At 39.3% G+C, this 57,671-nt stretch carries 54 protein-coding genes and 1 CRISPR repeat array (1 of these 55 running past the window's edge); of the genes, 22 read left to right on the forward strand and 32 right to left on the reverse strand.

Annotated elements, in window-relative coordinates:
- A partial coding sequence (locus QZ289_RS04195) for a methyl-accepting chemotaxis protein (protein WP_295699867.1) occupies positions 1 to 163 on the forward strand: 163 nt, incomplete at its 5' end.
- A gap of 785 nt (positions 164 to 948) precedes the next feature.
- Here QZ289_RS04195 and QZ289_RS04200 read toward each other — a convergent pair.
- Positions 949 to 1,263: a multidrug efflux SMR transporter gene (locus tag QZ289_RS04200; protein ID WP_295699550.1), complete on the reverse strand. Its 315-nt coding sequence runs from the start codon at positions 1,261 to 1,263 to the stop codon at positions 949 to 951.
- Entirely contained in the window at positions 1,260 to 1,664 is a 405-nt protein-coding gene (locus QZ289_RS04205; protein WP_295699553.1) for a multidrug efflux SMR transporter, read from the reverse strand. The genes QZ289_RS04200 and QZ289_RS04205 overlap by 4 nt, the downstream gene beginning before the upstream one ends.
- A 602-nt stretch (positions 1,665 to 2,266) precedes the next feature.
- Here QZ289_RS04205 and pseH point away from each other — a divergent pair.
- From pseH to miaA, 4 genes are read left to right on the forward strand one after another with little or no spacing between them, the layout of a single operon-like run.
- Positions 2,267 to 3,871 (forward strand): UDP-4-amino-4,6-dideoxy-N-acetyl-beta-L-altrosamine N-acetyltransferase, encoded by a 1,605-nt coding sequence (gene pseH / locus QZ289_RS04210; RefSeq protein ID WP_295699555.1) that lies wholly within the window; start codon positions 2,267 to 2,269, stop codon positions 3,869 to 3,871.
- Positions 3,868 to 4,896, forward strand: a complete 1,029-nt coding sequence (gene pseI / locus QZ289_RS04215) for a pseudaminic acid synthase (protein WP_295699556.1) — start codon at positions 3,868 to 3,870, stop codon at positions 4,894 to 4,896. The genes pseH and pseI overlap by 4 nt, the downstream gene beginning before the upstream one ends.
- Positions 4,897 to 4,955: 59 nt before the next feature.
- Positions 4,956 to 6,068: an alanine--glyoxylate aminotransferase family protein gene (locus QZ289_RS04220; RefSeq protein ID WP_295699558.1), complete on the forward strand. Its 1,113-nt coding sequence runs from the start codon at positions 4,956 to 4,958 to the stop codon at positions 6,066 to 6,068.
- A complete protein-coding gene (gene miaA, locus QZ289_RS04225) occupies positions 6,065 to 6,964 on the forward strand; it encodes a tRNA (adenosine(37)-N6)-dimethylallyltransferase MiaA (RefSeq protein WP_295699560.1) in 900 nt (299 codons plus the stop codon). Before QZ289_RS04220 ends, miaA begins: the two co-directional genes overlap by 4 nt.
- A 164-nt stretch (positions 6,965 to 7,128) precedes the next feature.
- On the opposite strand, the gene QZ289_RS04230 is transcribed toward miaA, so the two are convergent.
- The 14 genes from QZ289_RS04230 to QZ289_RS04295 form a co-directional block, all read right to left on the reverse strand.
- Positions 7,129 to 7,500, reverse strand: a complete 372-nt coding sequence (locus QZ289_RS04230) for a YopX family protein (protein ID WP_295699561.1) — start codon at positions 7,498 to 7,500, stop codon at positions 7,129 to 7,131.
- A 343-nt stretch (positions 7,501 to 7,843) separates the two neighbouring features.
- Positions 7,844 to 8,408: direct repeats of the CRISPR family, unit length 36 nt; unit sequence GTTTTAGCCGCTTCTTAAATTCTTTTATGCTAAAAT.
- 336 nt (positions 8,409 to 8,744) lie between these two features.
- Positions 8,745 to 9,068: a CRISPR-associated endonuclease Cas2 gene (cas2, locus tag QZ289_RS04235; RefSeq protein ID WP_295699563.1), complete on the reverse strand. Its 324-nt coding sequence runs from the start codon at positions 9,066 to 9,068 to the stop codon at positions 8,745 to 8,747.
- The gene (cas1, locus tag QZ289_RS04240) at positions 9,031 to 9,996 is read right to left on the reverse strand and encodes a type II CRISPR-associated endonuclease Cas1 (protein WP_295699565.1); all 966 of its coding nucleotides are present in this window, start codon (positions 9,994 to 9,996) and stop codon (positions 9,031 to 9,033) included. The genes cas2 and cas1 overlap by 38 nt, the downstream gene beginning before the upstream one ends.
- Position 9,997: 1 nt before the next feature.
- A complete protein-coding gene (gene cas9 / locus QZ289_RS04245; RefSeq protein ID WP_295699566.1) occupies positions 9,998 to 13,075 on the reverse strand; it encodes a type II CRISPR RNA-guided endonuclease Cas9 in 3,078 nt (1,025 codons plus the stop codon).
- 82 nt (positions 13,076 to 13,157) lie between these two features.
- The gene (locus tag QZ289_RS04250) at positions 13,158 to 13,619 is read right to left on the reverse strand and encodes a DMT family transporter (RefSeq protein ID WP_295699568.1); all 462 of its coding nucleotides are present in this window, start codon (positions 13,617 to 13,619) and stop codon (positions 13,158 to 13,160) included.
- 506 nt (positions 13,620 to 14,125) lie between these two features.
- A complete protein-coding gene (gene hisA, locus QZ289_RS04255) occupies positions 14,126 to 14,842 on the reverse strand; it encodes a 1-(5-phosphoribosyl)-5-[(5-phosphoribosylamino)methylideneamino]imidazole-4-carboxamide isomerase (RefSeq protein WP_295699570.1) in 717 nt (238 codons plus the stop codon).
- Positions 14,843 to 14,845: 3 nt separating this feature from the next.
- The gene (locus QZ289_RS04260) at positions 14,846 to 15,703 is read right to left on the reverse strand and encodes a hypothetical protein (protein WP_295699572.1); all 858 of its coding nucleotides are present in this window, start codon (positions 15,701 to 15,703) and stop codon (positions 14,846 to 14,848) included.
- A 17-nt stretch (positions 15,704 to 15,720) separates the two neighbouring features.
- Entirely contained in the window at positions 15,721 to 16,935 is a 1,215-nt protein-coding gene (locus tag QZ289_RS04265) for an N-acetylmuramoyl-L-alanine amidase (protein WP_295699573.1), read from the reverse strand.
- Positions 16,936 to 16,943: 8 nt separating this feature from the next.
- On the reverse strand, positions 16,944 to 18,029 hold the full coding sequence (locus QZ289_RS04270; protein ID WP_295699575.1) for a nitronate monooxygenase: 1,086 nt from the start codon (positions 18,027 to 18,029) through the stop codon (positions 16,944 to 16,946).
- Positions 17,989 to 19,245 (reverse strand): tyrosine--tRNA ligase, encoded by a 1,257-nt coding sequence (tyrS, locus tag QZ289_RS04275; RefSeq protein ID WP_295699577.1) that lies wholly within the window; start codon positions 19,243 to 19,245, stop codon positions 17,989 to 17,991. The genes QZ289_RS04270 and tyrS overlap by 41 nt, the downstream gene beginning before the upstream one ends.
- An 11-nt stretch (positions 19,246 to 19,256) precedes the next feature.
- Positions 19,257 to 21,407, reverse strand: a complete 2,151-nt coding sequence (locus QZ289_RS04280; protein WP_295699579.1) for a RelA/SpoT family protein — start codon at positions 21,405 to 21,407, stop codon at positions 19,257 to 19,259.
- A gap of 9 nt (positions 21,408 to 21,416) precedes the next feature.
- On the reverse strand, positions 21,417 to 21,641 hold the full coding sequence (locus QZ289_RS04285) for a DNA-directed RNA polymerase subunit omega (protein ID WP_295699581.1): 225 nt from the start codon (positions 21,639 to 21,641) through the stop codon (positions 21,417 to 21,419).
- A 77-nt stretch (positions 21,642 to 21,718) separates the two neighbouring features.
- Positions 21,719 to 22,429 carry a UMP kinase gene (gene pyrH / locus QZ289_RS04290; protein WP_295699583.1) on the reverse strand — a complete coding sequence of 237 codons (711 nt, stop codon included), beginning with the start codon at positions 22,427 to 22,429 and terminating at the stop codon, positions 21,719 to 21,721.
- A 255-nt stretch (positions 22,430 to 22,684) separates the two neighbouring features.
- Positions 22,685 to 23,209: a LysE family translocator gene (locus QZ289_RS04295; RefSeq protein WP_295699585.1), complete on the reverse strand. Its 525-nt coding sequence runs from the start codon at positions 23,207 to 23,209 to the stop codon at positions 22,685 to 22,687.
- 112 nt (positions 23,210 to 23,321) lie between these two features.
- On the opposite strand from QZ289_RS04295, the gene gyrA reads away from it, so the two are divergent.
- The 5 genes from gyrA to QZ289_RS04320 all read left to right on the forward strand — a co-directional run bounded on the left by gyrA (position 23,322) and on the right by QZ289_RS04320 (position 29,795).
- Positions 23,322 to 25,799, forward strand: coding sequence for a DNA topoisomerase (ATP-hydrolyzing) subunit A (gene gyrA / locus QZ289_RS04300; protein WP_295699586.1), 2,478 nt, complete (start codon positions 23,322 to 23,324; stop codon positions 25,797 to 25,799).
- Complete coding sequence (locus tag QZ289_RS04305) at positions 25,762 to 26,277, forward strand: hypothetical protein (protein ID WP_295699588.1); 516 nt, start codon at positions 25,762 to 25,764, stop codon at positions 26,275 to 26,277. The genes gyrA and QZ289_RS04305 overlap by 38 nt, the downstream gene beginning before the upstream one ends.
- On the forward strand, positions 26,274 to 27,596 hold the full coding sequence (locus tag QZ289_RS04310) for a sigma-54 dependent transcriptional regulator (RefSeq protein ID WP_295699589.1): 1,323 nt from the start codon (positions 26,274 to 26,276) through the stop codon (positions 27,594 to 27,596). The genes QZ289_RS04305 and QZ289_RS04310 overlap by 4 nt, the downstream gene beginning before the upstream one ends.
- Positions 27,597 to 27,860: 264 nt before the next feature.
- Positions 27,861 to 28,412 (forward strand): hypothetical protein, encoded by a 552-nt coding sequence (locus QZ289_RS04315; RefSeq protein WP_295699591.1) that lies wholly within the window; start codon positions 27,861 to 27,863, stop codon positions 28,410 to 28,412.
- Positions 28,413 to 28,421: 9 nt separating this feature from the next.
- The gene (locus QZ289_RS04320) at positions 28,422 to 29,795 is read left to right on the forward strand and encodes a UDP-glucose/GDP-mannose dehydrogenase family protein (protein WP_295699594.1); all 1,374 of its coding nucleotides are present in this window, start codon (positions 28,422 to 28,424) and stop codon (positions 29,793 to 29,795) included.
- Positions 29,796 to 29,808: 13 nt separating this feature from the next.
- On the opposite strand, the gene QZ289_RS04325 is transcribed toward QZ289_RS04320, so the two are convergent.
- The 3 genes from QZ289_RS04325 to QZ289_RS04335 form a co-directional block, all read right to left on the reverse strand.
- Complete coding sequence (locus QZ289_RS04325) at positions 29,809 to 30,444, reverse strand: HAD family hydrolase (protein WP_295699598.1); 636 nt, start codon at positions 30,442 to 30,444, stop codon at positions 29,809 to 29,811.
- A gap of 68 nt (positions 30,445 to 30,512) precedes the next feature.
- Positions 30,513 to 31,574, reverse strand: coding sequence for an AI-2E family transporter (locus QZ289_RS04330; RefSeq protein WP_295699600.1), 1,062 nt, complete (start codon positions 31,572 to 31,574; stop codon positions 30,513 to 30,515).
- 283 nt (positions 31,575 to 31,857) lie between these two features.
- A complete protein-coding gene (locus tag QZ289_RS04335) occupies positions 31,858 to 32,136 on the reverse strand; it encodes a DUF362 domain-containing protein (protein WP_295699603.1) in 279 nt (92 codons plus the stop codon).
- 322 nt (positions 32,137 to 32,458) lie between these two features.
- On the opposite strand from QZ289_RS04335, the gene QZ289_RS04340 reads away from it, so the two are divergent.
- The 5 genes from QZ289_RS04340 (at position 32,459) to QZ289_RS04360 (ending at position 37,907) form a co-directional block, all read left to right on the forward strand.
- Positions 32,459 to 32,851: a DoxX family protein gene (locus QZ289_RS04340; RefSeq protein ID WP_295699604.1), complete on the forward strand. Its 393-nt coding sequence runs from the start codon at positions 32,459 to 32,461 to the stop codon at positions 32,849 to 32,851.
- A gap of 94 nt (positions 32,852 to 32,945) precedes the next feature.
- Complete coding sequence (locus QZ289_RS04345) at positions 32,946 to 34,046, forward strand: P-loop NTPase (RefSeq protein ID WP_295699606.1); 1,101 nt, start codon at positions 32,946 to 32,948, stop codon at positions 34,044 to 34,046.
- Between the two features lie 955 nt (positions 34,047 to 35,001).
- Positions 35,002 to 35,796 (forward strand): hypothetical protein, encoded by a 795-nt coding sequence (locus QZ289_RS04350; protein ID WP_295699609.1) that lies wholly within the window; start codon positions 35,002 to 35,004, stop codon positions 35,794 to 35,796.
- Between the two features lie 421 nt (positions 35,797 to 36,217).
- Complete coding sequence (locus QZ289_RS04355) at positions 36,218 to 37,093, forward strand: hypothetical protein (protein WP_295699612.1); 876 nt, start codon at positions 36,218 to 36,220, stop codon at positions 37,091 to 37,093.
- A gap of 421 nt (positions 37,094 to 37,514) precedes the next feature.
- The gene (locus tag QZ289_RS04360; protein ID WP_295699614.1) at positions 37,515 to 37,907 is read left to right on the forward strand and encodes a hypothetical protein; all 393 of its coding nucleotides are present in this window, start codon (positions 37,515 to 37,517) and stop codon (positions 37,905 to 37,907) included.
- A gap of 93 nt (positions 37,908 to 38,000) precedes the next feature.
- Here the strand turns inward: QZ289_RS04360 and QZ289_RS04365 are convergent, their stop codons facing one another.
- Complete coding sequence (locus tag QZ289_RS04365) at positions 38,001 to 38,666, reverse strand: recombinase family protein (RefSeq protein ID WP_295699617.1); 666 nt, start codon at positions 38,664 to 38,666, stop codon at positions 38,001 to 38,003.
- Between the two features lie 717 nt (positions 38,667 to 39,383).
- Here QZ289_RS04365 and QZ289_RS04370 point away from each other — a divergent pair.
- On the forward strand, positions 39,384 to 39,596 hold the full coding sequence (locus QZ289_RS04370) for a hypothetical protein (protein WP_295699619.1): 213 nt from the start codon (positions 39,384 to 39,386) through the stop codon (positions 39,594 to 39,596).
- 2 nt (positions 39,597 to 39,598) lie between these two features.
- Here the strand turns inward: QZ289_RS04370 and QZ289_RS04375 are convergent, their stop codons facing one another.
- The 10 genes from QZ289_RS04375 to QZ289_RS04420 all read right to left on the reverse strand — a co-directional run bounded on the left by QZ289_RS04375 (position 39,599) and on the right by QZ289_RS04420 (position 47,779).
- Positions 39,599 to 40,942: a peptidase U32 family protein gene (locus tag QZ289_RS04375; RefSeq protein ID WP_295699622.1), complete on the reverse strand. Its 1,344-nt coding sequence runs from the start codon at positions 40,940 to 40,942 to the stop codon at positions 39,599 to 39,601.
- Between the two features lie 20 nt (positions 40,943 to 40,962).
- The gene (locus tag QZ289_RS04380; protein WP_295699625.1) at positions 40,963 to 41,643 is read right to left on the reverse strand and encodes a chemotaxis protein; all 681 of its coding nucleotides are present in this window, start codon (positions 41,641 to 41,643) and stop codon (positions 40,963 to 40,965) included.
- 73 nt (positions 41,644 to 41,716) lie between these two features.
- Entirely contained in the window at positions 41,717 to 42,619 is a 903-nt protein-coding gene (locus tag QZ289_RS04385) for an ATP-binding cassette domain-containing protein (RefSeq protein WP_295699627.1), read from the reverse strand.
- Positions 42,616 to 43,272 (reverse strand): molybdate ABC transporter permease subunit, encoded by a 657-nt coding sequence (gene modB / locus QZ289_RS04390; RefSeq protein WP_295699869.1) that lies wholly within the window; start codon positions 43,270 to 43,272, stop codon positions 42,616 to 42,618. The genes QZ289_RS04385 and modB overlap by 4 nt, the downstream gene beginning before the upstream one ends.
- Before the next feature lie 17 nt (positions 43,273 to 43,289).
- Positions 43,290 to 43,703: a hypothetical protein gene (locus tag QZ289_RS04395; protein ID WP_295699629.1), complete on the reverse strand. Its 414-nt coding sequence runs from the start codon at positions 43,701 to 43,703 to the stop codon at positions 43,290 to 43,292.
- 18 nt (positions 43,704 to 43,721) lie between these two features.
- The gene (gene modA / locus QZ289_RS04400; RefSeq protein ID WP_295699631.1) at positions 43,722 to 44,486 is read right to left on the reverse strand and encodes a molybdate ABC transporter substrate-binding protein; all 765 of its coding nucleotides are present in this window, start codon (positions 44,484 to 44,486) and stop codon (positions 43,722 to 43,724) included.
- A gap of 69 nt (positions 44,487 to 44,555) precedes the next feature.
- A complete protein-coding gene (locus QZ289_RS04405; protein ID WP_295699634.1) occupies positions 44,556 to 44,945 on the reverse strand; it encodes a winged helix-turn-helix domain-containing protein in 390 nt (129 codons plus the stop codon).
- 15 nt (positions 44,946 to 44,960) lie between these two features.
- Complete coding sequence (locus QZ289_RS04410) at positions 44,961 to 45,620, reverse strand: lactate utilization protein C (protein ID WP_295699636.1); 660 nt, start codon at positions 45,618 to 45,620, stop codon at positions 44,961 to 44,963.
- The gene (locus QZ289_RS04415; protein ID WP_295699638.1) at positions 45,613 to 47,046 is read right to left on the reverse strand and encodes a LutB/LldF family L-lactate oxidation iron-sulfur protein; all 1,434 of its coding nucleotides are present in this window, start codon (positions 47,044 to 47,046) and stop codon (positions 45,613 to 45,615) included. The genes QZ289_RS04410 and QZ289_RS04415 overlap by 8 nt, the downstream gene beginning before the upstream one ends.
- Position 47,047: 1 nt before the next feature.
- Positions 47,048 to 47,779, reverse strand: a complete 732-nt coding sequence (locus tag QZ289_RS04420) for a (Fe-S)-binding protein (RefSeq protein WP_295699640.1) — start codon at positions 47,777 to 47,779, stop codon at positions 47,048 to 47,050.
- Positions 47,780 to 48,094: 315 nt separating this feature from the next.
- Here QZ289_RS04420 and QZ289_RS04425 point away from each other — a divergent pair, with 315 nt between their 5' ends.
- The 6 genes from QZ289_RS04425 to QZ289_RS04450 all read left to right on the forward strand — a co-directional run bounded on the left by QZ289_RS04425 (position 48,095) and on the right by QZ289_RS04450 (position 54,504).
- Positions 48,095 to 49,744, forward strand: a complete 1,650-nt coding sequence (locus QZ289_RS04425) for an L-lactate permease (protein ID WP_295699643.1) — start codon at positions 48,095 to 48,097, stop codon at positions 49,742 to 49,744.
- Between the two features lie 732 nt (positions 49,745 to 50,476).
- Entirely contained in the window at positions 50,477 to 51,136 is a 660-nt protein-coding gene (locus QZ289_RS04430; RefSeq protein ID WP_295699646.1) for a DUF305 domain-containing protein, read from the forward strand.
- 19 nt (positions 51,137 to 51,155) lie between these two features.
- On the forward strand, positions 51,156 to 52,025 hold the full coding sequence (locus QZ289_RS04435; protein ID WP_295699649.1) for a S1-like domain-containing RNA-binding protein: 870 nt from the start codon (positions 51,156 to 51,158) through the stop codon (positions 52,023 to 52,025).
- 10 nt (positions 52,026 to 52,035) lie between these two features.
- Positions 52,036 to 52,791: an SDR family NAD(P)-dependent oxidoreductase gene (locus tag QZ289_RS04440; RefSeq protein ID WP_295699652.1), complete on the forward strand. Its 756-nt coding sequence runs from the start codon at positions 52,036 to 52,038 to the stop codon at positions 52,789 to 52,791.
- A 52-nt stretch (positions 52,792 to 52,843) separates the two neighbouring features.
- Positions 52,844 to 54,187, forward strand: a complete 1,344-nt coding sequence (locus tag QZ289_RS04445) for a class II 3-deoxy-7-phosphoheptulonate synthase (protein ID WP_295699655.1) — start codon at positions 52,844 to 52,846, stop codon at positions 54,185 to 54,187.
- A gap of 155 nt (positions 54,188 to 54,342) precedes the next feature.
- The gene (locus QZ289_RS04450) at positions 54,343 to 54,504 is read left to right on the forward strand and encodes a hypothetical protein (protein ID WP_295699657.1); all 162 of its coding nucleotides are present in this window, start codon (positions 54,343 to 54,345) and stop codon (positions 54,502 to 54,504) included.
- Positions 54,505 to 54,920: 416 nt separating this feature from the next.
- Here the strand turns inward: QZ289_RS04450 and QZ289_RS04455 are convergent, their stop codons facing one another.
- Positions 54,921 to 55,670 (reverse strand): carbonic anhydrase, encoded by a 750-nt coding sequence (locus QZ289_RS04455; protein WP_295699659.1) that lies wholly within the window; start codon positions 55,668 to 55,670, stop codon positions 54,921 to 54,923.
- A 69-nt stretch (positions 55,671 to 55,739) separates the two neighbouring features.
- Positions 55,740 to 57,671, reverse strand: partial view of a methyl-accepting chemotaxis protein gene (locus tag QZ289_RS04460; RefSeq protein ID WP_295699662.1) — the 3' portion only. The gene runs 156 nt beyond the window's last position; only the last 1,932 of its 2,088 coding nucleotides appear in the window; the start codon falls outside the window, past its right edge; the stop codon is at positions 55,740 to 55,742.

Genomic DNA, 57,671 nt, shown 5'->3' on the forward strand with positions numbered 1-57,671 from the left:
AGAGCAAACTACAGGTATTACTCAAATCAATGAAGCTATCTCTCATTTAGAATCTGTAACACAAGAGAATGTAGAAATAGCGAATGCAAGTGCTCAAATCAGTGAGAGAGTAGATAGTGTAGCTAGAGATATACTTGATGATGTGAATAAGAAGAAGTTTTAGGGGGGATAAACTTTTATTTATTTAACTCTTTATTGAGTTAACTATTTAACTACCTAACTCTTTACTTGCTTAGCCATTTATCTATATTAATTAGCACTATCTAGTAGCTATTTTATTTATTCTATCTATTTGGCTATCTCTTTATTTGTTTAGCTATTTGCTTATTGAGTTTATCTCTTTATCTACCTTAATTATCCTATCTATCTACTATCTCCTATTTATCTATTTGTTTGTTTTGTTTATTTGTTTATTTATTCTTGTAAAAGGCATAGAGAGTGAAGCATTTGCTTCTCTAGATGAAATCCCACAAGGATATTCAACATTAGAGACTTAGATTCTCTAGTCTCTCCACAATTGAGATATATCCTCACTTCTATAAAAATAAAATCACACCAAAGTGCATACCTTGAAAGCAATGTAGAGGGTGAGGGATATTTAAGCCCCTCCCCTTAAACAAAAAGAATTTTATCAAGTGAGTTTTATTGGGTTTAGAATCTCTATGCCTTTACTATTGAGACTAAAAGTCTCTGCAAAGGTCTTGCATACTTAAGGTAAAGCCTCTCGTGTGTGCCTAAAGGATATACTTGATAACTAAAGCTACGCTTTAGTTATCAAGTGAGTCTCAAAGGTTTAGATTTTCTATTTTATTTTCTCTTTATAAGGGGTGGATGGCTTAAATATGCAAGTATAGGCTAGCGCTAAAGCACAAGTGGGGGGGGGGTTGCTCGAGGATATATCTCTCTGCTGTTTATCCACATAACCCAACTTCTAAACCCTATAACTCCCTATGAAAGTATTTTTAGCCCAATGCTAGAGACGATAATAAAGCTCAAAAATAAAAGTTTTAAAAAACTCTTACCTTCTTTAAAAAATAAAATCCCTACTATTACACCACCTCCTGCGCCTATACCTGTCCATATCGCATAGGCTGTCGCCATAGAAATCTCTTGCATTGCCTGTGAGAGTAGTCCAAAACTTGCCATAAAGATAAGAGCCAAAGCCAAGATAAAAATCTTTTTTCCAGTAAGTATGAGTTGTTTCATCGCAATGATTCCTAAAATCTCCACACAACCCGCTAAGATTAAAAATATCCAACTCATTTCGCCTCCTGACTGATTTCATCAAGCCCCAAGTCTTTAGCCAATTCATCTGCAAGGGCGTCATCTTCTTTAGCTTTAAATTTTAAGCCCACAACGCCTATAAGCAATAAAATAATAAGGCTAATCTTTGCCAAAGAAAATGGCTCATCAAATACAAGCATTTCTGTTAGCACAATTCCGGCTGTGCCAATGCCTACAAATACCGCATAGCACACGCCTACCTCGATTTTTTTCATCGCCATAACCGCACAGCAAAAAGAGACAATAATCCCAATACCCGTAAGCATATAGAGTGCAAAGCTATCAGCGTATTTTAACCCGCTCACCCAAAAACACTCAATCATTCCACCAAAAAGCACCAACGCCCAAGCCATATTTGTAGTAATAGTCAATTTTTTCATAGATTCTCCTTTATAATGTTCCTATTAAAGATTAAAACGACAAAATGTGAAAAATGAAGAGTAAGAAAGTGCTATACGGGAGTATGTGAATGAAAAGCAACAATAAAACTGGTATTAAAATAGCCACAACACAAATCAAAAACTATCATAATAAGCTCCAAAAGATATTATAATCCAAAAGAATAAATATTAGAGCGTTCCTGCTTGTAGGCGTTAAGCATTAGGTGCATCATACGCTAAGCATTCTTAATAAAAGAATTTCTATATACAAACAAAGTTAAAAATGTAACTTATTTGAAAACTCACTTGAAATTAAGATGTTGTTCATCATCAAGTCAATATTGAGTGCTAGCAGAGGCTTTTACAAGCCTAGAGGTAATGTATTTGCGAACATTTCGTGTGTATGATAAGCAAGTATTAGTCTTACTTTTCTTTCACTTGTAAGAAATATGCGGTGTATCCGCACCATACACAGAATCTAAGCATTTTATTATATGTGGTTTTGATATTATCGATGAATAAAATCCCGCACGTATATTTATCAGTTTATCCTGAATGGAACTCACTTTGCTATAAAGCTTATAAATAAAAAAAGGGCTTATATGCGTATTGATATTTTTTGTGAGAGCGGGGCGAAGTTTGGTTTAGGGCATTTCTATCGATGTGTGAAAATACTCGCCCTGTGCTTAAAGGCAAAACAGGTGCAGACTATTACCTTGCATAATCGTGGCGATTTCACACCCCCGCCGCTTAAAAGTTTGCTAGGGATAGAGGCAGATTCCATATCCATAGAATACAAACATTACGAATGGCTCTCTGCACAGCCTGAAATGCTTGATTTAGCCATCATCGATAGCTATGAAGCGCAAGAGTGGTTTTACTATCTGTTAAAATCCCATAGTAAAGCCCTGATATGCCTTGATGATACCTTCCAAGACATATATCCCCCGCAAAGCTATATCCTTAATCCCACGCCGCATTCAAACGCACATTTTTCGTCTTCACACTATCATCTATGGTGCGGCAAAGACTATATGATACCACCTATAATGCCCCCCATTAATCCCCCTCAAGCATCACATACGCATTATAATGTATTTGTCAGCTTTGGCGGGGTAGATAGTGAGAATCTCACGCAAGAATTGGTAAATCAGCTCTCCACACTCGCCTCATCGCAAAATTTTGCCTCCTATCATTTTCATATTGTGTTAGGCAATGGCTATACGCATAATCTCCATATCCCTCACAATAGTGGTGGAGAGAATATTCCAAAGATAAGCATTTATAATCATCTCCTGCCCCTATATTTTCTCTCTAAAGCACAAGAATGCGATTATGCCATTAGTGCAGGCGGTGGGAGTATGCTCGAACTCATCGCACTAAAGATTCCAAGCATTATTATAGAATCTGCCCCCAATCAGCATTTACATATCACACAATGGGAACAAGAAGGGGCAATTGCCACAGCGCACAATCCCCTAGAAGCACTTACACTTTTACAATTATGGCATACAAATCCCTGCCAAGATTCACACACAAATAGCCTATCGGCTATTAAATCCACCCTTGCTAATCTCTCTCTTAATAATCTCTTGCCCCAAGCTCTCTATGAGCTTATAACACAAATTGCTCTTACACAAGATTCCACACAGATTACCGCACAATCTCCCATAGCAAAGCCTAGCCTTAGCCCATCTCCATCCTTAAAAGCTATATCTTTCACCGACTTGACAGAGACAGAATCTTGCCTTGTCCTCTCAATGCGTAATCACCCGCAAGTCGCGCAATGGATGTATTCAACGCATATTAGCGCAGATTCACATACAACATTCCTCGCGCAGCTTCGCAATGATAACTCAAGGCGATATTGGCTTGTGAAGCAAGATGGTGAGTATATCGGCGTAGGCTCACTCACACGCATTAATCTCGTGCATAAACACGCCTTTATCGGCATATATGCTAGTCCATTTTGTGAAGTAAAAGGCAAGGGAGCATCTATCTTAGCCTTTTTAGAATCCTTTGCCTTTAATAAGTTAGAGTTACATACATTGCATCTTGAAGTGTTAGAATGCAATGAAAATGCGATAAGATTCTATCAAAAATGTGGCTATACAAAAGAGGGCAAACTCCATCATTTTATGACACATAAGCAACGCCCACAAAAGCCATATTATGATGTGATATTGATGTATAAGGAGCGATTATGAAAGTCAAAAAACCGCTCATCATAGCAGAGCTAAGCGCAAACCACAATCAAAGTTTGCAACTTGCCAAAGATTCTATTTATGCAATTAAGGAATGTGGCGCAGATGGTGTGAAACTTCAAACCTATACGCCTGAATGCCTTACACTTAAAAGCAATGCGGAGGCTTTTTGCATTCGTGGAGGGACATTATGGGATAATCGCAGCCTTTATGAACTCTATGAAGAGGCTCAAACGCCTTGGGAATGGCACGAGGAGCTTTTTTTTCTCGCAAGGGAGCTAGGCTTACTCATTTTTAGCTCTCCTTTTTCAAGCAAAGGTGTGGCATTTTTAGAATCTTTACAATGCCCTATGTATAAGGTAGCAAGTTTTGAAATAATGCACTATGAGCTTATAGAAGCTATTGCTAAAACCAAAAAGCCCATTATTTTTTCCACCGGTGTAGCCACACATAAAGAGATTAAAACCGCCCTTAAAATATGTCATAAGCACGATTGCAAGGACATTACACTCTTGCATTGCATAAGCGAATACCCCGCTCCACTAGAAAGCGCAAATCTAGCCTCTATGCCTGCTCTAGCCAAAATCTACAAAAAATATCATATCAAATATGGCTTATCTGATCATAGCCTTGGTGCGCTCTGCCCGATTGTGGCTACAAGCTTGGGGGCAAGTATGATAGAGAAGCATTTTATCCTTGATAAATCGCTTGGGGGCGTGGATAGTGCCTTTAGTATGGATAAAGAATCTTTTAGCGCTATGGTGCGGCAAGTACGCGATACAGCATTGGCTCTAGGAGAGAAGCAGTCGCACATTCCCGCACACACATTGCAGAAGCGGCGGCAGTTTGCCCGAAGCATTTGGGTGAGTAAAGATATAGCTAAGGGAGAGGCTTTAAGCAATGATAATATCGCTATTTTGCGTCCTAATGGTGGCGCACACCCAAAATATTTGCCAAAGATTCTAAACAAAAGGGCAAAACGCGCACTTAAGGCAGCACAACCCTTGCAACTGAGCGATATTAAATAACTAAAATAACGTTATTTCAAGTATAATGCGATTTTATTTCGCATATTCAAGGAGGCATTATGCTACTTTTCACACCCGGTCCCACCCCCGTGCCAGAATCCTTACGGAATGCTATGAGTGAGCCTACTCTGCATCACCGCACCCCTGAATTTGAAGCGATTTTCGCACAAGCAAAAGCCGGGCTTTTAGCAATGCTTAAAATGCCTGAAGTGCTTATGCTTGCAAGCAGCGGTAGTGGGGCTATGGAGGCGTGTGTATGCACTTTCACGCAACAAAAAATGCTAAGTGTCAATAGTGGCAAGTTTGGAGAGCGATTTGGCAAGATTGCAAAGGCACATCGCATTGCCTATCGTGAAATCATGAATGAATGGAACACACCAGCGAGTGTGGAAAGTGTGTTAAATGCGCTCAAAGAAGAGGGCAATGTGGATTGCTTCTGCATACAGATGTGTGAATCTGCAGGGGGATTGCGCCATAATGTCGAAGGGATTGCTAGGGCGGTTAAGGATTATAATCCACGTATTGTCGTGGTGGTTGATGCGATTACTGCGATGGGGGTAGAAGAAATTGACATCACACATATTGACGCACTTATTGGTGGTTCGCAAAAAGCCTTTATGCTCCCACCGGGCTTAAGCATTATCGGCTTGTCGCAATATGCTACTGATTTGGTTAATGAGCGCGATGTGGGATTTTATTTCAACCTCAAAACAGAACTAAAAAATCAAAGGCAAAATACAACCGCTTGGACAGCCCCTACTACCATTATCACGGGCTTGGCGAAATATTTTGAAATGCTTAATGGAAATTTTAAAGATGTGTATGCAAAGACAAAGGCACGTTCACTTGCCACGCAAAAGGCTTTAGAATCTTTAGGGCTTAAAATCTACCCTAAAGCTCCAGCTCTTGCGATGAATACGATTTATGATGAGGCAAATGCGGCAGAGATGAGAAAAATACTTAAAAATCGTTTTGGGCTTAATGTCGCAGGCGGACAGGATAAGCTCAAAACAAGTATTTTCCGCATTAATCAAATGGGGCTTATTCCTTTAGAGCAGAGTGTTTGGGTGGTCAATGCAGTTGAACTTGCATTAGCGGAGCTTAAATTAAGGGCATTCGATGGAGTGGCAAACAAAGTCTTTTTAGAAACTTATTACGCTTTAATGCGATGAATAAACTCATCGCCATACTTGGGAGCAGTGGCAGCGGGAAGAGTGCCTTAGCCCACCGCGTGGCTTTAGAGTATGATTGCGAGATTTTTAGCCTTGATGCTTTAAGTATTTATAAATACATTGACATTGCTTCGGCTAAACCTACGCCATTAGAGCAATCGCAAGTGCGCTATCACGCCATTAGCCTCCTAGAGCCCCATCAAAGAAGCAATGCAATGCTTTTTGCGAATCTGCTTGCACAGGCTATCGCACAGCTTCCACCTAGTAAGCCACTACTAATTGTAGGGGGAAGTAGCTTTTTTCTTAAAAGCATTATAGAGGGTTTAAGCCCTATGCCACCTTTAGAATCTTGTAAAGAATGGGTAGATTCTCTAGGTTCTCTCTCCGCGCAATATATGGCATTGCAGGAAATTGATGAAAAATATGCTAAGAGCCTCTCTCCTACTGATACATACAGAATCCACAAAGCCCTAGCCCTTTTCAAAGCCACAGCCATACCCCCTAGCACATATTTTGCCACACACAAAAAAATACCTTTTGCCCATCATATTGAGATTTTTGTATTAGAGCGCGAACGTGAAGCATTGAGAGAGCGTATCGCTCTACGGTGTGGAAAAATGATAGAAAGCGGCATTGTGGAGGAAACGCGCCTTGTTTTAGAATCCTATGGCGCACAAGCCCCTGCACTACAAGCTATTGGCACAAAGGAATGTGTAGCATTTTTACAAGGGGAGATAGATTCACTTGAAGCCCTAAAGGAGCAAATATATTTCCACACTTGCCAACTTGCCAAACGCCAACGCACTTTCAACCGCACACAATTCTCCCAAGTCACGCATTTAGAAGAAGAGGTATTAGAGGAGGCATTGGCAAGATATCTCTTACAAATTCCATAGTGCGGAGACTTTTGCATAAAATTTCTTATGCTTATCTTGATTTCTATATTGAGATACTGTTGCTTGATATATTTAATAAAGGCAAACTTAACATTTGCCACTAGCTCTCTTTTTGGGGTTATTTGATTGTCTTTTATCATTGCCACGCTTTAAATCCATCGGTTTCATTTATCTTCTTGAGGTAGATGGATATTACTTACAATTCTAGCATATATCAAGTTATCCCCTTTAAAAGATAGCTCAAAATGCTTCACTGGAATATTGGCAATCATTCTGTTTGTGTCTTTGCTTATGGCGACTTGCCATTTGATAGGCTCGGGTTTCACTGATACATCTTCTATGATATCGCCTTCATATATTTTGCGCCCCTCTTTATCTTTATAACCTGTCCATAGTTCAATTTCAAGAGTGCGCTCCGCCTTAGGTCGGTTTTTGGCGATATATTCGCCAAGCACTGAAAAGATATTGAAGTTATCTTTGATGTGTTTTTTTTCTTTACTATCCCAGATTCTAAAGTCTAAGTTGCTTACTCTCATACTACTTCCTTTGTGTTGTCTGTGCTAACTTCTAAGGGCTTTTTGTAATTTTCAAGTGTCTTCATATATTATGATATTATTTATAATAAGTATCGGCTTGTTTAACGTAGATATTAAATTTTATATTATATAGATTATTATTAAGGAAATACTAGCTTTAGATATATTTTTAAGATATTGTAGGATTTCAACTTGAAACAATAGAGAGGCTATTACAACATAACTTTGTTTGCAAATCTATTCTAACCAGCCATACTCATAGAGTAAGGCAAGAACTACCCTCCTCCTCCAACGAATCAAACATAATAGCACCGAGTTAATGTATTTTAATTTGCCTATTCTTGCGTTTGTTACCCTTTAGATTCTTTTATGCTAAAATATAGAATTGTTTTTTCATTTGTCCCAGAGGGTTTTAGCCGCTTCTTAAATTCTTTTATGCTAAAATTGCTCAATATGAACAGCTAAATAATTCCATGTTTTAGCCGCTTCTTAAATTCTTTTATGCTAAAATTCAACGCGCCACTGAACAGAATTCTGAGCAAGTTTTAGCCGCTTCTTAAATTCTTTTATGCTAAAATAGTATAAGAATATTGAATAGTCACCACAGTGTTTTAGCCGCTTCTTAAATTCTTTTATGCTAAAATTGCATACCTAAAGCAGCCAAAGGATTGATGGTTTTAGCCGCTTCTTAAATTCTTTTATGCTAAAATCTTCATATGATATTGGTACCTCTTCCTGTAGTTTTAGCCGCTTCTTAAATTCTTTTATGCTAAAATAGACTTTCACTACGCCTTTCATGTTCCAGTGTTTTAGCCGCTTCTTAAATTCTTTTATGCTAAAATATCGTATAGGATAATCCAAATGCTTTCTAAGTTTTAGCCGCTTCTTAAATTCTTTTATGCTAAAATACACTTCGCTAAAACAACGTATGGTGCGGTGATTTAGCAATATAGTAAGCTTAAAATATCTCGATATAAAGATTTTAAGCAAATTAAGAGTATAATCTGCTCTAAAGAATTTAAGAAGCGGCTAGAATAAGGGGTTTAGGGTCCCCGCAGGTTTTCAATACCTAAAAACCCTTATTTTTACATAAAAATACCCACAAATTTTTCTCAATTTCATTATATTTTCTGCAAAATCTAAGATTTTAGAGCAAACAATATCTCCATCTTAACTTTATGCCAAAATGCTCAAAAATCCTTCATAAGCTAAGATTCCAAAAATACAAACTCTACAAAGACATATCAAAAAAGCGTGAGCTGTTTAGGTTCATTGGCTTTTTGGTTATCATTTGGTTTGCCAAGTAAAAGCCGCATATTATCAAATTGCTTTTCTGTGAGGATTAAACCCCGAATGTGCCCCTTGGGAGGTACGATAAGACTTATCTTATCTAAATGATGATTAGCGCTTATAACACCTTTACAGATTCTCATATATACGCTGTATTGAAGCATTATAAAACCATCTTGTATAAGATATTTGCGAAACTTAGCATAAAGCTTCCTCTCTTTCTTGGTGTATGTTGGCATATCAAACATCACTAGCACTCTCATAAATATATCTTCCATTGGATTTGTCCTTGCAAAATATTGGTAGCCTTAAGGTAAATGTGCTTTTTTGAATAGCAGATGCAAGGCTCTGCACACTCATCACACTCCCACGATTAAGCGGATAGCACTTGCCTTCTACCATCACTGCTGCACTTAAGACCCCTGCTAACCTTACACGATTTTCAAGACTCAAGGTTGTGTCAAGCTCCCCACCTTGATACATCTCTACTACAAGTGAATCTACAAAAACACGATAAGGCTCTATCAGATCATCAGCAAGATTAAATGCGTTAAATTGATTTTTATGATTAATCCCTAATGCAGGATTTAGCCCGCTCGCACAAAGACTTCGCACAATCATACCCCTCACAATCGCATAGCCATAATTAAGCGCAGCATTTATAAGCCCTATCTGCGTATCCTCAAAGATTTGCACCTTGCGGCTAAAGTCTTTCCCAAAAAGTGCCTTAAAGTATAGAGAGGCTGCTTTTGCTTCGTTATGAGTGCTATCTGCGAGTTTCACTCCCTTGGCTAGAGATTCTAATGCTTTAAACTCTTCTCTTTGTTGCATTTGTAGGAGCAAGGCTTGATTATGAATCTTTGATTTGATGATGTGCTGCCAAAGTATTGCCTTAGCTTGTTTGCTAAGCTGAATTTGGTGCTGTAAGATAGTGAGGCTTTTAAAATGTCCCAAAAATGGCATAAAGATACCGCTAGGCAAGTGAGAGCTATCACAAGTGTAGCAAATGATTTTTGCCTGTGCAAGAGCGTCAAGGAGCGCATTTGTCAAGGTAATTTGATGAGATTCTAAAATAAGGCACAAAATATCATTAAGAGGGATTTTGACCTCATCTTTACCCTCCTGTGCGATACAAAGGTGTTTTTGATAGAGGCTAAGCCTTGCAGGAGTGCTTAAGAAAAGTGTCCTAAAGGCAGAATCAAACATTCTAGCCCCTTTTCTTATATTTTGGACTTAATTTAAGCGCGATATTTTGGCGCGGAGTAAAATCTGCCTTTTGCACTTCACCCAAAGAGGATACTTGATATTTTTCAAAAATTTTAAGGTTTTGAATCCCTATGCTTTTTCCCACGACTTTTTCCTTTGTCGCATTGGTATAAAGCAGCTTTTCATTGTCGCTTAAGCCCTCAAGTTTATTATTATGCTTTTCAACTTGAATCTGTGCTAAAGCAGAATCAAAGCTTACAAAGTAGCATAATTCTGCCTTTTCCATATCCTTTTTCTGCACTAAGATTAAATCATCTTTAAAGAGGCTAAAGCAAAATTCGTAGGAATTATCCATCTCTAGCCAATCTTTAATGACTTCCTCCTTGTCTTTCCCGCTTACTACCGCTTTATTAGGCAAGATTCCTAATGCAAAGTCCATTGTATAGATAGGCACACCATAGAACTTGCCATTTTGCTTATGTTTGAAAATATCTACACGCACCATATTGCCATTTTTAACGATTTTTGTGCCAATGCGGCGGATTTTGCCCAGTGCTATTGCCTTTTCTATACCCTTTTGTCCGCCATATTGTTTCATTAAAGCCTTATCACCAAAAGAATAAAATGTCTCCTCGTGCAATGCCCTTCTAGCACGTTTTCGCGGAGGCTTAGAAACAAAGATAGAATCCACCTTTGCCAATACCCTTTCCCTAAAATACGCCATAGGCTCAAAAAATACTTTTTGCTTTTTGTAGTCAGCCTCTGCCATTTCTTTGGCGTAGAATCTCGCTCTATTCAGCTCTCGCTGCTTTTTAAAATCGCTAAAAGCTTTAATCATTTTTGCATTACTAAAGGCAATAATAATCGCATCAAATGCGTGGTGGAGGTGATTATCCCTATCTTTTTCCCCCAATCCCCAATAATGCCTTAGCATCGCCGTGAGATTCCCACTTACTACCTCTATATGCACTTTGCTGCCCTTTTCTCCGGAGATGGTTACTTCACTTTCACTTAAAGGCAAAAATTCTAAGCAATCCTTCGTCCAATTCGCACAAAGCCTTGCAATATAGCTTGTGTCATTGAGATTCCTAGGGATAAAGCCACTCTCTTTTTCTACAAAATGTTCATTGCAGATTCTGCGCTGCTTTGGCTTGGGGAGCTTCAGCGAGTAGCTTTTGATTTGCTCCCATTTCTTTGTATCTCCCCCAAAGGCTTCAAAAGGCGTCTTGTTGTGCTTATTTTGATTTTCCTTCGTAAAGCAAAGCACCTTATTCAAATAGCTATCATCAAAACTACGCGAATAAGGGTAAATATGGTCAATTTGCAGTATTTGAGAGTTAAGTAAATGCGCTCTAGTAATTTTCTCCCCACTATACACGCAAAACTCCCCCTGCTCTAGCCATAGCTTCACTTTAAGAATATTTATCGCACTAAGGGGCAGCCCTAGAATCTCACATTGCTTTTTTGCCTTCTCATTTTTAGCAAATTGTTCCCTTTGCTCCTTTATAATATTGTTTCGCTCTTTAAAACTCCTGCCTACCTCACGTGTAAATTCAATATGAATCTTATGCATCTGCCCATATTTCTTAAGTAAGCTATTTAGCACCTTGCGATACTCACTCATCGCCCTTGCCACAACGGGATTTGCCAAATAAGGTTCATATTCATTGAGCGGTGATAATAGATTATCTTTTTGCGCCCTCTTTCTCCATTCTTTTAGTCCCGCTTGTCGCACAGCCTCATCGTATTTTAACCCCTCCCGCATAAAAGGCAGAATCTGCTCTAATGCCTTGAGGCTAAGGTTAATATGCCCTGCAAAGCTTAGTGTGCTTAAAGATTCTTTTTGTGTATCAGCGAGAGCATATCGCTCTAGGGCGCTTTTTAGCTTGATCTTATCCTTAATGAGCGTGATATATGTAGCTATCTCATCTAAATCCATACGTAAAAGCCCATCAAAGCTCCCACTCAAAGCCTTTTTGAATGCTTTAAAATTCTTAAACTCAATAAATGCCGCCTTTTCTGCCACGCTTAACTCTTTAGTATAATCAAGTTTAGAATCTTTAGGAAATCGCATAGATTCAGGCAATTGCAATATCTCACGCAATGCCTTATAGTTTATCTCTCCTTTTTCAAGCACGATGTGTAAAATTTGTGTAATCATATCTTTACCATAGACTTCACCACTTTGCTTACTGATAGATTGCAAGGTGTTAATAATGCGTGTAAGGACGATAAACTCCATCGCACTTAGAGTATTTTTAGCTGCACGATTTTCCTCCTCATAAAACACACATTTACCTACCTTATCGCTAAAATCCTTTAACTCACGCTGATAAAAGGCAATATCTATAATTTTTTGGCAAAAATTCTCAGCTAGTCTCACACCCAATGTATTTTGTGTATGCAAAATCAGTTCTAGTTCTGCTTTGAGCTCACTTTGTGCCACACAACGTTGATAATAACCTTCGCCTCTATTACGCACATTTTGAAATTCTTTACTATTTGTGCTACCTTTTTTCTCACTATCACTTCGTTCTTGCTGATAAAATGTTTTATAGAGATATTCACCCACACTTTTGTAGCCTTTTTCGTCCAAAATACGTTTGTTTGCTTCAATGGCAGCCTTAATCTTGCCATTTTCACTTTGCTTAGCATTATCCATTTCCCTTGCGTGTTTGTTCCCATAGCCGCGGTGTTTAGCGATATGCAATATCACTCTAGCCAAATCTTTGTGTTCTAGTCTTTGTGTGAGGGCTAAAGTGCGCAATTCATAAGGGCTTTTGGTGTCTTTGGTATTGATATAAGCCTTTGGTAAATCTCCATCATCGCTTAAATAATCATCCACATTCAAGCCAAATTCCTTGCATATCAGCTGTTTTAAGGCATAAAGTCTGCCTTTTCTACGTGCTAATCTCCGTCTTGTGCTTCGTGCCTCCCGTCTTGGCAATGCTAAAGGTGCTCCTGTTTTTGGATTTTCTGCTTGGGTGAAGATTCTCACTCCGCAATCTTGCAACTCATTACCCTCTACATACGCCCAACCAATGCTTGTAATCCCTATATCAAATCCTAAGACCTTCATTAATGTTCCTTTTAGCCAAGATTCTAATATACAATCTCATTATTGTATATTATTTTATGAGATTATGAAACAGAAAAGCAAGTTATGTATGAATTTTGAATATATCCTTGTAAAAAAATACAAAAAGTCCTGCGACGATGATAAGCAAGCCTATAATCTTATGCAATGAAAGGCTTTTGATAGGCAAGCCAAACGCACCTAAATGATCAAGCACCGAGCTTGTGAGAATCTGTCCCAAGATGATGAGTAAAAACATATTAGCAAGTCCAATTTTCGGGGATAAAAGTATTGTGCCAAATACAGCAAACGCCCCTAAAAATCCACCTAAATATTTCCACCATTCTTGATGTAAAGTTGCCTTTAGCGTATGGGTATTGAGCATACCATAAGCGTATGCTAAAAGACATAAACACAATGTCCCTATGCTAAAAGAAATAAGAGCAGCAACTAAAGAAGCATTTGAAAGTGATTTGCTCAAAGCCGCATTAATCGGTGCCTGTATTGCTAGGGCTACTCCTATGCAAAATGCAATAATATAAAACATTATTATGTCCTTGTATGATTTTCTTTGATTATAACATAAGAGTTGTTTTGCGGATTTTCTAGTCTCTCCTATGCCCTTGCTGTTGCGATGTAATCGCCGTATTCGCACGAAGTGCTAATCCACACTCGCAAAGGGTCTTGCTTTGCAGATATAAAATCTGCTTCGCACCATTCAATCCCGAAGGGATTTAATCTCGCAAAGGGCGATAGCCCTTGAGGACAAAAGGACGCACTTATGACTAAGACGTTGTCTTATTCATCAAGTTAGTTTTTAAGGTAGAGAATCTCTAGTCTCCCCACAAGTGAGGTAATTCTCACTTGCATAAAAAAATAAATCGCACAATAATAAAGGAATGGGTAGAGTTTATCTATTTTTATAAGGAACAAATTGATGCGATGAGTCTAAGTATAGACTAGCGCTAAGGCATAAGTGGGTATCTTGGCTTAAGTACTTACGCCCTACCCTACTTTTAGAGGCTGTGGGTAATAAAGGCATTTAGTGCTTTTCTATTTAGCATAGATACTTAAGGCTCTTTTAAGGTCAATTTTTCCCTCATAAAATGCTTTTCCTATGATAACACCGCTGATATGTGGATTCTTATTAAGAATCTCTAGTTCATCAACATTTGCAAATCCTCCACTTGCAATAGTATAAATGCCACTATGACAGGCAACGTCTTGGGTAAAAGATATATTAATCCCGCTTAATGCCCCATCGCGATTAATATCCGTGCAGATAATAGCCTGCACCGGACTACCTGCGAATTGTTGTGCTAAATCCTTTGAATCCATAGCACTCTCTTCTGCCCAGCCCTGTGCTGCTACTTTGCCATTACGTGCGTCAATACCCACAGCTATGGGATAACCCTGTGCCATTTCTTTGACAAATTCCCAATGTGTTAGTGCTATGGAGCCAAGTATGAGCCTTGACACCCCCATTTGTGTGTAAAGCCTAATCGTTTCCTCATTGCGAATCCCCCCTCCAAGCTGCACCTTAAGTGCTGTGTTTTGCACGATATTCTCTATCACTCTTAGATTTTGTGGCTTACCTGCAAATGCCCCATCTAAATCCACGATATGCAAATATTTCGCACCCATATCAGCAAACTTTTTAGCAAAATCCAATGCTTCACCATAAATCGTAGCACTCTGCATATTGCCCTTAAAAAGCCTCACTGCTTTTCCATCTTTTAAATCAATCGCAGGATAAATATCAAGTGCCATAACCTACTCCTTTATGGGCTTAACAATATCATTATACATCCATTCAGCGCACCACCCTACAAATGCTAAGACCAAAAATGTATAACGTGCATTAAAATAATTATCCGACATAGATAGCACAGAGGTGCAAATGAAGCAAATGAGTATGCCGAGAATAAGCAGGGCAGAATTCATATATTCATAGAATCCAAAGAGTTCTTTATGTTTTAGCATTACCCATATAAGTAGTCCTACGCCTCCTAAAAAAGCGACAATATCGCAATACACATAAATATTATCTCTAAAATAATAGGGCTGCAGCGATAAGCCAAAAAGCATTACAATGATAACATTAATCGATGGGCGCATACCATAAAGTATTTTACCAAGCTGGCTATTGTGACTAGGGCGCATAGTGAAAATTTCAAACAATAACGGGATATATACAAAAAATATATATATACAAGCAATAAGCAAAATACGTGGCAAATAATCGCTCACAAGCTCAAAAAAATTACGATGATAGATGCTTCTCTCAATCGCAAACATATCCATAATATCTTCCGTTTTAGGCACATATACGCTTTGCAAAATGAAAAGATACATAAACACAACACTTAAAATCAGTATAAATATATGCTGCAAGATATTGCTTGTATGATACCAACTACTTAGAATCACAAATGCCCCACTTAGCACAAATCCACATAAAAATAAAAAGATACTCAAATGGTCATAAAGCTGATTATCGCGGATAAAGATTAAAAATAAATGCGAAAAAGAATGTGAAAATTGTGAAATAAATAATGTAAGATTGGTAAAAACAAAAAGCGAGAAAAAAGCAAGCGAGAAGATTACGCTAATACGTGTGGGTTGATTCATTCTTTATCCTTAAAGTATTAATGATTCCTTAAAAAATATCCATCTATACCATCAGCCATACCTATGGCGACAAGCTTTTGATATTCCTTTTTGGCAATCAGTTTTCCCTCAAGCTTATGTGATGCATAGCCAATTTCGATTAAAACAGAAGGCATAAGCGCACCAGCTAATACCCAAAATGGTCCCTCTCTCACGGCTCCATCGTGCGTATTATGCTGTCTCCTTACCTCATTAAGAATGCCAGATTGAATCTCAATAGCAAGTTTATGTGAAGCGACAATATGATAAGCACTAATGGTATTCAAAAATGATCGCGTTGCAAAGTGGCTCATCGTCTCTATATCACCTTGGTTTTCTGCTTTGGCTACTTGTTCAGCTCGCTCACTTCGCGCAGGAGAAAGGAAGTATGTTTCCACTCCGCTTGGTGTTTTAGCTGAATCTTTGGGGATAGAATTTGCGTGTATGGATATAAACAAGTCTGCATTTTTGGCATTGGCAAACTCTGTGCGCTTACGTAGGTCAATATAGACATCACTATCGCGTGTCATATATACTGTATAGCCACGATTTTTTAGCTCATCTTTGAGAATCTTTGCCACACTTAGCACGATAATTTTCTCGCACACATTTTCTACGCTTTTTGTGCCACAATCCTTACCACCATGCCCTGCATCAACAACTATCTTTTTACCATTGCCAACCTTTGATGGGGCAGGGGTATTCTGCTTGGATTGTGCAGTATCTTGAGCTATTTGCTCTTTTTTGGGCTTTTGAGGAGTTGGTTTTATGGATGAGTTCTTTTCATTGGGCTTTGCTATTGGCTGCTTTTGCGGAGTGTCTTTGGACTGTTTTAGATTAGTTTGTTGTGCTTCTTTAGTGTCTGTTTTTGGTTTAATAAACACATAGAGATTCTCTTTTTCCTTTACAATCTCATAAGTTGATTTTGGTTGTGTAGTAATCACTATACGCACGATTTGTGGGGTATTTTGAGCTACTTGCAAAGTGGAATTATCTTTGAAAATAAAATTACGGCGCGGGATAGTGAGATTGGCTTCAAAGTCTATAAAACTCTTATTATCTTGTAGTTTTTTAACTTGCCAAGTTAAATCGCTAATGTCTTGAGTAAAAACAATCTTAAGACTCCCATCACCAAAGGGAACCATTCTCACAATGCGATGCTCACCCCATAAACATATCATTATAAGGCATAAACTTACCGCAATCCTCCACATACACGCCTCTAATCTTGGACCAATTCAGCAATAATTTCCCTCACAGGCTGAATCTTTTGGATTCTATATCCATTTGCCCCTGTAAAATACAAGCCATAATTTCTATCTCCCATATATCCACGCCCTAAGGAATCCGCTATACAATAACCCACTTTCTTTGCCTCTACACCCCGATGACAAGGCGACACGCAGTTGCTAATGCAGCGAATCTTTGGTGCATCACCCTGTGCCATTGCTTCAAAAATCCCTGTTTTCACAGCGCGAGCAGGATAGCCCACAGGTGATTTTACAAGCTCAATATCTTCTTTTTTGACAGAAGGCATTAAATCTCTATACGCTATGGCATCGCATTCTTGGGAACCAAGCCAACGAGTCCCCATCTGCACTCCGCTTGCACCCAAAGCCATCATTCTATTAATATCGTTTCTATCCCAAATGCCTCCAGCGGCTATAACAGGGATACTTCCCCATTTTTGCGCTTCATCAACCACTTGCGGTAGGACATTTTCAAGCTGATATTCTTCTTTAAAGCAATCCTCATAGCTAAAGCCTTGATGTCCGCCACTCAAAGGTCCTTCTACTACTACCGCATCGGGGATTCTTGCATATCTATCCATCCAACGTTTACAAATAATCCTTAATGCCTTTGCTGAAGAGACGATAGGCACAAGGGCTACATCGGGGAAGTTTTTGGTAAATTCAGGCATATTGGTGGGCAATCCCGCACCTGTTACAATGATATTCGCCCCCGCTTCACACGCATCTCGCACAACTCGCCCATATTCATTAATCGCATAGAGTATATTTGCTCCTAAGGGCTTATCACCACAGATTTTACGTGCATTTTTAAAAATCTCATTTAAAGCTTGTTTTGAATAAAAATTAATCGCCTCAAAAGGCTTAGAATTGGTAATTTTTTCGACAAATTGCATTTTTTGATAATATCCTGTGCCAACTGCACTGATAATGCCTAATGCACCCTCTTTGGAGACATTTCCAGCAAGTCTATCCCAGCTGATACCTACACCCATACCCCCTTGAAAAATCGGGTATTTAATCGTGTGTTTTGCTATTTTGAGCGGTTTTAATCCCATTATATCCCCTATGAATAATCACTTTTGCAAAACGTCTTTTGCCAATTTGGATAATGTATTCCCCCGCTAATAAAGTAAGATTCTCATCATTTACCTTTTGCTGATTGATTTTCAATGCTCCTGCACGTATATCTCTACGAGCTTGCGAGGTAGATTCACAAAGTTTAGCCATCACAAGCACTTTGGCTATCCACTCACCACTATTACATTTAAATGTCGCTATATCAGCGGGAATTTCATTTTTACTAAAGACATTGTCAAATTCTATTTTAGCTTGTTTTGCTAAATCAATGTTATGATAACGTGTAGTTATCTCTAAAGCGAGCTGTTCTTTTACTGCTTTAGGATGTGCTTCTCCTGCACTTACTCGCTCTTTAGTCTCTGCAATTTGGGGCAGTGAGAGTGAGGAGAGGAGTTCATAATATCGCCACATCATCTCATCACTTATGCTTAGAATCTTCGCATACATTGTATTTGCAGATTCAGTAACGCCAATATAATTATTCAGTGATTTACTCATTTTCTGCACGCCATCAAGTCCCTCTAATAATGGCATAGTCATTACAGATTGCTCTTTGTCTAAACCATATGCCCTTTGCAAATGCCGCCCTACCAAGAGATTAAACTTTTGGTCATTGCCTCCTAGCTCAATATCACAATTTAACGCCACAGAATCATAGCCTTGTAAAAGCGGATACATAAATTCCACCATAGAAATGGGTTGTTGATTGTTGTAGCGCTTGGTAAAATCATCTCGCTCAAGCATACGTGCAACGGAAAATTTTGAAGTAAGGGTAATCATTCCTGCTGCACCTAGCTCATTAAGCCATTGAGAGTTAAAACAAATCTCTGTATGCGTAGGATTAAGCACCTTAAAAACCTGCTCCTTATATGTGAGGGCATTTGCTGCTACTTGCTCCTTGCTAAGAGGCTTTCTTGTCTCGCTCTTTCCAGTAGGATCGCCAATAGTCGCGGTAAAATCCCCGATAAGAAACTTCACATCGCCTCCATAACGTTGAAATATCGCAAGTTTTTGCAAAAGCACAGTGTGTCCTAAATGCAAATCCGGCGCAGTAGGGTCAAATCCAGCTTTGACACAAAAGCGCTGCCCTGTGGTATAGAATCGCTCCACCAAACTAGCGATATACTCCTCCCCTATAAATTCCACACAACCTCGTGAAATCTCTTGCAGAGCTTCTTGTATTTGTGTTTTCATTGCTTTCCTTTCTAGCTTGAATACGCGTCTTTGAGATTACTCAATGCGATAATCTTGTATCTTTTGTAAAGTAAATCTTTTAATTCCTTTACATCATTTGTCTTGCTCTCAAAACAGATCTCACAATAGGTAGAAAATTGACGATTAAGCACATCATAATCCACGCTTACGATATTGCAATCATATTTAGCCAAGATACCACATAGTTGAGCCAAAACACCTCGTTGATTTTCTAGTGCAACAATTACTTTATACGTTGTTTTTTGCTCATTTGCCCATTGCACAAAGAGCATTTCACTTCCTTGTTCTATCTCATTTAATGCCCTTTCGCACATTTTATGATGGATATATGCTTTTTGGGCTGTTTTAATCGCTAAAATATTATCGCCATATTTGGGGTGGCAGCAGTAGTCAAAAATCACTTCATTGATATTGCGATTAGTCTGCACAATGATATTATCAAATACAAGAGGCTTTAGCTTTAGCATATTGATTTTAATTTTTCCTAAAAAATTTGCCTCACGTGCGAAGTTTTCCCTAATGCTATTTTTTACTTCTTTTAGAAATACCAAATCCGAGGCGGCTCTATGGATATGAGAATCTAATTTATTCTCTTTAAGATAGGTTTTGATAGTCTGCAATGAACTATCAAAAATGGTTTGTAAGATATGAAGTGCTACTTTTTTATCAATTTCTTTAAGCTTTGTCTGGCATTGAATCCGTATATGGTTTTTTGCTTTAGAAGTCTTCACCGCATCAATCCACGTGCAGCGTGGGCTAAGCTTTTCTCCATCTTGAGATACCACAATACGCACAATATCACCATTTTTAAGGGGCTGGAGTAAGGAGGCTTTTTGATGATTGATAAAGGCTTCTTTGGCATTATCGCCTATATCACTATGCACCGCATAAGCAAAATCAAGTGCCACTGCACGCACGGGGAGATTATAAATATCTCCCGCAGGAGAAAATACCACCATATCTTCTTTATATAAATCATTCTTTGCGAGTTCATAAAACTCCTCAATGGTGTCATTTTGGTATTGCAAATTATTGAGCCATTCTAAATTTGGCTCAATACCTCCGCTTTTGTATTTCCAATGCGCTGCTACACCATATTGTGCAGATTTATGCATATCAAAAGTGCGAATCTGCACTTCATAGATACTTGCTCCCTCAAAAATCGTCGTATGGATTGTTTGATAGCCATTTTCTTTAGGAATAGCGATATAATCCTTAAGACGTGAGATCACAGGCTTTAGCTGCAAATGTAAAAGCCCTAATACTTTATAACATTCTAAGTTTGTAGGCATGATGATTCTAATAGCGAGCAAATCAAGAATCTCATCGATACTCACACCCTTACGCTGCATTTTAAGAAAAATAGAGTAATAACGTTTCACGCGACTTTCAATGCTAAAATCCTTTTGTGTAAAGCCATTTTGCAATAAAATTGTTGTAATTTTTTGAGTAAATTCATTGAGTTTTAGCGTAATAGATTGATTATTTTCTCTAATATATGAATCGATTTTTTGGTAATCTTTAGGGAAGATATAAAAAAAACTTCTATCTTCTAGCTCATTTTTAAGCGAAGAGATTCCTAATCTATGAGCGATTGGGGCATATACCATAAGTGTTTCTTCTGCGATACGTTTTTGCTTATGTGGAGGGAGGGCATCAAGGGTGAGCATATTATGCATTCTATCGCTAATCTTAATCACAAGAGCGCGAATATCTTTTATGGAGGCAAGCAGCATTTTACGGAAGCTTAGGGCAGAGGCAGTAAGCTTATCATTAGGATTATGGCTTAGCTCCTCATTGCGAATCTCTACGATTTTGGTTAGTGCATCGACCAAATGTCCCACGTCCCAATCAAATTCTGCCCTTATGTCTTCAAGCGAGCATAATGTATCCTCTACTACATCGTGTAATAATGCTGCACAAAGCATTGTTTCATCACCACCATAGAATGCCACAATACACGCCACGCACAATGGGTGTATCACATAGGGTATTCCACTTATACGAAGCTGTCCTTGATGTGCTTGTATTGCCATATCAATGGCTTTTTGCACTTTAGGCGTAATATTTGTAAGTGATTGAAGTCTAGCGATAGCAGATTCTATATCGTTAATTTGAGCTATTTGGGCAAAAAAATCCAAAAGTTCTCCCTAGTTTCTATCCTCAATAGAACTAAGCTCTATCTTGCCTTCAGCAATTTCGCGCATAGCAATATCAGGTAATTTATGGAGTTTAATATCCATATCTACCAAAGGTTTTGCACCATTTCCTAGTTCTTTCACACGCTCAAAAATAAGGCTTGCAAGTATGTATCTATCATCTTGCACCCTTTTAAGAGCTTTTGCAGCAATTTCTTCTGTCCGTAATGTATCCATAGCTATCCTTTACTTTTTTGAGAAATATATTAAATATTGTAGATTCTATCGTGTTTTTTATTTGATTTTGCTTTAGACTATTTGACAACGGAGCAAATGCCTTTATCAAACTTCACTAAATCAAGTAAATTACCTTTTTTAAACATATTGCATACCAAAATCGGCAATTTATTATCCTTAGCCAATGCAATAGCAGTATCGTCCATCACCTTAATATGATCGCGCAATGCCTCATCATAGCTAATACTTTCAAGCATTTTTGCATCGCTAAATTTATGTGGATCTTTATCATAAACACCATCAACCTTTGTCGCCTTGATAATCACATCTGCCCCGATTTCCACCGCACGTAAAGTCGCTGCACTATCGGTAGTAAAGAATGGATTCCCCGTGCCAGAGCCAAACACCACTACACGTCCCTTCTCTAAATGTCTTATAGCACGGCGATAAATATAGCTTTCACACACTTCTTTGATTTCTATGGCACTTTGCACCCGCACATCTACGCCTAAATATTCTAAAGCCTCCTGCATAGCCACTGCATTAATCACCGTGGCAAGCATACCCATATAATCTCCGCTTGTGCGGCGGATAATGCCTCCTTGTGCGGCGGATACACCACGTATGATATTACCTCCGCCGATGACAATACCTACTTCCACGCCATTATCTACAAGCGTTTTAATCTCACCTGCGATATATTCTAATATTTTCACATCAATGCCAAACCCGCTATTACCCGATAATGCCTCGCCTGAAAACTTTACTAACACGCGTTTATAGCCCATATCCTATCCTTTTGTTTTAAGTTTGCTATCTTAACGCAAAAGCTTAAACTATGGATTTTATTTAGTTAGCAAACACAATTCTGTATTGAAATGCTTTCACAAAAGTAAATAGCAAATTGAGCTAAGTGATTTGCATTGCTTTTGTAGGAGTTAATAGTGATTAATGGACAAAAAGCCTCACACCCAGCTCCCCACATTCAAAGAATAAAAGCCACGCAAAGCATACAAAGCAAATCCCACAGATTCTATCTATTATCATAAACATACGTGCATTGATATATGCTCGAGCCACACTCCCGCAGATGATAACGCACACAAAAGCACTAAAAGCGAGCACCATAGAGCGATTAGACCTATTTTTATGTCTTCATTGATAAATGGCGTAACTAAAAATATGAAAAATAAAATCGCCTTTGGGTTGGAGAGATTAAGGATTAAGCCCTGCCAAAAGCCATCTTTGCGGATAGAATCTGCAGATTCTAAAGCATAAGTTTGAGGGGTGGAGCTAAGTATTATAAAGCCTAGATAGAGCAAATAGCTTCCACCAATAAAGCTTAGGCAAAACTGCATTATGGAGGTATTGAGCCAATGGACTAATCCTAGGTAAATAATGCCTAGATACACAATCCAGCCACTTGCGATACCCAATAACACTTTGAATCCTTGCAAGATACCAAAACGAAGCGTTACTTTCAAAGTAAGCAAAATATCAGGACCGGGCGTAATAGCAGCAAAAAATCCCATCAAGCAAAGGAGAATGACTTTTTCTATATATTCCATAAAACAAATCCATTTCTTAAGGTCTGTGATTATACAATTCTTGCTTTAAAATAAGTCTTTTTTCAAACAATATAGGCTAAAATAAAGCCTTTAGAAAACTATGGGAGCGACGATGGAAAGCCTACTAGAAGATAAAAGTATAGACATAAAAATTGATGATTCTATTAAAGAGAGTTATCTTGATTATTCAATGAGTGTGATTGTAGGGAGGGCGTTACCTGATGCAAAAGATGGCTTAAAGCCTGTGCATAGGAGGATTCTGTATGCGATGAATGAGCTTAGTCTCTCGCCTCGCCGCCCTTATAAAAAAAGTGCAAGAATTGTGGGTGATGTAATTGGTAAATACCACCCGCACGGCGATATAGCAGTATATGACGCGCTTGTGCGTATGGCGCAAGATTTCTCTATGCGGCTTGAGCTTGTCGATGGACAGGGGAACTTTGGCTCTATTGATGGCGATAGTGCAGCGGCTATGCGTTATACAGAGGCTCGAATGACAGCTGCAAGCGAGGAAATGCTCCGTGATATTGATAAGGACACGGTGGAGTTTGTGCCAAATTATGATAATACGCTCAATGAACCCGATGTGCTGCCTACAAGATTCCCAAATCTGCTTGTAAATGGCTCAAGTGGTATTGCAGTGGGTATGGCGACCTCTATCCCACCACATCGCATTGATGAGATAATCGATGCACTTATTTTTGTGATTGATAATAATACGCAAGATGTCGAAGATGTGCTTGATATAGTGCAGGGACCAGATTTCCCAACAGGTGGCATTATATATGGCAAATCCGGTATCTTAGAGGCGTATCGTACGGGCAGGGGGCGCATACGAGTGCGGGCAAAAGTGCATATTGAAAAAACAAAGACAAAAGATGTGATTGTGATTGATGAAGTGCCCTATCAAGTGAATAAAGCAAAGCTTGTAGAGCAAATTTCTGAATTAGCAAAAGAAAAGATCATTGATGGCATTGCAGAAGTGCGCGATGAGAGTGATAGAGAAGGCATTAGGGTAGTTATTGAACTCAAACGCGATGCGATGAGTGAGATTGTGCTCAATAATCTTTTTAAATCCACAACGATGGAAAGCACCTTTGGCATTATCCTCCTTGCGATCAATAATAAAGAGCCAAAGATTTTTAATCTCCTTGAGCTTTTGCAGATTTTTATTGCCCATCGCAAGACGATTATTATCCGCCGCAGCATCTTTGAGCTAGAAAAGGCAAAAGCAAGGGCGCATATTTTGGAGGGGCTTATCATCGCCCTTGATAATATCGATGAAGTGATTAAGACTATTCGCGCTTCAAAAGATACTGAAGATGCTAAAGTGGCGCTAGTGAGTAAATTTAATTTAAGTGAATTGCAGGCAAAAGCCATACTTGAAATGCGTCTTCAACGCCTTACAGGCTTAGAGCGAGATAAGATTAATGAGGAATACGCACAGCTCCAAGCACAAATTGCCTATTTAGAATCTATCCTCAAAAGTGAAGAAAAGTTAAAGAGTATCGTTAAAGAGGAGCTTTTAGAAGTAAAGGAAAAATTTAGCTCCAAAAGACGTACACAAATTGAGGAAGATTATGATGCGATTGAAATAGAGGATTTAATCCCTAATGAAAAGGTTGTGGTTACAATGAGCCATCGCGGCTATGTCAAACGTGTGCTACTTAAAACCTATGAGAAGCAAAATCGCGGAGGTAAAGGCAAAATCAGTGGTAATACACACGATGATGATTTTATAGAATCTTTCTTTGTGGCAAATACACACGATACGATTATGTTTGTTACCAACAAAGGACAGCTCTATTGGCTTAAAGTTTATAAGATTCCCGAAGCTGGGCGCACAGCCATCGGCAAGGCGGTGGTAAATCTTATCAATCTTCAAGCCGATGAGAAAATTATGGCAACTATCACTACTACTGACTTTAACGCCGATAAATCGCTTGTATTTTTTACCAAAAATGGGATTGTCAAACGCACAAACCTTAAGGAATATGGCAATATCCGCAGTGTAGGTGTGAGGGCGATTAATCTTGATGAGAATGATGAGCTAGTAACCGCACATATTATAGATTCAAATGTCAAAGAGCTATTTATTGCCACATATAAAGGTATGTGTATCCGCTTTAGTGTCAATGAGCTGCGTGAGATAGGACGTGTAAGCCGTGGGGTGAGCGGTATTAAATTTAAAGCAAGCGAGGATTATGTCATCGCGGCTACGACTATTACAAGCGATACAGATAAATTGCTTACCGTGAGTGAGCGAGGTATCGGTAAGCAGACGCTTGCAGGGGAATATCGCTTACAATCTCGTGCAGGTAAGGGTGTCATCGTCCAAAAACTCACGCCAAAGACAGGGAATCTCGTGAGTGTCGTAAATATCAATGACGAAAATGCAGATTTGATGGTGCTTACAAGCTCGGGTAAGATGATACGTGTAGATACCGAAGCCATTAGAGAAGCCGGACGCAATACAAGTGGCGTGAAAATTGTCAATGTGGGCAATGATAAAGTAGCTTATGCAAATGTTTGCCCCAAGGAGCAGCAAGAAGATGAAGCAAATAATGAAGAGGGGCAAATCCTTTCATAAATGGGGTATGCGTAATTGGCTCATAATTATATTGCTCTGTGTAGGCTTATATGGAGCAAATATACTTGATGAAATACCCCATAATGAGAACTTTGAAGATGTGGAGGTGGAGATTCTTATTAGCTACAAAATGACAAGTAGGAATAATCTAGCAGAACGTGAGAGCTACTCTGTATCGCACGTGATGAATTATCAAGGGGATAAAAATCATAAAGTAGCGGGGGAATGCGAGATTGACGCGAGTAAATATCCTATAATGGATGATATGCCCTATTTTATCACCACCATTCTTAAGCGAGAAAAAGAACAAATGCTAGAGTGCTTATTCGCACACGAGGTATATGTGCGTGAATCTACTGCGGGGAGAAATAATAGTCTAAATTCACGAGTGCGGCTAGAGATAGCCCCTACACGGGTGCGTGCAAAACTTGTGGATAAGAGCATTATTGTCTATATCCTCTCAAAGGAGAATGTATGAAAATAGCCATTGTTGAAGATGATATTAACTACCGAAAGTCCTTAGAAACAGCGTTTGAGGACTATAAAGAATATGAGGTTGTAAGCTTTAAGAATCCAAAAGAAGCGCTCAAAAAGCTTGATGATAGCTTTGAACTTGTTATTACCGACATTAATATGCCTCAAATGGACGGCTTGAGCTTTTTGCAGGAGCTTGATGGGCGATATGAGGCAATAGTCATTACCGGTAATGCGTCTGTGCAAAATGCGATTAAATCCATTCGTTTGGGTGTAAAAGACTTTTTGATTAAAGGTTTTGAGATAGAAACGCTCATTGAAGCCTTGCAAAGAAGCTCAAAAATTCGCCAAATCGCACATAAAACAAATAAGCCTAGTGCTTCTAAAACCAATCACAAAGATTTTATCGCCTCTTCTCCAAGGCTTGAAGAGGTCAAATCTCTTGCGCTAAAGGTAGCTACAACTGATGCAAGCGTGCTGCTTTTAGGACAAAGTGGAGTAGGCAAAGATGTATTTGCAAACTTTATCCATCGGCATTCTCATCGCGCACAAGCCCCATTTATCGCTATCAATATGGCAGCAATCCCTGAACACCTCTTAGAATCTGAGCTTTTTGGCTACGAAAAGGGAGCTTTCACGGACGCTACAAGTGCTAAGCCGGGTATTTTAGAGGACGCTAATGGAGGGAGTGTATTTTTAGATGAGATTGGTGAAATGCCCTTAACCCTTCAGGCAAAGCTTTTACGTGTCCTGCAAGAGAAAAGCCTTACGCGGCTTGGTAGCTCAAAGCCTATCAAAATTGATGTGCGCTTTATCTCTGCTACGAATGCCGATATACACGCAAAAATTGCTAAAAATGAGTTTAGGGAGGATTTATTCTTTCGATTGCAAACCATACCTTTATCTATCCCTCCACTCAAAGAGCGCAAGGAGGAGATTTTGCCTATTAGCGAGTGGAAGCTAGAATCTGTATGCGAGCAATACAATCTCCCCAAAAAGCGGTTTTCCAGTGAGGCTAAAGAGGCGCTTTTAGCCTATGAATGGTATGGCAATGTGCGTGAGTTGCTTTCTGTTGTGGAGAGGGCGGGGATTTTAAGCGATGGGGAGGAGATAACTCCAAAAGATTTATTTTTAGAAAGTCGCGCAAAGGCACTTGGTGGCGTGAGTAACACAGCGGAAAAAAGCAGTATCGCCGAGCTTGAAAAGAAGCTCATTAAACAAACACTTTTAGAATCTCAAAATGACTTGCAAAGGACGAGTGATATATTGGGTATGAATCTAGAGCTTTTAAAGCATAAAATCGCCCGATATGGAATCTCATAGGGACTCTTTCCTAACTATTTGCAATTCAATCTACTTTTGCACTTAACAAAATATAAACAGCCAAAATAATAAAGCGATATTGAGCCTATTTCTTATAGTAAGGAGAGCGCTTTGTTTTTATTAATATGAATGAAAAGCAAAGTGAAAACCTATGTTTTTAAATGCCAAGAGTTGCATTTCACAAAGTGTAATAGAATTCTGTGTCATCTTTATTTTTTATTTTGTTATACAATCACTCAAACATATTTATTTTTAGGAGTTGAAATGAAAACATCATATCTTGTTCTACCATATCTTACTCTGCTTGGAGCTGCGGCTATAATGAGTGGCTGCTTCTCAAGTTCGCCCAATATGGCTGAATCTAACATTCAAATCGCTCAAGTGTGTAATACACCTCAATATGATATCATCTTAGGTGAAATAGAATCAAGCAAAGGCAATGTATTACCCACAGAGGAATTTAAAAGCATTTTGGAAAAATCTCTAATCGATAGCGGTTGTTTTAACATACAATCAAAATCAAGCGATAGAACATATAGGCTTGATGTCAAATATAACCTAGGTATCCAACAGACAAAAGAAGATACAAGCATTGTAAGCTCTAAAGACAATGTAACACTTAAAAGCGATGTGCAGTTTAATCTCTATAAAAAGACAAATACCATTCAGCAAAAGGCAACAAGCACATTAAAACTAAGTGAGAAGAAATATCTTGGCTTGGGCGAAGATGTCCAAATCACGCAAGAACAAAAGGAAAATGTCCTCAAACGTTCCTTTAGGACGATTTTTGCTAATCTCTCAAATATGCCAAACTAAGGAGTAAGAGTGCTAGTTGCTATCGTTGGTAGCGGATATGTGGGGCTTGTGGCAGGGACGTGCTTTGCGCAAATGGGGAATAAAGTCATTTGCTTAGATGTAGATTCTCAAAAGATTGAGCGCTTACTTAGAGGGGAGATTCCCATCTATGAGCCGGGCTTAGAATCAATGATAAAAGAAAATGTCGCACTAGAGACATTGCATTTTACCACGGATAAAAAGTTTGCCCTGCAAAATGCGGAGGTGATTTTCATCGCAGTAGGCACACCTATGGGCGAAGATGGCAGCGCGGATTTATCCTATGTGGAGAGCGTAGCTGCAGATATAGGCACATATATAGAATCTAGCTATGTCGTAGTCGTGGATAAAAGCACCGTGCCTGTGGGCAGTGCGAGGAAAGTCCGTAAGATTATAGAATCTGCTCTGCAAAATCGTGGCATTACCCCTCTTAGTGGAGATTCCCAAAGCTCAAGTGCCACATCTACACAAGCTTTTGATGTGGTAAGCAACCCTGAATTTTTAAAAGAGGGTGTGGCGATTAAAGACTTTATGAGTCCCGATAGAGTGGTGATAGGCACAGATTCTGCCCGTGCGCTAGAAGTGATGAAAGCCCTATATGCGCCATTTTTACTCAAAAGCGATAGGTTAATCGCGATGGGAATAGAATCTGCAGAGATGACAAAATACGCCGCAAACGCAATGCTAGCGACAAAGATTAGCTTCATCAATGAAATGAGCCAGATTTGCGAACGTGTGGGGGCAAATATCAATGATGTGCGCTTGGGGATTGGCTCGGATTCTCGCATTGGATATAGCTTTATTTACCCGGGATGCGGCTATGGCGGGAGCTGCTTCCCTAAAGATGTAAAAGCATTAGAGAAAAGTGCAGCAGATTATGGCTATGAAGCACAGATTCTAAAAGCGGTGCAAAATGTCAATGAATCCCAAAAAATGCTTTTGGTAGAAAAGATTGTGCGGCATTTTGGGGAAAAGCTAGATGGCAAAAGCTTTGCTGTATGGGGGCTTAGCTTTAAGCCTGAAACTGATGATATGCGCGAGGCAAGCTCTCTTGTCCTAGTGCGTGAGCTGCTAAAGAGAGGGGCAAAAGTCAAAGCATATGACCCAAAGGCACAAGCTCAAGCTCAATTTTATTTTAAAGATAAGCTTAATTCTATCACTTTAGAATCAAGCAAATATGACGCCTTGAAGGGCTGCGAGGCATTAGTGCTTTTGACAGAATGGAGAGAGTTTAGAAGTCCGGATTTTGAAGAGATAAAAAAGCTTTTAAACAATCCTATCATTTTTGATGGGCGCAATATCTATCAGCATTGCCAACTTGCAAATAAGGGCTTTAGCTATTATCAAATAGGAGTAAGCAATTAGCTTAAACCTCTGCTCAAATAGCCTCTGCCACTTTTTCAAGCATTGCTAAAAGCTTTTGTGCGCTGTCAAACTCGTCCTTTTGCAATGTGCTAGGGTTAGCCCCCCATTTTGCGTGTAGGTATGGAATCCCCGCATTCTTAGCCGCGCCTCTATCTTTCGCACCATTACCCACAAATGCACTTTTTTCAAATGGCGCATTTTGCAGAATCTTATGTATCATCATTGGGCTTGGCTTCGATTCTATACCTATTTGTGCACCTAAGATACTATCAAAAAATGCAAAAATCTTATGCTGCTCTAAAATCCCTCCCAATGTATGCTGCGGCGCATTTGAAGCAATGGCTAAAGAATAGCCCCTTTTCTTGCATTCTCTTAAAAGCCACTCCACACCCTCAAAAAGCCTTGCTCCATCATTATAGGCTTTATCAAAATATGATTCAAAGCCTACCTTATAGCTAGGGAAAGCAAAATCATCTATCTCATAAAATACTTTCGCGCACGACACATTGGGCGTATGTGCAGTTTGTTTGATAAACTCATATTCTAAAGGTGCTAGATTCCTATCCTTTCTAATAGCATTTACCGCTGCACATATACAATCCTCGCTATCAATGAGTGTGCCGTCCATATCAAAAATCACATTGAGCATATTATTCCTTTTAAAACTTTAAAGATTGTAGCAAAAGAAAGCTTATTGTCATACTCTCTTCTTCAATCTCAAAGCTTATGATTGCTTTCAATAGGCTCTTTGGAAGTTTGCTTGCGATAGATTCTTAAAAGTGAGATAAAAAACGCAGTGATGGCAGGACCGATGATAATCCCCCAGAATCCTAAGCTTGTAAGCCCTGCTAAAATAGCAAAGAATATAAGCAATTCATTGATTTTGACTGAGGTTTTGAGAATCTTTTTATTAATGATACCAATCAAAATAGGCTTAATCACATTATCAATCACCACCGCACACACGATAAGGGCATATAGGGCGATGATAATAGCATTTTGCGTATGTCCTAAATAAAATTCATATCCTGCAAGCGGTAGCCACACCAAAGCCCCGCCCACAATAGGCACAATCGAGGCAAGTCCATAGAGCATACCGCAAAACACGCCATCATAGCCAAAAAATACAATCATCGCGCCAAAGGCAAAGCCCTGCAAAACGATATTAAGAATAGAAGTATAGAACACAACCTTAATGGTATTTGTTACCTCACTTAGCACTGATGCAATTTGCGTATTTTCAAAAGGTATAAGCTCGATAATATAAGCATAGGCTTCCTTGCCATAAAGAAAATAAAAAAATAAAAATACGATAATAAATCCCGTATCTATCATAAATCCCAAGCTTGATTTGCCAAGGGCAGAGCTAAAATTCAGCACATAGCTTAGAATCGATGAGGCAGAAATGCTGCTTAGGACATCGCTTAACTTTGCTTTCACATCAGGGAAAGAATCAAAAAGTGCAAGAATCTGCGCCTTGCTCCCATCGATGAAGGCACTAAAAGCGGCGGGATTAAGCGCGAGTTCAGTAGCGGAGGCAATGAGACTTTTAAGCAAGAAAAACAAAGGCACTACAAGAAAGAGCACCAATATACACACACTAATAAAGGAGCAAATCACAGGATATTTGATAAATCTTGCAAGATAATTATATAAGCCAAATGTGGCGATAGAGATTAAAAGCGCAATGAGAATATCCATTAGATACGCTTCATATATGTAATACATAGCATACGCGCTTACGCCAAACACAAGCCAAAAAAATGTAATCGCCTTCACTTAAAGCCCTTTGTGGTGTAAATTCAAAAATGATTCTACTTAGAGAATCTTAATAGGTATCTCTTATGCGCATAAAACCAATAGACTTTATGGCTATTATGGGGAGAAGCAAGTTAATTTTTATCTTTATGAGATGTTGTAGCTATGGAGTGAGAGGGAATTCAACAGAAACTATGGAGGCGGGGGGGGGGTATGCCTTTTTTATAAAAGGCTACATAGTGCAAGTGTAAGCCTTACCCTTCACTTGCAAGATCAAGATTATGTAGCACTTTAGTTAATGAGACTAGGCTACAACAGGGTGTGAGCCATCTCTCATATCTGCACCGATATTTGAGCGATTTTGATTGCCTAAATCACTCCACACGATACAACCATCAGTAGGACAAGCATTAGCACAAGCAGGTACTTCATTATGTCCTACACACTCCACACACTTGTCTGCATACACATAATAAATGCTTTCACCTGTGGGATTATCATCATCATCGACAATCGCACTTACAGGGCATTCATCAATGCACGAACCACAAGCAATGCAAATATCTGTAATCTTTACAGCCATAATTTCTCCCTTAATTTGTTGTTTTAATATGGGTAAAACCCAGCACGAAGTATAATGATTTTAATCTTAAAAAATACATAAAAATAAGAATCTATATTTTGCCTAAGCCTTAATGCCCCCATATTAAAGCTATATAGGGAGAAGGGCATTGTAGGGTTTATTTATTTTTTATTGACAGCTATCAAAAAGGTAAAGAAAACTACAAACAATACAATATAGATTTAAGATTATTATCAAATAAAAACTATTATTTTGGTTAATCAAAAATCGCCTAAAGTTTTATATACTTGCGCGGTTTAACATCAAACAAAAAAGGACAGATATGCCTTATAATCAAGATTTAGGAAAGCTCATATTGCGCTTATGCGTAGGTGGGCTTATGCTCTTTCACGGGATTCACAAGATTCTTAATGGTGTAGGAGGGGTAGAGGGCTTAATAACAAATCAAGGATTGCCCGGCTTCCTTGCCTATGGTGTGTATATCACTGAAGTGCTTGCGCCTATTATGATACTCATAGGCTATCAAGTGCGTATAGCGGCTATCATAGAGGCTTTGGGTATGGTTGTGGCGATTTATTCAGTGCAGGGATTTGATATTTTCGCACTTAATGATCAAGGGGCGTGGGTGATAGAATCTCAACTGCTCTTTATGCTCCCCTGCATTGCCCTTGCGCTCATTGGTGGGGGCAAATATGGCGTGAGCTTTAGAAGCTAAGCTTTACTTATCATAATCTCCACTTTATTGATAAGGTGGGGCTAAACACTCACTTACACAATGTTTTCAAACATCTTAATAAAAGGATAAAAGTATGCCGACACAAGAAGAGATCAGCAAGGTTTTAAGCAAAGTCATTTACCCAAATTTTTCAAAGGATATTGTGAGCTTTGGCTTTGTCAAAGACATTAAAATTGAAGCAGATTCAATCTTTATCCGTGTGGATATACCCTCAAGTGTGCCCGAAGTCAAGGAAAAATTAGAGCAAGACATAAGCGAGAATCTTAAGAGTATCGCAGAAAATAAAGCCCTAGAAATAGAGATTAATCCCCCTAAAGCCCCACCGGCTAAAGAACCACAAGCAAAAAATATCGCCCCTCATATCAAACATTTTGTGATGGTAAGCTCGGGCAAGGGTGGCGTGGGGAAATCCACTACTTCTGTGAATCTCGCCATTGCTCTAGCACAGCAGGGTAAAAGGGTAGGACTGCTTGATGCAGATATTTATGGTCCTAATATCCCTAGAATGCTTGGACTCAATGCAAATAAAGCCCAAGTCGATGAAGCACAAAAAAAGCTTATCCCACTCAAAGCCTTTGATGTAGAGATGATGAGTATGGGCGTGCTCTATGATGAGGGGCAGAGCCTTATATGGCGTGGTCCTATGATTATGCGAGCGATTGAACAAATGCTAACAGATGTGCTATGGAGCAATCTTGATGTGCTTGTGATTGATATGCCTCCGGGCACGGGAGACGCACAGCTTACCTTAGCGCAAAGTGTGCCAGTGAGTGCAGGGGTTATCGTTACCACACCACAAAAGGTAAGCCTTGATGATAGTGCGCGAAGTTTAGATATGTTTGATAAGCTTAAAATCCCAATCGCAGGGATTATCGAAAATATGAGTGGGTTTATTTGCCCAAATTGCGGCGAGGAATATGATATTTTTGGCAAAGGCACCAGTGAAGCACTCGCTCAAAACTATGGGACAATAATGTTAGCCCAAGTGCCACTTGAACCAAAAGTGCGTGAGGGTGGCGATAATGGAAAACCTATAACATTTTTTGAGCCAGATTCTAAGGGAGCGCAAAGCTATATGCAAGCCGCTGCACGATTAGCGACATTTTTAGACAAGGTGCAAAATCAAAATCTTGCCGATAATAAGGACATTCAGCCTACACAAATGAAACATTAATCTATAGGGCTTCAAGAGGCAGGAAGCCACCAAAAGCCGTATAAAACTTACTTGATAAATCCTATTTTATTTATAGGAGATGGGCTTAAATGTGTAAATGTGGAGCAAGAGGGTAATCCGGCGAACACTTTGTGCGTATGACAAACGCAATAGTGGTTACAACTCTACCCTTTAGAGCGTGAGTGTGGATTTTATATCGCGTGAAGCAAGATTATGTAGTAGTTTTAGCTACTACAATGTAGCCATAATAGACTAGAGAATCTTTACCTTAAAAACTCACTTGATAACCAAATGAAATGCGGTTATCAAGTGAGATTCTTTTGTCCTCAAGGGCTATCGCCCTTTGCGAGATTAAATCCCTTCGGGATTGAATGGTGCGAAGTGGAGATTTGACTGCACAGGAAGCAAGACTATGTAGTAGCTAGAATAGGCTAGAAAATCTTTAGTCTATTTTCTTTATTTCTATTAAGGGGTGAGCAGTATGTCCATAAATAGCTTAAAGAATTAGTTTGCGGATTGTAATAATGCAAGGGCTTGATAAGAGGTAGGATAAGATACACTCACTCTCAAGCCAAAAGTGAGTGCGGCATCTTAGTAACACTTGGCTATCAATAAACTTAACAGTAAGATTATTACTAAGATCTTATCCATTTTCCCTAACAAACTTTACCAATAGTGGCACTATAACAGGTTCTAGTGGTGTATTTACCTTTAATACTGCTACAATCACTACGCTTACGAATACGAACGCGAACGAAATGCTTATCCTGTCATTACAAGAGAGCAAAGCGACCGAAGTAATCCACCAAGCCAAGATACAACTTCTTTTATCTTCTTTAGAATCTTTGCAGAATGTAAAGCAAATTATAGCTGGAATACAAAGTTTGCCTTTGAAGAGTGGATTGCTTCGGCTAAAGCCTCACAATCAGGGCAATAGAAGTAAGGGGAAGAGGTGATGGAAAGGGGAAATAAGCTCGCTCTTGTATCCTTAGCCCTAGCTCCCTTACTTCTTAGTGTAGAAGCACAGGGGGCAATTAGTGGGGCAACTTGCTCTGGGAATACCTCCACAAACATCACTAATCAACAAGTGCGAGTTATTGGTAATGAAGCTGCTAGAACCATTAATATCAATACTACTCCGGGTGGGACTGATGTTCATTCAGTGTTCGGAGCAAGTATAGGGCTAAATGGAGCGATTCTAGGCAGAATTAATGTCGGTCAAAATGTTACTAAAACCAATAGAAATATATTATGGCTGAATGATTCAACCCTAACAACCTTTACAAATAATGGAACTATAACTGGCTCTAGTGGTGTATGGATGCAGAACTCTACCATTACTACCCTTACGAATAATGCTAATGCTACCATAAATTCAAATGCTACAAGTGGGAGATTTGGGGCTATTGATCTTAATAGCAATGCAAGGATTGATAATCTTATTAATAGCGGGAATATTAGTAATACGGCTCATAATACTACTGCGGCTATATTCTTTGAAGGAAGAACAACAAATGCGCAAATAGGAAATTTGACTAATAATGCTGGAGGGACTATTCAAGGTATTAGTGTGGTTGCTGGTAATGGGAATAGGATAAATACAATAAATAATAGTGGAATGATTAATCGAGGTATTACCAATGGCGCAAATATAGGCACTCTTACTAATCAAAATGGTGTATATACTTCTAATACTGTTAGAATCACCACTAGAGCCTGTTATAGTGCCACTATTGGTAAAGTTTGTTAAAGTTGAAGCCCCTTGGATAACATCAAACAAAATAGCAGAGCAGCATCCGGCAATAATAGCTATACCTTAATTGCCCCCCCCAATATACAACATACACAGAGCTTCTAAGCTTTGCTTCTCAACCCAAAAGCGTAAAAAATAGAGAGCTTGAAGCATTGTTTTAAGATTACTTTGAGCAACGCTTTGCTTAAACAATTAAGCAATACATAAGCTCTTATTGCGTATCCTACTCTATTTATTTTCATCAATAAGAAAAAGTGCATTAATTTTTTTGGCTGCAAATGCAGTCCATATTCCACATACAAGGGGTTGAAATGACTATCACAAAATGCTTTTCTCCTAGCATCACTTACACCAGCGGGATAAGCATATTTGTAATACTATCCCTGATGCAAATAAGACATAAGCCGCAGAACTCACTATGCTTAATCAAAAGCTTTTTACTTTACTTACCCTAGCTCCACTCCTTCTTAGTGTGGATGTTAATGCCACGGTTAATGGAGCCACTCTCAATGGGAATACCTATACCAATATTGCCGGACGACAAGTATATGTTACAGGCAATGAGTCTAATAATGATATTAATGTATCTAATCCTCCTCTAGGAACCTCTCAAATCCACGCCGTTACAGGAGCAAGTATAGGGCTAAGTGGTGCACAGCTAAGAAGTTTAAGCATTACCAATGCTATTAATCAAACCAATAGAAATGTCGTATGGCTTGACAATTCAAGCTTAACAACCTTCACCAATGCTGGCACACTCACTTCCACTACTCAAGGGCAAGCTGTTAATCTAAGGGGAAATACTTCTTCTTCGATAACAACCTTCACAAATAATGGAACTATAACTGGCTCTAGTGGTGTATGGATGCAGAACTCTACCATTACTACCCTTACGAATAATGCTAATGCTACCATAAATTCAAATGCTACAAGTGGGAGATTTGGGGCTATTGATCTTAATAGCAATGCAAGGATTGATAATCTTATTAATAGCGGGAATATTAGTAATACGGCTCATAATACTACTGCGGCTATATTCTTTGAAGGAAGAACAACAAATGCGCAAATAGGAAATTTGACTAATAATGCTGGAGGGACTATTCAAGGTATTAGTGTGGTTGCTGGTAATGGGAATAGGATAAATACAATAAATAATAGTGGAATGATTAATCGAGGTATTACCAATGGCGCAAATATAGGCACTCTTACTAATCAAAATGGTGTATATACTTCTAATACTGTTAGAATCACCACTAGAGCCTGTTATAGTGCCACTATTGGTAAAGTTTGTTAAAGTTGAAGCCCCTTGGATAACATCAAACAAAATAGCAGAGCAGCATCCGGCAATAATAGCTATACCTTAATTGCCCCCCCCAATATACAACATACACAGAGCTTCTAAGCTTTGCTTCTCAACCCAAAAGCGTAAAAAATAGAGAGCTTGAAGCATTGTTTTAAGATTACTTTGAGCAACGCTTTGCTTAAACAATTAAGCAATACATAAGCTCTTATTGCGTATCCTACTCTATTTATTTTCATCAATAAGAAAAAGTGCATTAATTTTTTTGGCTGCAAATGCAGTCCATATTCCACATACAAGGGGTTGAAATGACTATCACAAAATGCTTTTCTCCTAGCATCACTTACACCAGCGGGATAAGCATATTTGTAATACTATCCCTGATGCAAATAAGACATAAGCCGCAGAACTCACTATGCTTAATCAAAAGCTTTTTACTTTACTTACCCTAGCTCCACTCCTTCTTAGTGTGGATGTTAATGCCACGGTTAATGGAGCCACTCTCAATGGGAATACCTATACCAATATTGCCGGACGACAAGTATATGTTACAGGCAATGAGTCTAATAATGATATTAATGTATCTAATCCTCCTCTAGGAACCTCTCAAATCCACGCCGTTACAGGAGCAAGTATAGGGCTAAGTGGTGCACAGCTAAGAAGTTTAAGCATTACCAATGCTATTAATCAAACCAATAGAAATGTCGTATGGCTTGACAATTCAAGCTTAACAACCTTCACCAATGCTGGCACACTCACATCAAGAACAGAGGGGCAAACTATTAATCCAAACAGATTATGCAAATAGATTTATGTAGAGAGTTAATCTCAATAGTTAATGCAAATAAACAATCTAAATAGTTTAAAACCCTTCTTTATTTGACATATTTGCTTCTGCTACTTACTTTTTCATTCTCGCAATAAGTGAGGTGCTTTTATCTTTCTCTATACGCAAAGCTTCTACAATTTTTTTATTCCTACGGCAATACATATAAAATCCGTGGTAAGTTCCCTCTTTACCTATAAGCTTCCAAATACTCCCTAAATCTAAATCTTTTTGAATATACTCGATGACTTCTTGCTCATATTTATCCCATTTACTTATGCTTGTTCTCCCTTTGGGTCGCCCTAAGATTTTACCTTGAGCTTTTGCTGCGGCTAAGCCTTCCTTGGTGCGCATAGATAAAAACTCTTTTTCAGTTTCTGCAATGTGAGCGTATATTGTAAGTATAAGTTGCTCTGTATTGCTTTGAGATGTGCTTAGCTCTTTTTGTTTGACAAAGATAAATTGAATTCCTATTTGTGATAGCTCTAAGAGGAGATTCATCACCTCTAGCATACCTCTGCCTAGCTTACTAAGGTCAGTGGTAATAAGCACATCACCTTTATTTAATCTTGATTTGAGGGCTGCTATTTTACGTTGTTCTTGGCTTTTTTTACTTGAAAGGGTGGCTTCAAGAAGCTCATCAATAATAAGCTGATGGGTTTGAGCGTATTCTAAGATAAGCTGTTTTTGTTTATCATTCTCTTGCTTTTCAACACCCACTCTAAGATATGCAATTATCATTATTCTTTTATCCATACTCAATATAAAAATGTAATTTTATATTTTTTTTATTAAATAATCTTTAAATATAATTAATGAACTTTTTATACAGAATAGATTCAAATAAAATATTTTAGTTTATCTAAAAATCGATATATCTTATTAATCTAAAGATTCCTTTTAAATATAAAAGTTTCCTGTAAAACGAAGTTTCTTTAGAAAAGAGATTGAATGATTAAGCCATTCAAACCCCTCGAACATTAATAGCTTGCCCTCCAGTAGTGGAAGTGAGTGTGCCAGCATTTGTGAGGGTTGTTAAGGAATAATGTAGATTTTATAATGTAGTATAATTGTAGTGGGGCTGTCCTAAGGGGTGGCTGCCCCTTAGATGATAGCCTCCTTTAAAAAAAGGAGGCTAAATGAGTAAGATTTATTCGCAAATCTTAGCAGCCATTATACTACTATGTATAATAGTAGTCAAGTGCTACTAAGATAGTCCAAGCGCTCACTTTTGGCTTGAGAGTGAGCGTATCTTGTCCTACCTCTTATCAAGTCCTTGTTTTAGCCTCTTCATAAAAAGGAGATTGCCCTGAAAGCAAGATTTACACGAATCTTGGTAGCTATTATACTATTATATGTAATAGCTTTTACTATTGTGCTGTGTGCGCCGCTCTTGTATAAATGGAAACACATTCCATTTATACGTCTAAAGGATAGAGTTAAATTAAGGCTAAAGCTTTGTTTGACCCCTTGCGTGATTTCATCATACGCACAAAGTGCTTATCCACACTTGCTTGTAGCGTAGCATACGAGCGAAGCTCTTATCCTTTGGCAAATCCCACAAAGACAAACTCATTTTTGAATGCAACTCACTTTAGCTTGATGGCGGGCATAGCTTTGTTTTGCCTCTTAAGCCTGCAGATTTTGTGTGGCTTTTTAAGCTATAAATAATCTTAAATTGTATCAGGCAATGTTTTTTGTCTCAAAAAGCTAAAGGGTGGCAGAGGTAAAGGGAGCTTAAAGGCATTTGTATTGCCACTATGGATAGAATCTAGCTCTTTGCCATTTTGCAAACAGATTCTATCAAATCTCATCATTTTTACGCCATTTTCTTTATAGATTTCGCCTATCTCGCTCTTGCCACAAGCCACATCAGCGTCAAATGGCATAACAATCTCCTTTGACTCTCCTACTCTAATAGTGTGGCGGCACATCGCCCATTCCCCACTCTCATCGACTTCGGCATTGACTTGATAGCTGCCCTCACTTATAGCGGTTAGATGATTTTGCGTATTGAGCTTTTCATAAGGGCGATGGACAAGATAACCATCGGTGAATCCGCGATTTTTAAGCGTGTTAAGCTCATTGATATAAAATGCACTATTGTCCCTTTTCGCATAATAGTCATCAATCGCCGCACGATATGCTCTAGCGGTAATCCCCGCATAATAGTTTGACTTCGTGCGCCCCTCGATTTTCAGAGCATCAACCGCGCCAGATTCTAGAATCTCGCGGATATGTCCGCTTAGGTTTAAATCCTTAGAGTTAAAAATATGCGTCCCTAAGCCCTCTGTCTCTTCAAGTCTCATCATTACGCCATTATCAGGGTTTTTCACATAAAATTCCCTGCCATCAAATTTGACTAATTCATCATTTTCTATATTGCGGACAAAATATTCATAGTCAAATCGGCAGTCATTAGCACAACTCCCACGATTAGGCACACGCCCACTTTGCAAAGCAGAAATCAAGCATCGCCCAGAAAAGGCAAAGCACATGCTGCCATGCACGAAAATTTCAATCTCTAAATCAGGCAAATGCTTTTTAATCTCTAGTGCGTCTTTAAGGCTCATCTCTCTTGCGGCGATTATGCGCTTAATGCCCATTTTATAAAACACCTCCGCGTCAAGGACATTGAGCACATTTGCTTGTGTGGAGAGGTGGATAGGGATTTGCGGGGCAATCTTTTGGGCTAAAGCTACGACGCCAATAGCCGCTACGATAAACGCGTCAGGCTTGAGGGCTGCCATCTTTTCTATATGGGATTGCAGGAGTTTGAGCTGGGAATTAAAAGGAAAGCCATTAATGGTAACAAAAACTTTTTTGCCTAGATTATGGGCATATTTCACACCCTCTGCAAAATCCTCAAAAGTAAATTCCTTCCCCGCACGTGTCCTTAAAGAGAAGTGGCTCACGCCTCCATATACAGCATCAGCCCCATAGGCAAGGGCGATTTTAAGCTTTTTGAGATTCCCCGCAGGGGAGAGAAGCTGAATGTTTTTAGATGCTGCGTTCATCTTAAATTTATTTGGGGTGGTTATTTCGCGCCAAATGAAGCGATTAGAGCTTCAATATCATTTTCATTAGCTACATCTTCTTTGTTATCCCCGGTGATAAACACAGCTGAACTTACACGTTTGTTATCATCGATTTTCCCCTCAAATAGGGAATTCATATATTGAGCCAATGCACGCATAACATTAATCACGCGCTCAATCTTTTGACGATGAATGTCTTGATATTGCATTAAATCCATTGCCTGCATAGAAGCGTCGCTCACATTGTTAGCTGATTCTATAATCTCTTTATTGCTTTTCTGTGCATTTTTTGTCGCTTCTAGGGCATTTTGAAAGCTTTGAATATGAGGGAATGTCGCACAAAGCTTACCAAAAAGCTCTTCTTGGCTTGCTAAATACTTCTTAATGTTTTTTGTTTGTTGGATAATTTCTTCAGCTCCATTACTCATAATCTCAAGCTGGTCAAAAATCTGTGTGCCTTTGACTTCCGTGTCTTTGGTTACTTCGTCGAGCTGATGGACGACTTTATGCTCTTGGGTTGGGGGAGGTGGAGGCCACTTCTTACCTGCTTCTATGCGAAAATCATTAGGATCGACTAACTCTTTTTTGAATTCGGAATCATCACTAGAGTTTGAAGTCTCATCAACCTCAGTAATATCAGGCTCCCCATTCATAAGAGAATCTAGCTCTTCTTGCGTCATTATATTTCCTCTTTTTAATAAAATGAATATCCATTATACTATATTATTCATTTAAGTAGTTTATGAATTTGATTTACTCTTTCGCATCACTGCTTGCACCGCATTTATAAAGCATAGGACTAAAGGCTTTATCAGCGATGATGACTTGCTCTCCAACCTTAAAACTCGCCGCTTCAATAGGGTCATAAACAATTTTTAGAATCTCCCCTCCGCATAGTATGCTAACAATACACATATTTTCATAACGCTCAATATCGATAATCTCACCGCTTAGCTTCAGTTTTGCGCTTAATCGTTTTTGGATAAAGACACTTTCATTATTCCCATCGCGGATAATGCGTCCATTTTGTATCACAAGGGTGCGCGAGGCAAGAGTAAAGATCTCGCTTAAATTATGACTTACAAGCATAGTGGTTAAATGCAAATGCTTGTGGATATGCCCAAGCTCATTTTGCAAAGTCTTGCTCATCGCATTATCAAGCGCAGAAAAAGGCTCATCAAGGAGTAGGATAGCAGGACGTGAAGCAAGGGCGCGAGCGAGTGCTACACGTTGGGATTGTCCGCCGGAGAGTTGATGAATCCTTGTTTTTTTAAGAGGCTGCAAATCCATAAGCGTGATAAGCTCATTAGCATAGCCCTTGTCTTTCTTATCCTGTATCCCAAAGCAAATATTATCATACACATTAAGATGAGGGAAAAGTGCGTAATTTTGAAACACAAATCCTATGCGCCGCTTCTGTGGAGGGAGATTGATATTTTTTGATGTATCGAGCCATATTTCTTTGCCAACGCGAATATAGCCATCTTGCGCTCCATCAAGTCCGCTTAAAACGCGCAAAATACTTGTTTTACCCGCTCCACTTTTACCAAAAAGCGCGATAAACTCGCCAAAGTTGATATGTTTATCAATTTCTAATGTAAATGCCCCATTGCTTCCTAAGAGCGGCTTAGAAAAGCGTATATGAATATCATTCATATCATATCTCTTTGCTGAAAATGCTTGTTGAGATAAAAGATTGCTAAAAGGAGCACGAAACAGATTATAAAGAGTGTAAAGGCATATTGATGTGCGAGGCTGTAATTGAGTGATTCCACTTCATCATAAATAGCTATACTTGCCACGCGCGTTTTACCCGGGATATTGCCCCCAATCATCATTACTACGCCAAATTCCCCTATAGTGTGGGCAAAGCTCGTTACACATCCTAGCAATATAGCAGGTTTGATATTAGGCAAAAGCACAAAAAAGAGCGTATAAATGCGACTTTTGCCCAATGTGAAACTTGCCTCTTTAAGTGATGATGGGAGGCTTAGAAATGCGCTTTTGATAGGATTACACATAAAGGGTAGGGAAAAAATAATACTTGCTAACACAAGCCCTTCAAAGCTAAAGACAAGTTTAATATTAAAATGCTCTAGCAAAAACGCTCCCAAAGCGTTTTTAGGGCTAAATGTAATCAAAAGATAAAATCCCAACACAGATGGAGGCAGCACAAGGGGCATCCACACAAGCACTTCACACACAGGGCGCAGGGGATTTGGCGAAAATGCAAGATAATTGCCTATGATAATGCCAATAGGCAAAAGAATGATGGTAGTAAGTGTCGCCACAAGAAAAGTAGTTTGCATTGTTTCTAAAAAATCCACTACAAAGTCCTTTCAAGCACGATATGAGCAGGTGATACATACCACGTATATGTTTCTTGCGAAAAGCTAAGTGGCAAGAGTGAGGGGATAAGCGCATTTATACTCAATGCTTGAGAAAGTGTAGATTCTGTATGAGTAATGGGCGTAATTGCCACACGTGCAAACATACAATCCTGCCCCAAAGGCTGAATCTTACCCTTAAAAGCGTTAGGAATCCCGAGTGGCATATTATCTTGCCCTTGCAAAATGATGACTTCATTTTCCTTAAAAGTAGCCATTACTTCGCTTTCTAGGGTAAATTCATTAGATTCAATAACAAGGCTATATAATGTGCCAAACGCGCATTGCATTTGTATCAGCTCACAACCGCTATGTGCGCTAATGTGAGTAATGCGAGATGGAATCTTATTCATTCCTTGTATCCCTAATGACTAATCAGCCTTATCGTATCCATACTCCTGAAAGATTCTAAGTGCTACTGGTGAAGTCAAAATATATTCTGCAAATTCTTTAGCAAGCACAGAATCTTTGCCGTGATTGGGGATTATAAGTGCTTGATTGATAGGCTTATAGGTAGATTCATCGACTACCACATAGGTTAAATTGGGCGTTTTATTATCTTTAATGACCATCGAAAGCGCACTAAAGCCAATTTGAGCAGAACCTTGCAACACATAAGTAGTTGCTTGTCCTATGGATTCACCTGTGCGAAGCTTAGATTTAAGCTTTTTGTCTAGTTTTTGGGATTTTAAAAACTCTTGTGCTGCCTTTCCATAAGGAGCTACTTTAGGATTAGGAATAGCAATATCTGTTAGCTTATCATCTTTTAAAATATCAATATTGCTTGCATTAAAATTAGCATTTGCGCTAATAAGTGCTAACTTGCCTTTGGCATAGTTTTTAGGCGCTTCAGGGGCTAATTTATCTTTATAAACTTGCTCGGGATAGCTGACATCTGCTGCGATAAAAAGATGAGCAGGAGAACCCTCTTTAATCTGTGCATACGCCTTGCCAGAAGCGATATAACTCACTTGAATCTTATCTTTTTTATGTGTTTTAAGAAATTCTTTCTTAATATCCTCAAGCACATATTTGAGACTAGCAGCCGCAAGGACATTAATCTCTTCAGCTACCGCTCCCACACAAATAAATGCACTCAAAACACATACGCTAAGCACTCTTTTAAATTTCTTCATACATAACTCCTTGTGTTAAAGTGAAAGTTAAGTCATATAATATTTTATATAACCAAAATATTAAGCTTCTTAATGCGTTTTGAAATCCTTAAGTGCTGCTTCCAAATGCGAAAGTCGCTCTAAAAGCTCATCAAAATCCTTTGCATTATCCAAATAATCAAAGAATATATTTTTCACACGCTCCGTTTCATTAAATGCCTCAAGGGCTTTAAATCCTAGCGGTGTGAGTTGTGTGCCTCCGCCGCCCTTGCCTCCATTGCTAGATTCCACAAGGGGCGTGGGGGAGAGCTTATTCATAATATCCACACTATCCCACGCGGCTTTATAGCTCATACGCATTTCCTTTGCGGCTTTAGAGATAGAGCCACTCTTAGCAATGCGCGTGAGGAGTTCGGCACGTCCTACGCCAATATAACTTTTATCATCTTTTTCAAACCAAAAACGTGCAAAAATATTCATTATTTACCCTAGATTCTAATACACAATCACATACGTTCTTAGTGAGCCGTGCACCCCAAAAACTGTTTGCAGCTCAATATCCGCTGTGCGCGAAGGACCAGCGATAAAAATCATATTCGTAGGGAGAGCGCCATTCTCACTTTGAGCTTTAAGCGCACACACGCCTTGATAAAAATCCTCAACAATATCAGCCTTTTTAAGCAGCACAATACAAGTTCGTGTAACAAGCGAGGAGAGGCGCGGAGCGTATTTATGCGAGGCAATACCAATAATCCCCAAATTTGCCACCCCACAACAAGCGTGAATAATCGATGTATCGATACTAAATAGCTCATCTCGGCTTTCATCAATGCCCTTTTCATAGGGGATAAATACCATAGAAGCCCCTGCATTAGCTTCACGCAATGCTTGTATATCAAGTGCATTGGCGATATTAGGATTATAGAGAATCTTTTTTGTCTCTACTTCAGCAAGTGCCTTGTGAATATCGCTTATAAGTGTGGTAGGGCTAGATTCTATCACAATGGCTTTATTTGCCCTTTGCAAAGTGATGTACTCTTGCACCTTGTCATTTTCTGCGCTTTTAAGCGGATTTGTATAATGTGAAGATTCTACATGGAGGGGATTGCTATGGAGTGAATCTCTTACGCGTTCTAGGATAGATTGCTTACTCATAGATTACTCCTTTCATATTGGATACTTTTTTGTGGAGATTGCCGCTTAATGTGGGGAACTCTCTATATGCTACCCAATTTTTAAGCCCGGGTATCAAAGGTGCAAAGGGTTTTGCTAAAGGCGCAAATGTATTTGCCAAGCTCAATGTTCTACGCCACGTATTGCCATTGGTAGCTACTTTTGCAAATTGATTCATTGCATACTCTTCTTGTTTGTTACGTAATGAACCATCGTTGTTTTTGAGATTCTTGCGTCCCTGTCCTACTTTCTCGCTACGTAAATCGCGTATAAGCTCCGCCAGTGGAATCTTCACCGGGCATACTTCACTACATCGTCCGCATAAGGAGCAGAGATTCACCATATGTCCGTAATCTCTCATACCAAAGAGCTGCGGGGAGATAACCTCGCCAATAGGTCCGGGATATGTGCTTAGGTAGGCGTGTCCACCTATTTTATCATACACCGGGCAATGATTGAGGCAAGTGCCGCAGCGGATACAAGAAAGTGCGCGGTAAAAATGTGAATCTTTTAGCATAGTTGAGCGATTATTATCAAGCAGGATAATATGGACTTCTTTTGGTCCATCTAGCTCACCTGCTTTGCGCGGAGATGTGATGATGTTGTTATAGCAAGTGATAGGCGCACCTGTGGCGGAAGGCACAAGCAAGGCATCAAGTATAGAAGCATCTTCAAAGCTTTCTACAATCTTTTCAATCCCACAAATAGCTACGTGAATATCACTTGCAGTAGTGCTCATACGCCCATTACCCTCATTTTCAATCAGCCATATCGCCCCTTCATTAGCAATAGCGAAATTTACCCCGCTAAGCCCCATTTTGAAGGTTTGAAACTCCTTGCGTAAATGCACACGGGCGATTTCATTTAGCTTTTCTGGCTCGGATTCTAGCTTTGCCCCGAGCTTTTGGGCGAAAATCTCTCCAATTTGATAGCGATTTTTATGAATAGCAGGGGCGACGATATGCACCGGGGGCTCATCAATAAGCTGAATGATAAGCTCCCCTAAATCTGTCTCCACAGGGTCTAAGCCCTTTTGCTTCAAAAAGGCGTTTAAATGCGTCTCCTCACTCGCCATTGACTTGCCTTTGAGAATCTTTGTGATGTGGTTTTCTTTCATAAGATTATAGATAATCTCGTTTGCCTCCTTGCTATCACTCGCCCAATGAACGATAAAGCCATTTTTGAGCGCATTTTGCTCAAAGCGTTCAAGCAAGGTATCAAGTTGGGATAGCGTCTTTTGCTTCACTGCCCTGCCTTGCTCACGTAGAGCCTCCCAATCCACATAGCGCGAAGCGATAAGATTTTTACGATTGCCCTTAAGTGTATCCATCACACTTTTAAGATTTTTCCTTAATTGCTGGTCATTGAGCTTGTTATGGACGATTGTATTATGTTCTTGATGGCTCATCTTATGCTCCTAATCCAATTCTTTGGGCTAAAAAGTCATAGAGGTGTATAGGCTTTACATTGACTTTTTGCTTTTTCATCGCGCCGCTGATATTAAGCAGACAGCCTGCATCCGCAGAGATAACATACTCGACATTGCGTGAGAGAATATCTTCAATCTTTTGACTTACCATCGCATGAGACACTTCGGGCTCTTTAATGCTAAAAGTCCCACCAAAGCCGCAGCACTCTGCCTCTCGTTCTAATTCTACAAGCTCCACATTTTGTAAAGAGGAGATGAGCGCTTTTGCACTATCTACTACCTTACTCGTGCGTAAAGCGTGGCAATTACTATGCCAAGTAACTTTTGTTGGATTGCCTTTGTCCTCATAGCGCACTTTGAGAACCTTATGCAAATACTCGCCTAAGTCAAACACTCGCTCACTAAATTGCTTAACCCTTTCATATTCCTCTTTCCCTTCAAACAGCTCTAAATAATCGACTTTCATCATACCTGCGCAAGAACCTGAAGGCACTATAATGGGCTCTTCTCCTTTGAAAAGCTCTACATTATAAAGTGCCACCTTGCGACTTTGCTCATAATAGCCAGAATTGTAGCTTGGCTGGGCGCAGCAAGTTTGATCCTTTTTAAAGACCACCTCGCAACCCGCATTTTGCAAGAGTTTAATTGCATTTACACAGGTATCTGCACACGCGACACCACCAAGACAAGTTGAGAAAAAAAATACTCGCATCACTAATCCTTCCTTGAGTATAGCTTGATTCAAAGCGCTCATATCATATAGATAGAAAGCTTTAAATAATGTAAAAGGTTAAATATCGCTGTAACTTTCTTTTTTAAAAATGTTTCGTATATACCCATTGTGGGGATATAATGGCTTTTATGGGGATATAATGGCTTTTAAATGTTATGATTTTACACATTAGCATAAAATATCGCTTATATCTAGCCATATATTAAGCTTACTTTTCTTTAATCTTTAATAATTTAAGTTAAGCATCAATTTTTTGTTTGCTGCAAATTTTTAAAGTCAAGGAGAGATACGTTTATGGAAGTATGGCAACAAATCTACGATCCATTATCAAACTTAGGTTTAAGCGCGCTTATCGCTTTTTTACCCATAGCCTGTTTTTTGGCTTGTTTGTTGGTTTTTAAGCTTAAGGGCTATCAGGCAGGGTTTTTAACCCTTGTGCTTGCTTCGATTCTGGCAGTTTGTGTGTATGATATGCCCTTTTCACTCGTGGGGGCGAGTTTCGTGCAAGGTTTCGCACAGGGGCTTTGGCCTATTGCGTGGATTATCATCGCGGCAATTTTCCTCTATAAATTGTCTGTAAAATCAGGCTCGTTTGAAGTGATTAAGCAAAGTGTGATGAGTATCACGCCAGATCATAGAATCCAAGTGATTTTGATTGGCTTTTGCTTTGGCTCATTCTTAGAGGGGGCTATTGGGTTTGGTGGACCTGTGGCTATTACCGCTGCGTTGCTTGTGGGGCTAGGGCTTCGTCCTTTATATGCAGCTGGATTATGCTTGATTGCTAATACAGCGCCTGTGGCTTTTGGGGCCGTGGGGATTCCTATCATAGCAATGTCTAACCTCGTGGGTATAGAGCAGCACGCTGTCGCTGCTATGGTGGGTAGAATGCTTGTGCCTTTGAGCCTTACGATTCCCTTCTTTATCGTTTTTTTAATGGATGGATTTAAGGGCGTGAGGGAGACATTTCCAGCTATTTTGGTTGCAGCCGTAAGCTTTACAGGCACACAATTTTTAAGTTCAAATTATTTAGGGGCGGAATTGCCTGATATTGCTTCGGCTATCGTATCACTTGCTTGCACTACTTTGTTTTTGCGTATTTGGCAGCCTAAAAATATCTTTAGACTTGATGATGAGAAAAATTTCTCCACACAAAGCACATTGAGCTTAGGACAAATCTTTAGGGCGTGGCTACCATTTATCTTGCTGGTAGCTTGTATTATTGTTTGGACGCAGCCTTGGTTTAAGGCGCTTTTTGCAAAAGGTGCGATTTTTGATTACACACAAGTAACTATTGTGTTTAATAACATCACGCAGAGCATTCAAACAGAGAAGGGCGGGGTTATTCCTTTAAGCCTTCCTATCAATTTTATTGCTTTACAAGCGGGGACAGCTATACTCTTAGCAGCATTCTTAACTATTTTATTTTTAAGAATCAAAGCGAGTGATGCGGCGGATTGCTTTTGGGATACACTTAAAGAAATGGCAATTCCTTGTATCACTATTGGACTTGTTGTCGCCTTTGCGTTTGTGTCAAAAAATAGTGGTATGAGTAACACTCTAGGTATTGCCTTTGCAAGCACAGGCGATGCTTTTGCTTTCTTTAGCCCGGTTATTGGGTGGCTTGGTGTCTTTATCACCGGAAGCGATACAAGCTCAAACCTCCTCTTTGGGACATTACAGCAGGCTACAGCACATAATCTTGGTCTTAAAGAAACATTATTCCTCGCGGCAAACTCCGTAGGTGGTGTGGTTGGTAAAATGATTAGTCCGCAAAGTATTGCTATTGCGTGTGCGGCGGTGGGATTAGTCGGTAAAGAATCTGATTTGTTTAGATTCACTTTGAAATATTCTATCGCCTTTATCATTCTTATTGGTATTTGGACGGCAATTATTGCTATGTTCTTACCTACTATCATACCTGATGTGGTTACGCTTTCTAAATAATTGAGAAGCCATCTTAAGTATCTAGCCTTATGGGCTAGATACTTCTATATTGGTAAAATAATAATCTTAAATTGCATTCCAATTTACATCTACTTTACAACTCCCTACTGCTATATTCGCACATATACGGAGAAGAACAACGCCCAATGAAATCACCTAAGATATGTTAAGAGTGCAGCTCATACAATATGACCTAGACCAGAAGTAACGCTTGCTGTGCAAGAGGCTCATTATTGATTACGGAAAAAGCCCGATATGCCCACAATTAAAGATGCTAAAGGAAGAAATATTGTAAATCCACATATTGATGGTGAAGAATATAAGGGCAATATTCCCTCGTATCTTTCAAAGAATACTAAGAAGTCCATTCAGCTGATGATGTGGTATTGATGGCAGAAGGAGTGGGTAGCCAATATTTCTCTGGGGCTATGGATAATACTGAAGTCTCTTTTGGCATTATGCACGCTTTGGGTATTGGCGCAAAAATTAGTAGAGATAATTTTATTTGGTTTCTTAGGGAAAGATTCTTGTTTGCAGCCTTATACAAGCTGAAGCGTAGGCAAGCTTAAGCGTAGGGCGTAGGATTATAGAGTAATTGAAGTTTGTAAATGCCTATGCTTAGATAATATCTAGTGAAGCCTATGCTTTACTTATCGTTCAAACAAAAACTATTTACAGATATGAAAATTTTTTTTGTTATGATTAATGTATATCCTCAATAAAAGGAATAATATGCGTATTTTACAACCTATTTTTTTATATGTAATGTGTGTTTATGTGCTTATGGCAGCTGATACTAATACTCCGCCACACACAATGCAGCACCACGAGCAAATACTGCAAAGCACCTCTTCGCCCTCACTAACAGAGCAAATGATGAATCTTATGCATGAGTCGATGATGGAAGTGCCTTTTGTAGAGGAAGATAACCTTGATTTCAATTATCTCTCTAATATGATTCCCCATCATCAAGGAACTATCGAGGCTGCAGAACTTTTTTTAAAACATTCTAAAAATCAAAAACTACGAGCTATCGCTCAAAATATTATCAAGACCCAGCAGGCAGAAATCGCCACCTATGAGCTACTTATCACTCAGCTTAAAGAGCAAAAAAAGTTATATAGCCCAAAAGAAGTAACCCTTTATAACGCTCAAGCTAAAGCCGATATGGAATCTATGCTTCAAGCGATGAATGAAGTTGCGCTAAACCAAAGCCTAGACCGCGTTTTTCTTGCTGGTATGATTCCCCATCATCAAGGAGCTATCACCGCTTCAAAGCAGATTCTCCAATATACGCAAAATGCAGAAATAAAGGCTATCGCACAGCAAATTATTAGCACACAAGAGGCAGAAATTGAGACCTTCCAAACCCTCCTTCAAACAATCCGCTAGAAATATGAGGCGCACTCAAGTGTCGCCTCACAACAAAATAGAATCTCCTGCTATCCCTATTGGCATAACCCAAACGCTCCGCCTTGCAAGATTCTCCCCAAATGGCGTATATCTCACGCCTATTGTGTCTAAAGATTCTACAAATTGCACTTCTCAAATGCCCCAAATCCTACTGCCCAACAAATTTATTACCCCGCAACATCGCTTAAATGATGATATATCCGTATTTGTCTATACAGATTCTAATGACCGCCCCATTGCCACTACGCAAATCCCAAAGGCACAATGTGGAGACATAGCCACCTTGCAAGTTGTGGGGCATTCTCCCTTTGGTTGCTTTTTAGACTTAGGCTTAGATAAGGATATTTTTATGCCCTGTAAGAATCCTACACGTTTTGCCCTAAATATATCAGTATGTGTCTTTATTACATTAGATAAGCAATCTCGTCTTATCGCAAAGTGTGATATTAAACCCCATCTTAAAAAGGCAATGCTAAAGCCCCATAGCAAGGTAAATGCCTTTCTTTTTGAATCTTCCCCGCTTGGCTTTGGTTGTGTCGTGGAGGGGCAGTATTATGGGCTACTTTATCATAATCAAATTCCGCAAGGAGAGTGTATTAAGCTGGGTGCTTCTATCCACGCCTATACACAAGGCTATCGTGCTGATGGGAAGCTTGACCTCACGCTTTTTACCCCTCACAACACAGCGCAAAAACAAATGCTACTAGATTCTATGCCTTTATCTTTGCATTTTGATGCTTCGCCAGAGCAGATTTTTGAGCGATTTAAGATAAGTAAAAAGCTCTTCAAACGTCTCATTAATGAGCTTACACGAGAGGGTAAAATCGCATTTATGCAAAATGAGGGTGTATTTAAACAAACAAACTAGAGGAGGTAATATGACAGCACTTATCACAGGGGCTTCATCGGGCATTGGTGAGGCTATCGCTAGAATCTTTGTGGCACATTCTCATCGCGTGATTATCCTTGCGCGTAGGAAAGCAGCACTTACAAAGCTACAAAGCGCATTGGGGGATTTATGCCAAAGTATCGCTTGTGATGTAACAGATACAAAAAGCATAGAATCTGCCCTCAAAGCCTTGCCCCCTAGCTTTCAAAATATTGATGTGCTAGTGAATAACGCCGGAAAGGCTTTAGGCTTAAGCAGTGCGGACAAAGCCGATATACGCGATTGGGAGGAGATGGTAGAGGTTAATGTCCTAGCTCTTATTAAACTCACGCATTTGCTTTTGCCACAAATGGTAGCACAGGGCTATGGGCATATTATCAATATCGGCTCGATTGCCGGGAGCTATTCTTATCCGGGTGGGAATGTTTATGGTGCGACAAAAGCCTTTGTTAGGCGATTTAGCCTTAATCTCCGCGCAGATTTGTATGATAAAAATATCCGCGTAACCAACATTGAGCCGGGCTTGTGCGGAGGGAGTGAGTTTTCACTCGTGCGATTTAAGGGTGATGAGGCAATGGCAAAGAATGTATATGCGGATACTACGCCTCTAATGCCTGAAGATGTGGCTCAAAGTGTGCTATGGGTAGCGAGTTTGCCACAGCATATAAATATCAATACTCTTGAGATTATGCCCACTATTCAAGCCCCGGCAGCTCTTAATGTCCATAAACACACAAAATTATAAAAAAGTGGTAAAATCTACTTTTATTTAATGTTTTAGTACCAAAGGAGAATGTATGCAATGGAACGCACAGGGTTGGCGTAACAAACCTATCAAACAGCACCCCGTCTATGAAGACAAGGCACTTTTAGAATCTGTGGAGGCACAGCTAAAATCCTATCCGCCATTAGTCTTTGCGGGGGAAGCACGAGTCTTGCAAGAGCGATTAGCCCAAGTGTGTAGGGGCGAGGCATTTTTGTTGCAAGGTGGGGATTGCGCGGAGAGCTTTTCACAATTTAATGCTATTAATATTCGCGATTTGTTTAAAGTTATCATTCAAATGGGGGCGATTCTCACATTTGGCGCTTCCTGCCCGATTGTCAAAGTGGGGCGAATCGCCGGGCAATTTGCTAAACCCCGCTCAAGTGATATGGAAACTTGCGATGGGTTAAGTTTGCCAAGTTATCGCGGAGATATGATTAATGATATGGCGTTTAATGCTAAGGCGCGAGAGCATAATCCTAATCGGCTTTTACAAGCCTATCATCAAAGTGCGGCTACGCTTAATCTTCTACGTGCGTTTGCACAAGGTGGCTTTGCAGATTTAAATCAAGTGCATAAATGGAATCTAAGCTTTGTAAAAAATAATGCTTTTGGGCGTAAATATGAGGAATTAGCCTCACGCATTACACAAGCACTTGATTTTATGAAAGCCTGTGGGATTAATCCAGAGCACCCATCTTTGCGTGAGACAGAGTTTTATACCTCTCACGAGGCATTAGTGCTGCATTATGAGGAGCAGCTTTGTAGGCAGGATTCTCTAAGTGGGGATTGGTATGATTGCTCCGCGCATATGCTGTGGATTGGAGAGCGCACAAGGGGGCTTGATGAGGCGCATATAGAATTTCTGCGCGGGGTTAAGAATCCTGTGGGTGTGAAAATTGGACCTAATGCGACCAAGGCGGATATTATGGGGATTTGCGATAAGCTCAATCCTCACAATATCAGCGGTAGATTGAATCTCATCGTGCGTATGGGGGCAGATACGATTAAAAAGAATTTCCCCCCACTTCTAGAATCGATTCATAAAGAGGGGCGGGAGATTGTATGGAGCTGCGACCCAATGCACGGCAATACGATTAAGGCAAATAGTGGCTACAAAACGCGTGTGTTTGATAGTGTGCTTGATGAAGTCAAAAGTTTCTTTGAGATTCATAAAGCCTGTGGTAGCTATGCGGGAGGAGTGCATTTAGAGATGACAGGAGCTGATGTAACAGAATGTGTTGGCGGCTCACAGGCAATTACAGAAGAGGGCTTAGCGTGTAACTATAGCACGCAATGCGACCCTCGCCTTAATGCCACTCAAGCCATTGAAATGGCTTTTCTTATCGCGGATATGATTAAAATCGCTAAGGCTTAAAGCCCTAGTTGCATTGCCTTTTAAGACTTCTTTAAAATCTCTAACCTATCCTATGCCCTTGCTTTGCAGATATAAAATCTGCTTCGCACCATTCAATCCCGAAGGGATTTAATCTCGCAAAGGGCAATAGCCCTTGAGGACAAAAGGATACACTTATGCAGCGTAGCATACGAGCAAAGCTCTTATCCTTTGGCAAATCCCGCAAGGGCAAAACTAAAGCTACGCTTTATTTATCATACGCACGAAGTGCTTATCCACACTTGCAAAGTAAGATTCTAAGGTTGGATTCTCTAGTCTATGTTTCTCCCCACAAGTGAGGTATATCCTCACTGACATAAAAATAAAATAGGCACGATAGTGCATACCTTGAAAGCGGTGTAGGGGGTGAGCGATATATTTGCGAACGCCACTTGTGGCAGGGGGGATATATAAGGGGGAGCGAGAGGGTAATCCAACGAGCTGACTTCTTTCAGCCCCTCCCCCTTATAGAAAAAGAAAAAAGAGGATAGACTAGTGATTTTAAACCTTAGAAAATGAGTTGATGAAGTCCCACAAGGGTAAAACAAGGCGAAACCGCAGTTTTAACTCTATTCTTTAGGTGAAAATAGAGGGCTTAGCTCTCTATTTTAAGACTTTTGTTACCGCGATATAATCGCTGCACTTGCTTTGCTTAAGGATTAAGCCATCACAAAATGTGGGACTTACAGAAAAAGCAATATGCTTTATTTTATTGCTATTGATCCGCGGATTTAATAACTCTTTCATTTAAAGGCTGCACTTCCCTTGCATTATGATGTAAAATATTTTGTAGAGATTCTAACTGCTTTTGGGATAGCATAAGAGGATTTTTCATCACCACCCATTGCACATTTTCAGTGCAAGGCGGGGTAGTCAAGCTCCCTATAAATTCATAATATGATGTATTCTTTGGAAGTAGGGTGCTGATGTCAAAAGCTTTGAATTCCATAGATTTATCCACGGCGTGTGGTGCACTTTTTATAATTTCCTCTAATGCCGCATTATCAGTCCCTTCCTCAAAAAGCACACTTACAACAAGCAGCTTCCCATCTGCATTTTTATGCACTAAATGCACTTCAAGCGGATAGGCTATGCCATCAATCCTATTTTCACTGGGGGTATGAAAGTGAAACTGCACAAGCTGATATAAAGAGCCATTAAATGTAAGCGTAGAATCTGTGCCATCGATATTTACTTGGATAGAATGTCCGTTATTGATAAGGTTTTTTGTATTCCTAGCATAGGCAAAAGCTAGGTTATATTGCGTTTTTTGTGTTTGGGTATCGATAATATCAATAGGTGTTTGCATCTTTCCTACTTGGCATTTGGCAAAGTTTTTATCTAGCTCTCCCCCATACTTTGGACCTCTATCTTTACTATAATCCCATTGGATATTAGCCTCATCAGCCATTAGCCCACTTAGTAAAAATACACTTATACACATATATAGCTTTGGTTTAAACATATTCACTCCTTAAAAATGTTTGAAATCAAGGAGCGATTGTAATGTCTAAATATTAATGCGCATTTAATCCTAAAATTTCTTTTTATTGACATCTTCTAAAATCTGCTGCGCGATAGAATCCACGGCTTTGGAAATATCTTGTGTATGATGAGCAATATCAGCATTTTGCTGGGTAACACCCTCTAGCTGCACTACTGCTTCATTGATTTGTGCTACCTCTCCTGCTTGTTTATTAATAGATTCTGCCATATCATTGATAGATTGCACAAGTAAATTTGTATTTGCCTCTATCTCGCCTAAACTTCTTTGTGTGCGCTCAGCTAGCTTTCTTATCTCATCAGCTACCACTGCAAAGCCTCGTCCGTATTCTCCTGCACGTGCTGATTCTATACTTGCATTAAGCGCTAAGAGATTGACTTGATCGGCTATGTCTCGAATGATAGCAATAATATTTTTAATATCATCACCTTGTGCGACTACTTCAGTAGTGCGCTCACGCATATTTTGCATAGAAGAGCTAATCTCTTCTAGGGCGGAGGCTGTCTGCTCTAATGAGGTAGCTTGCGTGGTTGAGCCATGAGTAAGATGAGAAACAGCTTTATCAAGATCCTTTGCTCTTTGGGCTAATGTTTGTGCAAAATCACTTGAGATACGCAACATTTGGGAAATCTCTTGTCCTAAAATATTTGCTGTAACTTCCACATTGCCTGTTGCATTGGGAATAGAGCTTGTAAAATCAAGGTTTTTGTATTGTTCAAAAGTATTATGAATGAGGTTTATATCGCTTCCTATGCGCTTTTGCAGCACATCAAGCAGTCTATTAAGAATATCTTGGAGTTTGATAAGCTGCGGATTATTTGCCTTAGCTTGTAAGCGAATGCTCAAATCCCCTTGCTCAACTTTATGCACAGATTCTATCGCTTGAGCAATGGCGATATTATCTACCTTGGTATGTTCTTTAATATTGGCAACGGCTTCATTGATACGTGCTGCCATTCTGCCTAGTTCATCACCTTTGTATAAGGCAATAGTTTCTACATCATTGCTCTCGTGTTTCAAGAATGCGAAAAATCGTTTTAAGCCTTCATAAATAGTATGAATATCTCTTTGCACATAGAGTTTGACATAGCCTACTACGATGAGATTCACAAGCACCATAACTATAAGCAAGATAACAATTGTACTCTTCTCTGTGGATCTTAGATCTGCATAAAGCTCATCATAGGAGATGAAATTAAACATTGTCCAATATATGCCCTCCCAAATTTCAAAGTTATATAAGGCGCATAATCCCTTGTTGCCGGTTATTGAAGTCATCTCTACGATATCACTTCCTGCTTTTTGAGACTTTTGCAGTTCAATAGCTTTTCTTGCGCCATCAGTATTTCTCACATTTAGAAGAGACTCTCCTATTTTGTCTTTATCATAATACATCGTGAGTAAGCCGCCTTCTCCAATCAGCAATTGCACAAAATGCTCAGCCAAATTGCTGTCTTTGGGGAAAATCTTTTCGCTTAGTTCATTCATATTGATAAGTGCGCCCACAACCCCTATGCGTTGATTTTTGTGATATATAGGGAAGGCAATACTAATGGCTTTTAACTCTTGGTTGTGATATAAAATAGAAGTAGGGGCAGAGATAATAGCTTTTTTTGTATGCTCTTGTACAGGTAGTGTAGGAGCAAAGGCTTCAATGATATTTTTGCCATCTTTGGTTCGTATTTCATCATTAGAAGCCTCATAAATCCCTGAATTAACGCTATTTAGCTCATTGTCAATAAATACTATACCTTCTTTTACTTTTTGACTATATGCGGTATGTTCTACTTTGATGTAAGTAGCAATGATACTTGGATCATAATCAGCTATATAGCTTAACAAATTGCGTAAAGTTACATTTAGCACAGCGGTATTATGTTCTAAATTTGCGCTAATGGACTTTGCCACTGCTTCTAGCCCGCCTCCAGCGATACGAAAATACTCTTTGACAGATTGCGAATC

Origin of the sequence: uncultured Helicobacter sp. (assembly GCF_910577135.1) — a bacterium.
Classification (GTDB): Bacteria; Campylobacterota; Campylobacteria; order Campylobacterales; family Helicobacteraceae; genus Helicobacter_C; species Helicobacter_C mastomyrinus.

Coding starts and splice junctions, on each gene's coding strand:
- QZ289_RS04200 (WP_295699550.1), bottom strand. CDS start 1,263: ATGAGTTGGATATTTTTAATCTTAGCGGGTTGTGTGGAGATTTTAGGA.
- QZ289_RS04205 (WP_295699553.1), bottom strand. CDS start 1,664: ATGAAAAAATTGACTATTACTACAAATATGGCTTGGGCGTTGGTGCTT.
- pseH (WP_295699555.1), top strand. CDS start 2,267: ATGCGTATTGATATTTTTTGTGAGAGCGGGGCGAAGTTTGGTTTAGGG.
- pseI (WP_295699556.1), top strand. CDS start 3,868: ATGAAAGTCAAAAAACCGCTCATCATAGCAGAGCTAAGCGCAAACCAC.
- QZ289_RS04220 (WP_295699558.1), top strand. CDS start 4,956: ATGCTACTTTTCACACCCGGTCCCACCCCCGTGCCAGAATCCTTACGG.
- miaA (WP_295699560.1), top strand. CDS start 6,065: ATGAATAAACTCATCGCCATACTTGGGAGCAGTGGCAGCGGGAAGAGT.
- QZ289_RS04230 (WP_295699561.1), bottom strand. CDS start 7,500: ATGAGAGTAAGCAACTTAGACTTTAGAATCTGGGATAGTAAAGAAAAA.
- cas2 (WP_295699563.1), bottom strand. CDS start 9,068: ATGGAAGATATATTTATGAGAGTGCTAGTGATGTTTGATATGCCAACA.
- cas1 (WP_295699565.1), bottom strand. CDS start 9,996: ATGTTTGATTCTGCCTTTAGGACACTTTTCTTAAGCACTCCTGCAAGG.
- cas9 (WP_295699566.1), bottom strand. CDS start 13,075: ATGAAGGTCTTAGGATTTGATATAGGGATTACAAGCATTGGTTGGGCG.
- QZ289_RS04250 (WP_295699568.1), bottom strand. CDS start 13,619: ATGTTTTATATTATTGCATTTTGCATAGGAGTAGCCCTAGCAATACAG.
- hisA (WP_295699570.1), bottom strand. CDS start 14,842: ATGGCACTTGATATTTATCCTGCGATTGATTTAAAAGATGGAAAAGCA.
- QZ289_RS04260 (WP_295699572.1), bottom strand. CDS start 15,703: ATGAATCAACCCACACGTATTAGCGTAATCTTCTCGCTTGCTTTTTTC.
- QZ289_RS04265 (WP_295699573.1), bottom strand. CDS start 16,935: ATGTGGAGGATTGCGGTAAGTTTATGCCTTATAATGATATGTTTATGG.
- QZ289_RS04270 (WP_295699575.1), bottom strand. CDS start 18,029: ATGGGATTAAAACCGCTCAAAATAGCAAAACACACGATTAAATACCCG.
- tyrS (WP_295699577.1), bottom strand. CDS start 19,245: ATGAAAACACAAATACAAGAAGCTCTGCAAGAGATTTCACGAGGTTGT.
- QZ289_RS04285 (WP_295699581.1), bottom strand. CDS start 21,641: ATGGATACATTACGGACAGAAGAAATTGCTGCAAAAGCTCTTAAAAGG.
- pyrH (WP_295699583.1), bottom strand. CDS start 22,429: ATGGGCTATAAACGCGTGTTAGTAAAGTTTTCAGGCGAGGCATTATCG.
- QZ289_RS04295 (WP_295699585.1), bottom strand. CDS start 23,209: ATGGAATATATAGAAAAAGTCATTCTCCTTTGCTTGATGGGATTTTTT.
- gyrA (WP_295699586.1), top strand. CDS start 23,322: ATGGAAAGCCTACTAGAAGATAAAAGTATAGACATAAAAATTGATGAT.
- QZ289_RS04305 (WP_295699588.1), top strand. CDS start 25,762: ATGAAGCAAATAATGAAGAGGGGCAAATCCTTTCATAAATGGGGTATG.
- QZ289_RS04310 (WP_295699589.1), top strand. CDS start 26,274: ATGAAAATAGCCATTGTTGAAGATGATATTAACTACCGAAAGTCCTTA.
- QZ289_RS04315 (WP_295699591.1), top strand. CDS start 27,861: ATGAAAACATCATATCTTGTTCTACCATATCTTACTCTGCTTGGAGCT.
- QZ289_RS04325 (WP_295699598.1), bottom strand. CDS start 30,444: ATGCTCAATGTGATTTTTGATATGGACGGCACACTCATTGATAGCGAG.
- QZ289_RS04335 (WP_295699603.1), bottom strand. CDS start 32,136: ATGGCTGTAAAGATTACAGATATTTGCATTGCTTGTGGTTCGTGCATT.
- QZ289_RS04340 (WP_295699604.1), top strand. CDS start 32,459: ATGCCTTATAATCAAGATTTAGGAAAGCTCATATTGCGCTTATGCGTA.
- QZ289_RS04345 (WP_295699606.1), top strand. CDS start 32,946: ATGCCGACACAAGAAGAGATCAGCAAGGTTTTAAGCAAAGTCATTTAC.
- QZ289_RS04350 (WP_295699609.1), top strand. CDS start 35,002: ATGGAAAGGGGAAATAAGCTCGCTCTTGTATCCTTAGCCCTAGCTCCC.
- QZ289_RS04355 (WP_295699612.1), top strand. CDS start 36,218: ATGCTTAATCAAAAGCTTTTTACTTTACTTACCCTAGCTCCACTCCTT.
- QZ289_RS04360 (WP_295699614.1), top strand. CDS start 37,515: ATGCTTAATCAAAAGCTTTTTACTTTACTTACCCTAGCTCCACTCCTT.
- QZ289_RS04365 (WP_295699617.1), bottom strand. CDS start 38,666: ATGATAATTGCATATCTTAGAGTGGGTGTTGAAAAGCAAGAGAATGAT.
- QZ289_RS04375 (WP_295699622.1), bottom strand. CDS start 40,942: ATGAACGCAGCATCTAAAAACATTCAGCTTCTCTCCCCTGCGGGGAAT.
- QZ289_RS04380 (WP_295699625.1), bottom strand. CDS start 41,643: ATGACGCAAGAAGAGCTAGATTCTCTTATGAATGGGGAGCCTGATATT.
- QZ289_RS04385 (WP_295699627.1), bottom strand. CDS start 42,619: ATGAATGATATTCATATACGCTTTTCTAAGCCGCTCTTAGGAAGCAAT.
- modB (WP_295699869.1), bottom strand. CDS start 43,272: ATGCAAACTACTTTTCTTGTGGCGACACTTACTACCATCATTCTTTTG.
- QZ289_RS04395 (WP_295699629.1), bottom strand. CDS start 43,703: ATGAATAAGATTCCATCTCGCATTACTCACATTAGCGCACATAGCGGT.
- modA (WP_295699631.1), bottom strand. CDS start 44,486: ATGAAGAAATTTAAAAGAGTGCTTAGCGTATGTGTTTTGAGTGCATTT.
- QZ289_RS04405 (WP_295699634.1), bottom strand. CDS start 44,945: ATGAATATTTTTGCACGTTTTTGGTTTGAAAAAGATGATAAAAGTTAT.
- QZ289_RS04410 (WP_295699636.1), bottom strand. CDS start 45,620: ATGAGTAAGCAATCTATCCTAGAACGCGTAAGAGATTCACTCCATAGC.
- QZ289_RS04415 (WP_295699638.1), bottom strand. CDS start 47,046: ATGAGCCATCAAGAACATAATACAATCGTCCATAACAAGCTCAATGAC.
- QZ289_RS04420 (WP_295699640.1), bottom strand. CDS start 47,779: ATGCGAGTATTTTTTTTCTCAACTTGTCTTGGTGGTGTCGCGTGTGCA.
- QZ289_RS04425 (WP_295699643.1), top strand. CDS start 48,095: ATGGAAGTATGGCAACAAATCTACGATCCATTATCAAACTTAGGTTTA.
- QZ289_RS04430 (WP_295699646.1), top strand. CDS start 50,477: ATGCGTATTTTACAACCTATTTTTTTATATGTAATGTGTGTTTATGTG.
- QZ289_RS04440 (WP_295699652.1), top strand. CDS start 52,036: ATGACAGCACTTATCACAGGGGCTTCATCGGGCATTGGTGAGGCTATC.
- QZ289_RS04445 (WP_295699655.1), top strand. CDS start 52,844: ATGCAATGGAACGCACAGGGTTGGCGTAACAAACCTATCAAACAGCAC.
- QZ289_RS04450 (WP_295699657.1), top strand. CDS start 54,343: ATGCAGCGTAGCATACGAGCAAAGCTCTTATCCTTTGGCAAATCCCGC.
- QZ289_RS04455 (WP_295699659.1), bottom strand. CDS start 55,670: ATGTTTAAACCAAAGCTATATATGTGTATAAGTGTATTTTTACTAAGT.